This window comes from Buttiauxella gaviniae (assembly GCF_040786275.1).
In the GTDB taxonomy this organism is placed as follows: Bacteria; Pseudomonadota; Gammaproteobacteria; order Enterobacterales; family Enterobacteriaceae; genus Buttiauxella; species Buttiauxella gaviniae_A.
Genome location: NZ_JBFMVT010000002.1, coordinates 3050655 through 3108325 on the forward strand (window position 1 = coordinate 3050655; position 57671 = coordinate 3108325).

Genomic DNA, 57671 nt, shown 5'->3' on the forward strand with positions numbered 1-57671 from the left:
CGAATCCACTCCAGATCGCTCCATGAAATCGACGGGTCAAAGTTATTCGCCAGCCAGCCAATATAATCTTCAAGCCCTGTCGGTTTTCCGAGATAGGTAGAGATATTGCCTAAATCATGCGGGCGACCGTTCAGACCCACGTCCCAGGCCCACTGTGGATGCGTGACTGCCTGCCAGTAGCGGCGCAGCGCGGCATGTTGCCCGCTCATGCCAGAGTGCGCGTCACGATAACGCGCCCCCGGCGTAGGCATATCGACGGTAAACACAAGCGTCGAGCAACCCGCCGCTTTGGCGCGCTCAAGCGCGTTGCGCATAAAACCACGGTCTTTCAGCACATAAAGCTGGAACCACATCGGGCGGTCAATCACAGGCGCAACTTCTTCGATAGGGCAGACGGAAACGGTGGAAAGCGTAAACGGAATGCCTTTTGCCGCCGCCGCTTTGGCCGCCTGAACTTCACCCCGTCTGGCGTACATTCCGCATAAACCGACCGGAGCCAGGGCTACGGGCATCGATAGCGTTTCATTAAACAGTTTGGTTTCAAGGCTTAGAGCGGACATATTTTTTAGCACCCGCTGCTTCAACGCCACCTGCGCCAGGTCATCAACGTTGCGGCGCAACGTATGTTCGGCATAAGCCCCGCCGTCAATATAATGGAACAGGAAGGGCGGCAGAATGCGTTGGGCGGCGGCGCGGTAATCAGTTGCGGCAGAAATAATCATTAATTTTTATCCCTTGTTACGTCGGTATCTTCATCGGGCAGGCGGCAGATTCGTGCCTGCCTGGCTTCGTCTTCATGCAGGGTTTTAATGGTGGAATGGACAAACCCGAGGTGTGTTTTTGCCGCGCGACGCGCGCGCTCCGGGTCGCCTGCCAGAATGGCCTGCAACAGTTCATTATGCTGTTCGGTGAGTCCCGCAAAAATCGCGGGGACGGTGTACATGCGCTGGCGGCTGTGCATAACAGAAGATTGCAGCAGGTCGAAAAAACCGCGCATCGTCTGGAGCAGCACGATGTTGTGCGAGGCTTCGGCGATGGCGAGGTGAAAACGCACATCGGCCTGAGCCGCCAGATCCGGGTCGTCGCTCTCTTTGAACTTTACGGTGGCATCAAAGCAGGCGATCAGCTTCTCTTTATCCGCAGGCGTAGCGCGCATTGCGGCGTACCAGGCGGTGCTGGCTTCAATCGCATGCCGCGCCTCTAAAATGTCGTAACGATAGTTGGGATCGTCTTCCACCAGGGTTTTCAGCGGTTGCACGATGCGTTGTTCAGACCAGGCCTGAACCTCATACCGCACAAACGTACCGTCGCCTCGGCGGCTTATTAACACGCCTTCGCTGATCAGTTTTTGAATGGCTTCGCGAATAGATGAGCGCGAAACGCCCATCTCAGCAGCAAGCTGGCGTTCGGCGGGCAAGCGCATACCCGCCTCCAGTTTAAGCTCGCTAATCAGGGCTTTTACGCGCTCGACCAGATGGTCGGCCAGGCGTGGCTGCGTGGTCATCAAGGAATCATCCAGGTCAGAACGTAAGCCTGAAGTGTGGTAATCACGCCCACCATGCAGGTGAAAATCAGACTATGTTTCACGGTGAAACGGAACAGATCCGACTCTTTCCCCACCAGCCCAACGGCGGCGCAGGCGATGGCGATAGACTGTGGCGAAATCATTTTGCCCGTCACGCCACCCGTGGTATTCGCTGCGACCAGCAGCAAATCAGACACGCCAATTTGTTGCGCGGTCGTCGCCTGGAGTGCGGCAAAAAGCGCATTTGACGAGGTATCAGACCCGGTGAGGAACACGCCCAGCCAGCCGAGGAAGGGAGAGAAGAAGGTAAACGCGTGGCCGGTGTGAGCCAGCGCCAGGGCAAGTGTTGCCGACAATCCGGAGTAGTTAGAAATAAAGGCGAAGGCCAACACCATGCCGATGGAGTAAATCGGCAGCGCCAGTTCTTTCAGCGTTTCCCCGAATGTCTCGATGGCCGCCTTCGGCTTCATGCGCAGGTAAACAATGGAAATCAGTGCGGCGACCAGAATTGCGGTACCGGTGGCAGAGAACCAGTCAAATTTATAGACCGCCGCATAGGCCATGCTTTGCGCTACAACCGGCGGCATTTTAGCGACCATTTTATCGAGGAACGGTACGGAAACGTTAAATACCCAATCGGCCAGCGCACCGCCTGGAGCAAACAGTGCTTTAAACGGTGGAATGCTCCAGAGAGTGACGGTCGCGGTCAGGAAGATAAACGGCATCCAGGCGCGAACCACCTGGCCTAATGTGTAGTTTGTACGGGCCAGTGTTTGGTCGGTTACTGATGCGCCAACGTCGCCAAAGCGGAAGATGCGAACCGGCTTCCAGATGCGTAAAAAAGCGGTCAAACAAACCAGAGAAACCAGCGAGGAGATAATATCGGGCAGTTCCGGGCCTAAGAAGTTAGAACTGAGGAACTGCGCAATCGCAAAAGAACCACCGGCAACCATCACCGCAGGCCACGTCTCTTTAATCCCGCGCCAGCCATCCATAATCGCCATAATCCAGAACAGCACGATAATCGTCAGGAAAGGCAACTGGCGACCCACCATCTGGCCGATTTCAAAACTGTCCAGGCCGGTGACCTGGCCCGCCACAATAATCGGAATACCCATCGCGCCAAAGGCAACCGGCGCGGTGTTCACAATCAGGCAAAGACCTGCGGCGTAGAGGGGGTTAAAGCCGAGGCCAACCAGTAATGCGGCGGTGATTGCAACCGGCGCTCCAAACCCTGCGGCCCCTTCCAGAAACGCGCCGAAAGAGAAACCGACAATCAGCATTTGCAGCCGTTGGTCTGGCGTAATGGACAGAATTGATGAGCGGATAATGTCGAACTGCCCGGTTTTTACCGAGATTTTATAGACGAAGACGGCGGCGATGATGATCCAAGCGATCGGCCATAAACCGTAGAAGAAACCATAAACCACCGACGATAACGCGCGATCGAAGGGCATGCGGTAAAAAAAGAGTGCCACTAACAGTGCGAGCCCAACGGTAATGGTTGCGGCAGTGTAGCCCTTCATGCGCAGTTTAATGAGTGCGAAAAAGAAGAAAATAATCGGAATAGCGGCGATGAGGCTTGATAGCCAGATGTTACCTGCGGGGTTGTAGACTTGTTGCCAGACTTGCATGCAGGACTCTCCAGAACGTGATGTGCTTATTATTATTTCGCCAAATTGGTCGGACCAACTCTGCGATGTAGGGTAATTGAGCTTTAATGGTTAACTTTGTGTTAATTGATGGCAATATTTATGTTGTTTTTTTTGCCGTTATGCACAAAGTGGTCACGTTTTTGGTGGGATTGGTAGGACCAATGGGAGAGAGGGGGATATCAATCATGAACACTAACCCTCTCCCGAAAGGGAGAGGGTTAGTGTGAAGGGGAAAACTAAGACACCTGCGGCTTCAACGCCATCAACCGCCAGCGCCCAACATCCGCAGCAATAAACATCACCAGGCTCACGCCCATCACCGGTAGGCACCAGCCGAGCACGGCGCTTATCAACAGCACGGCAACACGCCAGAACATCGGCAGCGCAAGCCAGGCCGCGCTTAGCGTTTGCACGGGACTGGCCGATATGGCAGGCCGCCGCAGCCACCACATCCGGTAACCAAGGATGATCATCGCACATAAACCCAGGCCGAACGCCGCGAGCAATAGCTGATTCGGTAGCCCGAACAGCACCCCCATGTGCGCATCAATTCCCCAGCGAGTGAGTTTGGCTACCATCGAGAAATCAACAAAATACGTACGGTCGATAACCTTGAAACCATTGGGATCGATCGCAACGGTATCGACATGCGTTGGCCAGGCGCGATCAATTTCCGTCACCGTCCAGGCTTTATCCGCTGAACGAGGAGGACGAATCTCGGTTTTACTCGACTCGAGCCCGGCTGTGCGAGCGGCATTTAATACGCGATCCCATGCGTTGTTATCTGTTTCAGGCATCGTCATGCCAGGCATCATGGCGTGATGTTCGGCGTGCGTGTCGTGGTGCGGGTGGCCGGTTTGCGGCGCAAGCGCCGTATTTACCTGTGGCGTCAACCAGCCCAGGGAGCTACGCATTTTATCAATATTACTGCCTGCCCATTGTGACCAGCTCAGGCCAGTTGCCGAGAAAAACAGCAAGCCAAGCAGCAACGTGGCACCCAAAGTGATATGCCAGTGTCGGGCTTTTCTTTGCGGGGTTTTTCGTACTTTTCGCACTCTTTTTGGGCGTGATGTTAGCCAGAGCACCACTCCACCCAGAGCGGCTACCCATAGCCAGGATGCCGCAAGTTCGCTGTAGATCCTGCCTGCATTTCCCAGCAGTAACCCGCGGTGGAACTGGTCAATCCAGGTGCGCAGCGGCAGCACGCCGCTGGTGCCGTAAACCGTCATGTCGCCCTGAATGTTCAGTGTCGAAGGCGAGACAAAAATGGCTCGGGATTCGGATTCACCCAGCTTGGAATCGACAAACTGCACACGTGTTGTATCCCCAGGTTGAGGCGCAGGGCGTACCGCATAAATACGCGCATCTTCGCCAATATAGCGCTGGGCCGCCGCTATTTGGTGTGAAAGCGAATGAGCAGCGCCATTTTCCTGAGTGTGTAAAGCATCGTGATAAAGCGCATTTTCAATTTGCGGCGTCAACACATACAACGTGCCGGTAAGCGCAGCGATGAAAATAAATGGCCCGACGAACAGCCCCACGTAAAAATGCAGGCGACGCAAAAGCGTCAGCAGCGCGCCACGAAGGGCGAGCTGAGAGTGATTCACAGACATGATTATCCTCTGAAAGCTGTGACGTTAAATGTTGTTTTTATTAACGAGACGGCTTGACAGGCGGGGCGCGGGGCTGTGATTTGGCATCAATATGTTGAGCCAGAAGTGGGGGAATAATCGGCGGCGGCGGTGCGCGTGAAATTCGCCACTGCAGCCAGATAAAAGGGATGAAAAGCCAGATGATAAGCGGAATGTGTAGCAGCAGTTGGCAGTATCCGCAGGCGATATCGTCCATCACCGAGGCACCCATACCCGGCATCAGGTACGTGGACGCGGGCATCTCCATCGACCCCATATCCATTACTACGTGATGATGAGCGTGGCTGCTTATCTCTGTCACACGCGGGTGCTCCAGTGATTTTGAAATCACCGGGGCGATAAACAACATCAGCATCGCCAGCAGGGCGATCGCCGAAGGCCATGTATGGCGTGACAGAGAAAAAAGGGATGACAATCGTGCAATCCAACGCGCTAAAAATGAGATGCGCGATTGTACACTTTTGGGCATAAATTGTGGGAGTTACTCACGTGCGGCCTGAATAAAAGGTGGCGGGTGGCACTTCGTTTACCCGCCCTACATCAACGTTGTAGCCGTGACGTTGAAGTCGGGTGGTGTTGCCGTTTACCCAACCTACAAACAGCCATTGTAAGGGGGATAAGCGACAGCACCATCCACTGATTTCACTACGCTCTGAGCGTCGACATATCAATCACAAAACGGTATTTCACATCGCTTTTCAGCATCCGCTCGTAGGCTTCGTTGATCTCCTGCATATCGATCATTTCAATATCAGAAACAATGCCGTGTTCGCCGCAGAAATCGAGCATCTCCTGGGTCTCTTTAATCCCCCCAATACAGGAACCGGCAACCGAACGGCGGCCTAGAATCATCGGCAGGGTACTGACTGGCGGTTCAATATTTCCCAGCAGGCCGACGTAAACCAGCGTTCCGTCAAGCGTGAGCGTTGGCATATACGGGTTGATATCGTGATCGTAAGGCACGGTGTCGATAATCAATTCAAATTGATTGTGTACCGCGGCCATTTGCGCGTCATCGGTTGACAGCACAATATGGTGCGCCCCTAAACGGCGAGCGTCTTCCTCTTTACTGGCCGAACGGGTGAACAGCGTCACTTCTGCGCCGAGCGCATTAGCCAGTTTTAGCGCCATATGGCCCAGGCCACCGAGCCCGATAACCGCCACTTTACTGCCTTTTCCCACATTCCAGTGGCGCAGCGGCGACCAGGTCGTAATGCCCGCGCACAGCAGCGGTGCCGCACCTTTCAAATCCATCCCTTCCGGCATCTTCAGCACAAAATCTTCAGAGGCGACAATCGCCTGAGAATAGCCGCCGTAGGTGGGTTGATGATCGTGACGATCGACACCGTTGTAAGTCTGGACGTTACCTTCTTCGCAATACTGCTCAAGGCCTTCTTTACACGGATGGCAGGTGCGACACGAGTCCACCATACAACCGATTCCCGCGTAATCTCCCGGCTTAAATTTGGTGACGTTACTGCCTACAGAAGCCACGCGGCCAACCACTTCATGCCCCGGCACCAGGGGATAGGTGCTAAACCCCCAGTCATTACGAGCCTGATGTAAATCCGAGTGGCACACGCCGCAATACATCACTTCAATGACCACATCATCAGGACGCGCTTCGCGTCGCATAAATTCGAATGGAGCAAGTGGAACTTCTGCGGACTGTGCCGCATAACCGAGTACTTTCATCGTCATGTCTGTTCTCCGGATTGAGTGGCTATTTTTTGTATTGATCGTCGCTTACGTGTTCCAGCCATTCGACCGGGCTGCCATTGAGGGATTCAGCAATCGCGATATGCGTCATGGCATTGTCGGGCGTGGCGCCGTGCCAGTGTTTTACGCCCTCAGGTATCCACACAATATCACCTTGATTCATGTCGTGAATCTGCCCACCCCACTCCTGTAGCCAGCCGTGACCGTGCGTGATAATCAGCGTTTGCCCCAGCGGATGGGTATGCCAGGCCGTGCGAGCGCCTGGTTCAAATGTGACGGTTGCACCGCCGGTGCGTGCAGGTGGCGTGGTCTGGAAAGGTGCATCAATACGGACTCTGCCGGTGAAGTAGCTTTCCGGACCTGACTGAGACGGCTGAGAGCCTGCCTTGATGATTTTCATTTTCTCTTCCATTTTTCCTCCGCTCCGGCGAATGAAGCCGGGCTTAACATGGACAGCACAAGACTGAAGTATAGGAAACTGAGCGCGGCTGGCAGGTTTGCCAGGCAAGATAGTGTATTTCTGTTGTCGGTTTCGGCGAGAAGAGTACCGCTTGAGCCGCAAGGCGATTAGCCTGGTAAATGTGAAAGGAGCTATGAACCGCGCTCATAAATAAACGTATACTGCTGTTTTTATCACACTAATTTGACGGCAGATCCGCGCATGTTAAAAGAGAACTTTAGCGACCTGATTTCATTCCTGGTGGTGGCCCGCGAGCGCAGTTTTACCAAGGCTGCGGCTCAGCTAGGCGTATCGCAGTCGGCGCTAAGCCATGCTATTCGCGGCCTGGAAGAGCGGCTCGAACTGCGTTTGCTGACGCGCACCACACGCAGCGTTGCGCCAACCGAAGCCGGAGAAAAACTGGTGGAAAGCCTCGGCCCGCGTTTCGCTGAAATTGAAGGCGAGCTGGAAGCGTTAATTGAAATGCGCGAAAACCCGGCGGGGAATATCCGTATTACCGCGGGTGAACATGCGGTGGATTCCGTCCTGTGGCCGGTGCTGAAATCGTTCCTCGGTGACTATCCGGACATCAAAGTTGAAATCACCGTCGACAATACGCTGACCGATATTGTCAGCGAGCGCTTCGATGCAGGGATCCGGCTTGGGGAGCAGGTTGCAAAAGACATGATTGCGGTGCGTATCGGGCCTGAGATGAGCATGGCCGTTGTCGGCGCGCCGTCATATTTAGAAAAGCACGGCATTCCGCAAACGCCACAGGAATTGCAAAATCATCGTTGCATCAATATGCGGCTGCCAACCATGGGCGGCCTGTATGCATGGGAGTTTGCTAAAGCGGGGCGCGAACTTAAAGTGCGTGTTGACGGGCAACTGACGTTCAACAGCCTGCGTCAGCGCATTGACGCTGCCGTGGTGGGTTTCGGCCTGGCGTATGTTCCCGAAGATTCTGTGCGAGAAGAAATTGCCGATGGCCGCTTAGTCCGGGTGCTGCAACCCTGGTGTGAATCATTCCCCGGTTACTACCTTTATTACCCAAGCCGCAAGCAGCACACCACCGCATTTGCGCTGTTTGTCGAAGCGTTAAGGTTCAGGCAGTAGATGTGTATGGTGGCTGCCTCAGTGTTTGAATTGAGGCAATGTTGAAAGTATGCCGAAAACCCTTTTTTTAGCAGATATTGTAATTTATTGATTTTTAAAGCATTAAATAAACTGACAATAAAAAGGGTCTAACAGAATGATTATCGACTTTGCCGCTGTTAATCAAAGAGTTATCGCGGTATCTTTCCTGTGCACTGCCGTACAGGCAGCTTAGAAAAAGAAGAAGTCGCGGGAAGCATCTGCATTCCGCGTGCACTGCCGTACAGGCAGCTTAGAAACGCTCCCAATAAACGTAGAACCGGCAAAGCAGGTGCACTGCCGCACAGGCAGCCTGGAATTTTGCAGACTGGATGAGTGATGAGTAAAAAAGTGCACTGCCGCAAAGGCAGCATAAAACGCCTGCATCCAGTCCGAATCTGAAGCGCTGACCGTGCAAATTATGAAGGTAAAATCTGTTTCCTCTCTCGTGATGAAAGAGGAAACAGACTATCAGTGATGTTGGATAAGAGGATGAATTGACAAATTGCGAAGGTAATATTCATTAAAGTTCGAAAAACCACTTTTTTTAATGGCGACCTGCTTATGATGGCTTACGGTTTTAATCGAGATGCCGAGTTTAGCGGCGATACTTCTTTGCGGCATTCCTTCCAGCAGTAAGGTGACGACTTCAAATTCACGATGTGAATGTGTATTTCGGTAGTAGAACTGAGAGTTTAGAGATGAAACTTTTTCATTACATCTCATTAATATTTTTTGTAATTCAGTGAGGGTAATTGTTGGGGGGATAAGAACGCCAGACGGAGAGAGGTTATTTGTTTTTAGAATATAAAACACTTGTTTTTCAGCGATGTAATAGTTAACGGTATTTGGCGCGCCTTCTTGCTCTTTAAGTTGTGATAACAGGAGGTGCAACTTATTATTAGGGATATGCTTAACAGAGAACTTAACGTTTGGCTGGGAGAACGTCTGTAATAGTGTTTCGATACCGGGTAACAAATAGCTGTTGTCGCTTAGGATATAAATGTTTTTCTTCAAACAACTTGATATTACGTTCACGCTATAAATCCTTTTAAAAATATGCGGATGATAAAATATTAGGTTTGTTCACTTTGAAGAATCGAAAAGATTCGCAGGAGACTTTATCATGTATTTTTATTAAAGGAATGACTTGAGGGATAAGCACAAATTAATGAGTAATTAACTTGTGCTTACTATCTATATAAATCAACTGCCTTGTTTAAAGCGGATGCGGCTAAATGTATTAAACTGGAAAAAATAAATTCACTCTCTGGCCCAAATATCACAATGTTCCCGCACAAGCTCGGTCAAAAGCCCCCCTTTGTCGATAAATTGGCGAATGCGGCGGGTGTCGCTGTCGTTATTACGCGTATACCCTTCAATGGCTTCTAAAGCCGATGTCGCCTGAAGCTGCGCTGCATACGGCGCAAGGGTGTCGAGCAGGGGCAAAATATCTTCTGCAAGGGTGCGCTGTTCGCTGGTGCGAACATCCGTCAGGACGCCTTCGAGCCCAAACCGGCAGGCCTGGAAACGGTTAAAACGATAAAGGAGATAATCTTCAGAGCGCGGCACAAAAGGGCGTTCGGTAAGCAGCCAGTGAGCCAGCGCCTGAATAAAACCGGCGATATTTATCGCACGTGAAAGGGTGAGTGGCGTGTCCATCACGCGCACTTCGACGGTGCCGAATTTCGGGCTGGGGCGAATATCCCAGTGCAGATCTTTCATTGATTGCACAATGCTGCTCGACTCCAGGCGCTGGTACATCCATTTAAACTCGTTCCAGTCGCTAACAAAGGGTGCCGGGCCGTTATCCGGAAAGGCCGAGAAAATATTCAGACGCGAGGAGGCGTACGTCGTGTCTCCGCCCTGGATATAGGGCGATGAGGCCGAAAGCGCGATGACATGCGGCACAAATCGCGATAAACCGTGCATTAAATAGATGGCGTCCTCTTCATTTTCACACCCCACATGCACATGCTGGCCAAATACCGTGGCCTGTTTCATCAAATAACCGAAAAGCTCAAGCGTCTGTTTATACCGCTCGCTCTGGCAAATTTCCTGGCGCTGCCATTTTTGAAACGGATGGGTGCCGCCGCCGCAAATGGCCAGATGGTGTTGGTTCGCCGAGTGCAAAACGTGCTGACGCAAAGTAGAAAGCTGGGCATGAGCCTCAGTGATAGTCGGGCATACGCCCGTTGCGATTTCCAGCATGCTTTCAGTGATGTCATGTTTGACTTCGCCTTCTGTCACTGCGCCTTTCAGGGAGTCAATTAGCAGGGATGAATCCTGGCTGAGGTCGTAGGAAGGAGGGCTGATTATTTGCAGCTCCAGCTCAATACCGAGCGTATACGGGTCAGAATGAACAAATTCAGTTAATGGCATACTGGATTCTCTCTTATGTATCTGGAGTCTGAATTGAGTATAGCCAGACGCGGGAAAAGCACGCTCTCTTTAAAAGGTTTTTACACCTTTATTAAGATAAGAATTATCCATGCCTGATGAATGCAATAAAAATAATGTAAAGAATGTTCAACTAATTAAAAAGTGCTCTTGCGGTTGCAGATGGAATCATCAGCCAGCATTATAGGCGTTGGATTAGAAGGAGCTATTATGAAAGATTTGGTTTCACTTTTGAGCGAGTTTGGCATTGTTATTGACCAGACAACTTCGCTGTTTATTGTGCTGGGTATTATTTTTGTCTTTGCACTGCTGGTGCATTTTATTTTGCACCGCATCGTGTTGCGGGCATTTGAGAAAAGGGCCCGTTCCAGTCAGCACCTGTGGCTGCAAATAATCACTGAAAATAAACTGTTTCACCGGCTGGCTTCCACGCTGCAAGGGATAATTGTCAATATTCAGGCGGTGTTATGGCTGCAAAAAGGCAGTGACATCAGCACGATATTAATTATTGGTGCACAGCTCTGGATTATGCTTTTCTCTTTGCTGGCGTTATTTTCTCTGCTGGATGTTATCTATAATTTCTCGCAGAAATTTACCCTGGCTTCCAATATCCCCTTGAAAGGAATATTCCAGGGGGTGAAGTTAATTAGCTCGATTGTTATTGGTATTATGATTATCTCGAGAATCATCGGCCAGTCACCGGCGATCCTGATCAGCGGCCTGGGAGCGATGGCGGCGGTGCTGATGCTGGTGTTTAAAGACCCTATTCTAGGGCTAGTGGCCGGTATTCAGCTTTCCGCAAACCGTATGTTAAAGCTGGGCGACTGGCTGGAGATGCCTAAATATGGTGCAGACGGTGCGGTAACCGATATTGGCCTCACCACGGTGAAAGTGCGTAACTGGGATAATACCATCACCACCATTCCGACTTATGCGTTGGTCTCTGATGCCTTTAAAAACTGGAGCGGAATGTCGCAGTCGGGTGGGCGTCGTATTAAACGCAGTATTAATATTGATACCACCAGTATTCATTTTTTGTCGCCAGAAGAGATAGCGCGTTTAATGCAGGCAAGGCTTCTGAAGCCTTATATGGATTCGCGCAGTAAAGAAATTGAAGATTATAACCGCACGCACAATAGCGATGGCATTTCGGTATTAAACGCCCGCAGTATGACGAACGTCGGGACGTTTCGAGTCTATCTGAACGAATATCTGAAAAATCATCCCCACATCCGCAAAGATATGACGCTAATGGTGCGCCAGTTAGCCCCCGGCGCGGAAGGTTTACCGATTGAAATTTATGCCTTTACGAATACAGTGGTGTGGCTGGAATATGAAGCCATTCAGGCAGACATTTTTGAGCATATATTTGCCGTGGTCGATCAGTTTGGTCTGCGTGTTCATCAGGCGCCCACCGGCAATGATATTCGTACCCGTCATACTTCAAGCTGCAGGTGCGTTGGCAGCTCTCAATCACCCGAATCACTTACTTGAGTAAGCTCATCGGGATTCCTTCGATTGCCGCCTTCCTGCAACTCGAATTATTTAGGGTATATACCCGCCATACTTCAAGCTGCAGGTGCGTTGGCTGCTCTCAATCACCCGAATCACTTACTTGAGTAAGCTCATCGGGATTCCTTCGATTGCCGCCTTCCTGCAACTCGAATTATTTAGGGTATATACCCGCCATACTTCACGCTGCAGGTGCGTTGGCAGCTCTCAATCACCCGAATCACTTACTTGAATAAGCTTATTGTGATTCTTTTGATTGCCACCTTCCTGCAACTTGAATTATTTAGGGTATATACCCGTCACACTTCAAGCTGCAGGTGCGTTGGCAGCTCGTAGGTCGGTTAAGCGCAGCGCCAACCGACAAAAATGGAACGGTATTCCCATCCTACAACTGAACCTCACACATCCCTTTCAATGGAAAACCAGCGCCGCCAGATAAAACGAATCACGAAATATTCAATGGCACCCAACGCCAGGAACCACAGGCAGAAAATAATGGTGTAGAGCTGGTTCATATCCAGCAAATGGAACATCTTGATGAGTTTTTGCGCAAGGTCAATTGTCAGCGCAGGGGCGGGGAGTAGCAGGCAGGAAAAGAAGGCCAGCAGCAAGATGCCGCCAGCACTCATCAGGGTTTCGAGAGGGTGTTTCATGCAGTTGTTACCCCGGACTCAATCGTTGAGTTAAAAAACATATTGTCCGGGAAAATATCTGCTGATTCAAATCCCTGCTTTCCCGAACGCAATCCGGGAAAGCAGGGCAGGAGAATTACAGCCCTTCGGTACTCTCTTTCTTCGCTTCTTTGGCAAGAACCGATTGATACCAGCGCGGATGGTGTTTCTGCGCCCAGCGGCGGCTAACTTTGCCGACGATCATGCCTTTAATCGAGCCTTTTACCCAGAACGCCATGTACATATGCACCATAATCGCGAGGAGCAAAACGATGGCGGATGTGGCGTGGATAAGCAGGCCGTAACGCACAATCTGAATCGGGAAGAACCCGGCAAAGTACGGGCGCCAGATAACAATCCCGCTCACCAGCAGCACAGAAATCATGCTCATGATGGTCCAGAACATCATCTTCTGCCCGGCGTTATATTTGCCCACCTTCGCCACTTTATGCTCGTTGCCTTTGAGCACCTCGACAATGCCTTTCACCCACGGAATATCGTGTTTGTCAGGAATGTTGTGGTGCACAAAGCGCACAAACATAAACATCAGCATCATAAAGATCGCCACGCCGAAGAACGGGTGCAAAATACGCCCCATCTGCGGGGTGCCGAAGGTTTCCGTCAGCCATTGCAGCGTTGGGAAGAACAGCGCGATGCCGGAGAGCGACACCAGGAAGAAGCAAATGACCACCGTCCAGTGACAGGCGCGGTCGATAAACTTCGTTCTGACAATCATCTTGCTCTGCTTAGTCATGATGTTCCTCCTCGTCTTCATCCACCTCTTCGTTCGGCCCGATGCCAATGTAATGGAAAATCAGACCGGCGAAGGTGGCGATGAAACCTGCCGCCGACAACGGTTTGAGGATCCCTTTCCACAGGCTGACTGATGTATCAATTTTCGGGTCTTTCGGCAGATTGTGGTACAGCCCCGGCTGGTCGGCGTGGTGCAGAACATACATCACGTGCGTGCCGCCAACGCCTTCCGGGTTGTAGAGCCCCGCGTGCGCATAGCCGCGCTTTTGCAGCGTCGCCACGCGCTGGTCAGCCAACTCCAGCATGGCCTTCTTGGTGCCAAAGTGAATCGCACCGGTCGGGCAGGTTTTCACGCAGGCAGGCTCCTGGCCTACGCTTACGCGATCGACACAAAGCGTGCATTTGTAGACGCGGTTATCGTCTTTATTCAGGCGCGGAACGTTGAACGGGCAACCGGCGATACAGTAGCCGCAGCCAATACAATGTTCCGACTGAAAATCGACGATGCCGTTAGCGTACTGAATGATCGCTCCGGCAGACGGGCATGCCTTCAGGCAGCCCGGATCTTCGCAGTGCATACAGCCGTCTTTACGAATGAGCCACTCCAGCTTGCCGTTCTGAGTGGTTTCGCTAAAGCGCATAACTGTCCAGGATTTGGCGCTGAGATCGGTGGGGTTGTCGTACACCCCCACACAATGTCCCACCTCATCACGGATGTCATTCCACTCGGAACAGGCGACCTGACAGGCTTTGCAGCCAATACAGCTTGAGACGTCAATCAGCTTCGCGACTTCATCTTTGTAGTCGCGAGCCTGCGGCGGCGGCGTAAAACCGTTAGTAGCCGAACGCTTAATAATATCCTGAGATTGCATGGACATGAGTTCGCTCCTTACGCCTTCTCAATGTTAACCAGAAACGCCTTAAACTCCGGCGTCTGTGAGTTGGCATCGCCTACGGCAGGCGTCAGCGTATTGGCCAGATAGCCCTTCTGCGTCTTCCCTTCAAAGCCCCAGTGCAGCGGAATACCGATGGTTTCCACCTGCTGACCATTGACGTTTAGCGTCCGGATACGCGGGGTGACTACCGCTTTGGCACGAATAAAGCCGCGTTTATTGCTGACTTTGACGGTATCACCGGTGGTGATGCCTTTCGCTTTTGCCAACCCTTCGCTTATCTCCACAAACTGTTCCGGCTGCGCAATGGCGTTAAGCCGTGCGTGTTTGGTCCAGGTGTGGAAGTGTTCCGTCAGGCGGTAAGTTGTCCCCACATAAGGGAATTCCTTATGCGTACCCAGGCGCTTCGCGTCGGCTTCAAATATGCGAACGACCGGGTTCGACACCACGTTCGGGTGCAGCGGGTTCGTCCCCAGCGGCGTTTCATACGGCTCGTAGTGCTCAGGGAACGGCCCTTCTGCCAGCTTATTAAGCGCGAACAGACGCCCCAAACCTTCCTGCTGCATGATGAACGGCCCAACGTTCGCTTCCGGCGGCGAATTGTTGAAGTCAGGAATGTCGTAGCCAACCCATTTTTGCCCGTTCCACTCAATAAGCGGACGTTTTGGATCCCACGGTTTACCTTTCGTGTCAGCAGACGCGCGGTTATACAGCACGCGGCGGTTCATCGGCCATGCCCAGCCCCAGCCAAGAGTGGTGCCCAACCCAGACGGGTCCGCGTTATCGCGGTTCGCCATGCGGTTGCCATTCTCAGTCCAGCTTCCGGCGTAAATCCAGCAGCCCGAAGAGGTGGTGCCGTCGTCACGCATTTGAGCGAAGGAGTCCAGAAGCTCGCCTTTCTTACGCAGCAGGTTGCCTTTATCGTCGTACAAATCCGCCAGCGCATAACCGTTGTTTTCTTTCGCCACTTCTTCCGCAGAAGGGTGGAAGAACTGGTCATAGTGCCAGCTCATATTCATCAGCGGCTCGATGCCCTTGCCGCCTTCCTGGCGGTAAAGCTCGCGCAGTTGATGGAGCAGGCCAGCCAGGATTTGCCCGTCGGTACGCGCTTCGCCCGGTGCATCCGCACCTTTCCAGTGCCACTGCATCCAACGGCCAGAGTTGACAATACAGCCGTCTTCTTCGGCAAAGCAGGTGGACGGCAGGCGGAAGACCTCGGTCTGAATGCTCGCGGAATCCACATCGTTCATCTCGCCGTGGTTCTGCCAGAAATTAGAGGTTTCTGTGACCAGCGGATCGATAACCACCATGTATTTCAGCTTGCTGAGGGAGGCGACCAGCTTGTTCTTATCCGGCGTGGAGGCGATCGGGTTAAAGCCCTGGCAGATATAACCATTCACTTTGCCCCGATGCATCATGTCGAAGTAGCGCAGCACGTCGTAAGGCTGATCCCACTTCGGCAGCCAGTCGTAGCCCCACTGGTTCTCAAGGGTCGCCGCATCGCCGTAGAGATGCTTCATCAGGCTAACGAAGAACTTTGGATAGTTGCTCCAGTAGTTAACCTGCCCAGGCACCACGGTTTTTGGCGTATTGGCGTCGAGATAACTTTGCAGATCGACATGCTTCTCGTTCGGCAGAGCCAGATAACCCGGAAGCGTGGTCGCCAGCGGGCCGATATCGGTCATGCCTTGCACGTTGGAGTGGCCGCGAAGCGCGTTAACGCCGCCGCCAGGCATGCCCATATTCCCGAGCAGCAACTGGATCATCGCCATGGTACGGATGTTCTGCGCGCCCACGGTGTGGTGAGTCCAGCCCAGCGCATAAAGGAAGCTGGTGGTGCGATCAACCGCACTGGTGGAGGCCAGCACTTCGCAGACTTTCAGGAAATCTTCCCGCGGCGTACCGCAGATATTTTCCACCACGTCCGGCGTGTAACGGGAAACGTGCTCTTTCAGCAGATTCCAGACGCAGCGCGGGTGGGTAAAGGTGTCATCGCGAAGCGGAACGCCTTCACTATCAAACTGGTAGTTCCAGCTTGTTTTGTCGTACTGGCGAGTCTCGGCGTCAAATCCGCTAAACAGGCCATCGTCAAAGCTGAAATCGTCCCGTACCAGCAGGCTGGCATTGGTGTAGTGCTTAACGTATTCAGCGTTAATTTTATTGTTGTTAATCAAATACAGAATCACGCCCAGCAGGAACGTAATATCGGTGCCCGAACGGATAGGGGCATAAACATCTGCAATTGAAGCGGTACGGGTAAAGCGCGGATCGACAACGACAATTTTCGCATCGTTGTTTTTTTGCGCTTCCAGCGCCCAGCGGAAACCTACGGGATGAGCTTCTGCCGCATTACCGCCCATCACGACGATAACGTTGGCATTTTTCATGTCGATCCAGTGGTTCGTCATGGCACCGCGACCAAATGTTGGAGCAAGACTTGCTACCGTTGGTCCGTGTCAGACGCGCGCCTGGTTATCTACGCCAAGAATCCCTAGTGCCCGAACAAATTTGTTGGTCAGTGCGCCGTTTTCGTTACTGGCAGCCGAGGCGCAAAGCATTCCGGTCGTCAGCCAGCGGTTCACCGTGACGTTATGTTCGTTTTTCTCAACAAAGTTTGCGTCGCGGTCGTCTTTCATCAGGCGGGCGATGCGCGTTAAGGCATCATTCCAACTGATGCGTTGCCACTTATCAGAACCTGGTGCGCGATATTCCGGGTAAGTCAGGCGGCTTTCGCTGTGGATGTAATCGAGCGAACCTGCGCCTTTCGGGCAAAGTGCCCCGCGGCTTACCGGATGATCCGGGTCACCTTCGATGTGGAAAATACTGGATTTAACATTGCCTGAGCCGTCTCCGGCCATGCTGTACATTAATAAACCGCACCCAACGGCACAGTAGGTACACGTATTACGAGTCTCTTTGGCACGCAGCAATTTATAATTGCGCGTTTCCGCGAGCGCCATTTTCGGCGCAAAACCAAGAACCGCTACCGTTGTCCCTGCCATCCCGCCTGCACAGATTTTAAAAAACTTTCTGCGGCTGACGTTCATCCTAACCTCACTGTTATGACGTATGAATGGCGGCGAAAATAGCAACTGAAGCAGAAGGGTTATTGAGTAAAATCAATTCGCTAAGGATTGAGTAGTGAACCTACACTTAATGAGTAGGAGGCGGGGAAAGACCAATAACCATAAAGAGTATATGAATATAGGCTTAACACCGGGCCGCTAACTTGCTATAAAAATTCGTCAAAATAATAAGCCTTATGGCAAACACCACACCATCATAATCAGGACCCACTATGTTAAAGATTCCCAATACCCAGGTCATTTACGCCATGAGCCGCGAAAACGCGCCGGTGGCGACGGTTTCGAGCAATACCGATGTCAGCTTCGCGACCTGCGACTGTTTTTCTGACCAGATACAGACCGCAGAAGCCGTCTTTAATCAGCTCGACTGGCAGCGTATTAACCCGGCAACCGGCCCGGTATTTGTTCAGGACGCTAAACCTGGCGACGTGCTGAAAGTAGAAATTAAAAGCATCACGCTGCGCGGCGATCGGGCTGTAATGGTCACGGCTCCGCAACTGGGTGTTATTGGGGATGAACTGACCGAACCGCGTATTTTAGTGGTGCCGATTGATAACGGCAAAGCGCAACTTCCCGGCGGCGTGCGCGTGGCGATTAACCCGATGATCGGCGTGATTGGCGTGGCGCCGGCGGGGGATGCGATCTCTTGCGGTACGCCTGACAGCCACGGCGGAAACATGGACTGCAAAATGATTACGGCGGGCAGTACGCTCTATTTGCCGGTTAACGTCGAAGGGGCGCTGTTTGCGCTGGGCGATCTGCACGCCGCAATGGGCGATGGCGAAGTGTCGGTGTGCGGCCTGGAAGTGGCGGGGGATGTGGTGGTGAACCTCAGCGTGATTAAAAACCGCGCTCTGCCAACGCCAATGCTCGAAAACGACGACACCCTTTTTACTCTGGCATCCGCCTTAACGCTGGATGACGCCGCAGCCCTGGCAACGCGGAATATGGCGCACTTTATTGCCGACAATACCGATGTCTCTTTGCCTGACGCCATCAACTTACTGAGCATCGCGGGTGATTTGCAGATTTGCCAGGTGGTCGACCCGCTGAAAACCTGCCGTTTCGCGCTGCCAAAAAGCGTGGCGCAGCAGTTGAAGCTAAAGATTTAATCGCGGTGCAATAAATCCCCGTAAATTTCAGCCAGCAGCCCGCCCACGGCGAACTGTTTTTTAATCCACTGGGTGACTTGCCCGGTGGCGGCGTGTTGGGTTGCCAGCAACATGCGTGAATCCTGGCGCGGGTTGTTAATCTGACGGGTAACCAGCAGCCCACTCTCCTGGGCTTCGCGCACCATATAACTCGGCAAAAAACCCACGCCTTCCCCCAGAATCTGGCACTGGCACTTGGTGTTAAAATCCGGCACCAGAATTGCCTCCTGCCCGTGCAGCAACCAGCCTACCTTTTTGTTGAGCGTCAGCGCCGTGTCTTCCACCATGATATTGGGATACAGACGCAGTTGGCTTTCGGAAATCGGCTCCGGCATAAACGCCAGCGGATGCGTGGGGGCGATGGCAAACTCCCAGCGAATCGCGCCAATTTCGGTGTAATCAATCCCGCCCCCGTCGAGCAGCGTATCCGGCGCGCCAATCGCAATATTTGCCTGATTATTGATAATCGCGTCCCACACGCCGTTGTACACCTCGGTGGTGATGGTGATCAGGCAGGTGGGAAACTGTTTTTTGAGAATTTGCAGCAGTTTTGCGGTGTGGCGCGGGGTGTAAAGCAACTGATTAATGCAGATGCGCACCTTCACCTCAATACCTTGTGAAATGGTATCGACGCCGCGTTTGATGGCATGGAAATCGTTCAGCAGCTCCGTCGCCTTGCGATAGAAATAGTAGCCGGATTCCGTCAGTTCAATGCTGCGGGTATTGCGCACGAAGAGAACCACATCGAGATAAGTTTCGATCCGCTTGATGGTGTAGCTGATGGCCGATGTGGTCACGCCCAGCTCCACCGCGGCTTTGCTAAAACTGGCGTAACGGGCAGCGGTAGTAAATGCCTGGAGGTTTTCTTCGGTGAAGATGGAGTTCATTTTTTACCTCTTGTCGGGTGGCGCTAGCGCTTACCCGACCTACGGCCAGGTAACGGTTTGTAGGTCGGGTAAGCGTAAGCGCCACCCGACGCCGCATTGTTGAATGTATTTGTAATTCTTATGATCCCAGCCGCAGTCTTGAACCATATTTAACACTGCTGTTACAAGTGATTTGAAGAGTATCACACTTCTTGAATCTGCTTTTACCCGCTATCGACAAGGGCTGGTGGCTATCCTGCCAGTCGGGACTAAAGTGCGGTGAAAACGGTTTTATCCCAGGTAAAAGATTGCGCTGACCCACATTTTTCTCACATTGTTGAGATTTGTTCAACAATGCTGTCATTAACGATGAATGATTTTTAAACGGATGTTAAAGCGCTCAGAGTGTTGCTATTCTCAATTTATCGGAAATAGCATCAGGAGAATCGGGAAATGTCTCAGAATGAATTAACCACAGAATTTCTAAACGCCGCCGAACAGGGCAACCTGGACGGGCTAAAAAATTGTCTGGCAAAAGGCGTGGATATTAACGCCACAAATCGCCAGCAAAGAACGGCGATTACTCTTGCCAGCCTGAATAAAAAATATGACTGCGTGGAATATTTAATTGCTGCCGGAGCCGATATTAATAAACAGGATCAAACCTGTTTTAACCCTTTCTTATTAAGCTGCCTGAATAACGATTTAACGCTGCTGCGCCTGATATTACCGGCTAACCCAGACCTGAATGTATTATCTCGCTTCGGTGGAGTAGGCATTACTCCCGCGAGCGAAAAAGGCCATGTCGAAATTGTGCGTGAATTACTGACGCGCACCGAAATTAACGTCAACCACACCAATTTTGTCGGCTGGACGCCGCTGCTCGAAGCCATTGTATTGAACGACGGCGGCGCGAAACAGCAAGAGATCGTCAAGCTGCTGCTGGAGCACGGTGCCAACCCGCAAATGACCGACAAATACGGCAAATCACCGCTGACATTAGCCCGTGAAAAAGGCTACCACGAGATCGCCGAACTGTTAGTTAACGCCGGGGCTTAAACCAGGAGACGCACTATCGCCAGCCATTTCTCGCGGCAGTGCCTCTTTGCTCAAACGGCAGACATCACCTTTTTAGAACCCGATTTACAAGGTGATAGAACCGGTTATGTTGAACAGGTGTTTTCCAGGGCGGTCAATATCCACCTCCCTGAAAGGCAACAGATATTCACTTTGCTGAGTACCGACTGTGACAACGGGCCGAATAGCTGCCGTTTAGCACTTGAGCAGTGTCAGAATCTCTTCCGGCCCGGTGAACGGGTTAGTTTTCACGGCAACGGCATTGATATTGGTCCCGATAAACGCATCGATTTTTCTCGCTGCCTATATTGGCAACCCGATGCCCTTTATTTAACGAAAGCGCGAAGAGCAGAAACCGACTGGCAAAGTCTGGCGCAAATTATCCGCTCAAACGTAAAAGAAAGTTCATCATTATTTTATTTTCACGGCGAGAATATTTTTTATCAGGAAATGAGTCGCCAGCTACAACACCATCGCGTTCAACTTGTTTACGCGTTGAATACGGGTGATGGCGCGGCTATTGAAAATGAAATTACGGGATTGCTGGGCCTGGGCATTGGCCTGACGCCTTCCGGTGATGATTATCTCGCGGGGCTGTGCGCGTTTTTATTTATTGCCGGGCACCCGATGCGTAAATATCGCCAGATTTTTAAATCTGTGCTTGAGCGAGAGAAAAATAAAACCACGCTGCTCAGTGTTATTACGCTGCGTGAAGCAATTAACCAGCGTTACCGGGAAACGCTTTACGCTTTTATTCAGCAAATAGTCAGCGGCGATGCAGGAAATATTCAGAAATTTATTCACGAAATTAAAAAAATAGGGTCGAGTTCCGGGTGCGACATGCTTTGCGGCATGGCGGATGCCTTCGCTTTGACCCGAACTGACGGAGGAAATTATGTCGACCAGGATTGTGATTAAAAAGAATACCTATTTTGATTCTGTCTCCCTGATGTCCATTTCAACCAAAGCGAACCAGCTTGAAGGCGTGGAACAGGCGTTTGTTGCCATGGCAACGGAGATGAACAAAGGGGTGTTGAAAAACCTCGGCCTGTTAAATGACGAGCTGGAACAGGCTAAAAACGGCGACCTGATGATTGTCATCAAAGGCGCGAGCGATGCGGCGAACGAAGCTACCCTTGAAGCCATCGAAGGTTTATTTACCCGTAAAGACAGCGGCAATTCACGCCACGAAGCGCGTTACGCCACGCTTGCCAGCGCCCATCACAATATCCCTGAAAGCAATCTCGCGGTGATTTCCGTCAACGGTGCGTTTGCCGCGCGTGAAGCCCGCCAGGCGCTGGAAAACGATCTGAACGTGATGCTCTTTTCCGACAACGTTTCACTTGATGACGAACTGGCACTCAAGCAACTCGCCCACAGCAAAGGTTTGCTGATGATGGGGCCGGACTGCGGTACGGCGATCATTAACGGGGCAGGGCTGTGCTTTGCAAACGCGGTGCGTCGTGGGTCTATCGGCATTGTGGGCGCATCCGGCACCGGCAGCCAGGAACTCAGCGTGCGCATCCATGAATTTGGCGGCGGTGTTTCCCAGCTTATCGGGACCGGCGGGCGGGATTTAAGCGAAAAAATTGGCGGCATCATGATGCTCGACGCCATTCAAATGCTGGAAGATGACCCGCAAACCGAAGTGATTGCGCTTATCTCCAAACCGCCTGCACAGGCCGTGGCGGAAAAAGTGCTGGCACGTGCGCAAGCCTGCCGCAAGCCGGTGGTGGTCTGCTTCCTTGGAACAGGGGAAACGCGTCAAGATGAGCCTGGTTTGCAGTTTGCCCGCGCCACTAAAGAGGCGGCGCTAAAAGCCGTTTTACTCACCGGGATTAAAAAAGAGTCTCTGGATTTACATCCGCTCAACTGGCCGCTTATCGAAGAAGTTCGCGCTCGCCTGAAACCCGAACAGAAGTATATCCGCGCACTGTTCTGCGGCGGCACGCTATGCGACGAAGCCATGTTTGCGGCGCTGGAAAAATACCCGGACGTGTACAGCAATATTCAGCCCAACCCGGAATACCGCCTCAACGATGTCAACGTCAGCATCGCCCACACTTTCCTGGATTTTGGCGACGACGATTTCACCAACGGCAAACCGCACCCGATGATCGACCCCACCAACCGCATCAGCCGCCTGCTCCAGGAGGCGCGTGACCCGGAAGTGGGCGTTATCGTGATGGATTTCGTGCTCGGCTACGGCTCCCATGAAAACCCGGTCGGCGTGATGATCGACGCCATTAAAGAAGCCAAAGCGATTGCCGCCCAGGATGGCCGCCACCTGGAAATGTTGGGCTACGTGCTCGGCACAGATTTAGACACGCCTTCGCTTGAAAAACAGTGCCAGATGCTGACTGACGCGGGCGTTATCTGGGCCAGTAGCAGTACTAACACCGGTTTGTTGGCGCGTGAGTTTGTCTGCAAGGAGAAAGCACAATGAGTTTATTCACCCAACCGCTGAATGTGATTAACGTCGGTATCGCGATGTTTAGCGATGATTTGAAAAAGCAGAGCGTTCCCGTCACCCAACTGGACTGGACGCCGCCGGGGCAGGGTAATTTAGCGGTGGTCGCGGCGCTGGATGCGATTGCGGCTCCGGCGCTTGCCGAAAAAGTGGCTGCGGCGAACAAGCTGGCCGTTGAACGCATTATCCAGTCTCAGCCGGTGCTGGTGGGTTATGACCAGGCGATTAACGTGGTGCCAGGTATGACGCGCAACACGATTTTGCACGCGGGCCCCCCGGTTAGCTGGGAAAACATGTGCGGCGCCATGAAAGGGGCGGTTACCGGTGCGCTGGTGTTTGAAGGGTTGGCGGCGAATCTGGATGAAGCGGCAGCGCTTGCGGCTTCGGGGGAAATCATCTTCTCGCCGTGCCACGAACACGACTGCGTAGGTTCCATGGCGGGCGTGACTTCCGCCTCCATGTTCATGCATATCGTCGAGAACAAAACTTACGGCAACCGCGCTTACACCAACCTCAGCGAGCAGATGGCGAAGATCCTGCGCATGGGCGCAAACGACCAAAGCGTGATTGACCGCCTCATCTGGATGCGCGATGTGCTCGGCCCGATGTTACGTGACGCGATGAAACTGGCGGGGGAAATCGACCTGCGTCTGATGCTGGCGCAGGCGCTGCACATGGGCGACGAGTGCCATAACCGCAACAACGCGGGCACTACGCTGCTGATTCAGGCGCTGACGCCGTGGATTATCCAGACCCCCTTCACCGTGGCGCAGCAAAAAGAGGTGTTCGATTTTGTCGCCAGCAGCGACTACTTCTCCGGCCCAACGTGGATGGCAATGTGCAAAGCGGCGATGGACGCGGCGCACGGCATTGAGTACAGCACCGTGGTGACCACCATGGCGCGTAACGGCGTGGAATTTGGCCTGCGCGTGAGCGGCCTGCCAGGCCACTGGTTTACCGGCCCTGCGCAGCAGGTGATCGGCCCGATGTTTGCAGGTTACAAACCGGCAGATTCCGGGCTGGATATCGGTGACAGCGCGATTACCGAAACCTACGGTATCGGCGGGTTTGCCATGGCGACGGCTCCGGCGATTGTGGCCCTGGTCGGCGGAACCGTAGATGAAGCTATCGACTTCTCGCGTCAGATGCGTGAGATAACGCTCGGCGAAAACCCGAACGTCACCATTCCGCTGCTGTCGTTTATGGGCATTCCCACCGCCATTGACATCACGCGCGTGGGCGACAGCGGCATTCTGCCGGTGATCAACACCGCCATTGCCCACAAAGATGCGGGTATCGGCATGATTGGCGCGGGGATTGTCCATCCGCCGTTTGAATGTTTTGAGAAGGCTCTGCTCGCCTTTGGTGAGCGTTACTCTTTCTAAGGGAAACACCGATGACAAACATTAAGCTTGAGTGGAAACGCGGTGACTGGGCGGCCTATTTCGGGTTGATGACCAATAACCTGACTAACTTGCTGACCATGATGGGGTTGCTCATTTTTGTGGTGGGCATTCCGACGGAGATTGTTTACGGGCGTATTGCGCCAGCCTTCGGGCTGGCGGTGCTGGTGGCGAGCGTGTGTTACGCCTGGTTTGGTTTGCAACTGGCAAAAGAGACCGGGCGCAAAGACGTGACCGCGCTGCCTTCCGGGCCAAGTGCGCCATCGATCTTTACCGTTACCTTTTTGGTATTGATGCCGGTTTACCAGCAAACGGGCGATGCCGAGTTTGCCATTCAGATTGGCCTGGTGTGGTGCTTTGTTGAAGCGATGATTCTGGTGGGCGGTTCGTTCCTGGGCGAAACCATCCGCAAGATGATCCCGCGTACCGTTCTGCTTTCCTGTTTGTCCGGTTTAGGGCTGCTGTTGCTGGCGATGAACCCGATGTTGCAGGCCTTTGAAGCGCCGACGGTTTCATTCATCGTTCTGCTGCTGATCTTCATTAACTGGTTTGGCAAAAAGCCGATGTTCGCGCGCATTCCTACCGGTTTATTGCTGCTGATTGCCGGTACGGCGCTGGCGTGGATTTCCGGCCTGCAAAGCCCGGAGGCCATTAAAGCCTCGATGTCCTCCTTCGGCTTTAACCCGCCAGCCATTCATGTCGACAGCTTCCTGCAAGGCCTGCCGCACGCGCTGCCTTACCTGGCATCGGCGGTTCCGCTGGGGCTTGCGAACTACATTTTTGACCTGGAAAACATTGAGAGCGCCCACGCGGCGGGCGACGAATACAACACTCGCAAAGTGATGCTGACCAACGGTCTGGCCTCCACGCTGGGCTGCCTGATGGGGAACCCGTTCCCGGTCACGGTGTACGTCGGTCACGCGGGCTGGAAAGCGATGGGGGCGAGTATCGGCTATACGCTGGCGTCGGGGGTAACGATGTTTATCGTGCCGCTGTTCGGGCTTGGGGCATTCATGCTCGCCATTATTCCGATGACCGCCATCGTGCCGATTCTGGTGTTTATCGGCGTGGTGACCGCCAACCAGGTGGTGCGCGAAACGCCGAAGATAGAGGTGCCGGTGATCTTCATCTGCCTGTTCCCGTGGATCGCCAACTGGGCGTTGACCATGGTGAATAGCGTGATGGCGGCGGCAGGCACTTCGGCTGCGAAAATCGGCCCGGAAGCGCTGGCGGGCAAAGGCGTGTTTTATCAGGGGCTGGTGCATTTGGGCAACGGCGCACCGCTCGCCAGTATGTTGTGGGGCTGCGTGGCGATCTTCGCGATTATCAATAAGCCGTTGCGCGGCGCGGTTGCGGCGGCAGTGGGCGCGTTGCTGGCGCTGTTCGGCGTGATTCACGCCCCGATGGTGGGCTTTGCCCAGGGCAGTTCGCTGATGTTCGTCACCGCATATTTGATGATGGGCGCGATGTTTGTGGTGAAGCATGTGCTCGACAGGCGCGAGGCGGCTTCTGCAGGCGTGGCTCCGGTTTCTGAGAGTTAAAGGCGCGGCGGATGGCGCGTTGCTTATCCGCCCTACAAAAGCAAAAGAATCGTAGGGTGGGGTATTAGCTCCTCCCCCTGGCAAGGGGGAGGCTGGGTGGGGGGCATTTTCCCGACACTGGCAGAATCGTAGGGTGGATAAGCGTTAGCGCCATCCACCGGGGTTCTCCTCCCTTTAAGGAAGGAATCAACATGAAACAACTCGTGGTCGTGGCGATTGGCGGCAACAGCATCATCAAAGATAACGCCAGCCAATCTGTTGAACATCAGCAAAACGCCGTGAAAGAAGTGGCGCAAACGGTGCTGGAAATGCTCTCGTCGGATTACGACATCGTACTGACCCACGGCAACGGCCCGCAGGTCGGGCTGGATTTACGCCGCGCAGAAATCGCCCATGAAAAAGAGGGGCTGCCCCTTACGCCGCTGGCGAACTGCGTGGCAGACACGCAAGGGGGCATCGGCTATTTAATTCAGCAGGCGCTCAATAACCAGTTGGGCAAACGCGGGGATAAAAAAGCGGTCACCGTGATTACGCAGGTGGAAGTGGATAAACACGATCCCGGCTTTACGCATCCGACCAAACCGATTGGCGCGTTCTTCAGCCTGGAGCAGTGCGATGCCCTGAAAGTGGCCCATCCAGACTGGCACTTCGTCGAAGATTCCGGGCGCGGTTATCGCCGTGTGGTGGCATCCCCGGAGCCGATTCGCATTGTTGAAGCCGATGCGATAAGCGCACTCATCAAACAGGGCTTTGTGGTGATTGGCGCAGGCGGCGGGGGGATTCCGGTCATTCGCACCGCGCAGGGCGACTACCAGAGCGTGGATGCGGTTATCGACAAAGATCTTTCCACCGCGCTGCTGGCCCGGGAAGTGAAGGCCGATATTCTGGTGATCACCACCGGCGTGGAAAAAGTGTGCGTTAACTTTGGCAAACCGGAACAGCGAGCGCTCGATGAGGTGACGGTCGAGCAAATGGCGCGTTTTAGCGAAGAAGGGCATTTCCCGCCGGGTAGCATGCTGCCGAAAATCACCGCAAGCCTTGCGTTCCTGCGCAGCGGCGGCAAGCGCGTGATTATCACCACGCCGGAACAATTACCTGCCGCCCTTAGGGGCGAAACCGGCACTCATATTATTAATGGTTAAGCGTGGGAGAGAAGAATGAATAATGCAGAAAAAAGCCGCCGTGAATTTTTAAGCGGCGGGGGCAAAGTGGCCGCGGCTTGCGCACTCTTTGGCGCGACGGGGTCGATGGCGTATGCTGCGAAATCGACACCTCTTAACTGTGAGGCAGAAAATCACATGAGCGCCATAAAAGAGTCGCACTACTACCTCGACAACGTTCTGCTGGAAGCGGGTTTTGTGCGCGACGGGCAAACTATTGTCGGCACGCAAACCGAGCTGAAAACGCTGGAAATCAAAGACGGTAAAATTGCGGCGTTGCTCGCAAATAAACAACACCCTGACGGCACGCTGGCCCATTACGATGCTGCCGGGAAACTACTGTTGCCCGCGATGCGCGACATGCACATCCACCTCGATAAAACCTTTTACGGCGGCCCGTGGCGTGTGCATAACCGCCCGGCGGGCACCACCATTCTGGACATGATTGCCCTGGAGCAAAAACTGCTCCCGGAACTGCAACCGGTCACGCAGGAGCGTGCGGAAAAGCTGATTGATTTGATTCAGTCGAAAGGCTCGACTATTGCCCGCAGCCACTGCAACGTTGAGCCCGTTTCCGGGCTAAAAAACCTCGAAAACCTGCAAGCGGTGTTAGAGCGCCGAAAAGCCGGGTTTAGCTGCGAAATCGTGGCGTTTCCGCAGCACGGTTTGCTCCATTCCAACTCCGTACAACTGATGCGGGATGCGATGCAAGCGGGCGCTCACTACGTCGGCGGGCTTGACCCGACGAACGTGGACGGCGCGATGGAAAAATCCTTAGACACCATGTTCCAGATAGCCATCGACTATAAAAAAGGCGTCGATATTCATCTGCATGAAACCAGCCCGGCAGGCATTGCCGCGGTGAATTATATGGTTGAAACGGTGGAGAAAACCCCGGAGCTGAAAGGCAAACTCACCATCAGCCACGCCTTTGCACTGGCTATGATGAACGAGCAGCAGGTGGATGAAATTGCCACCCGCATGGCGGCGCAGCAAATTACTATTGCCTCGACGGTGCCGATTGGCACCATGCACATGCCGCTCAAACAGTTGCAAGAGAAGGGCGTGTTTGTGATGACCGGCACCGACAGTGTTATCGACCACTGGTCGCCGTATGGCCTGGGCGACATGCTGGAAAAAGCTAACCTGTATGCGCAGCTCTATGTCCGCGTCAGCGAATTGAACCTTTCCCGCTCGCTGGCGATTGCCACCGGGAACGTGCTGCCGCTTAACGATAAAGGTGAGCGCGTGTGGCCAAAAGTGCAGGATGAGGCGAGTTTCGTGCTGGTGGACGCTTCCTGTTCCGCCGAAGCCGTGGCGCGAATTTCCCCACGCACCGCGACATTCCATCAGGGGAACCTGGTTTGGGGCGCGCTTAGCGTGTAGTTAATAAAACCCTGCATAATCTGACTATGCAGGGTTTTTTACCGGATAAAAGTTTAGTTTCATTCATTAAATTATTAACGTAAAAAACCTCTCCGTAATAAATATCACTCCTGCCAGATTTATTTTCCAGAATGTTTTCATTATATCAATATTTTATATAATTAATGTTGGATGATAACTGAAAATAAACAATCATAATCAATTTCGCAACACTAATAAAAATACTCATTACCCTACAAACCTCACAGAGGATCTCCTCTTATGTCTACAGAACTCGAAGCTCGGGTGCTGCGAAAAATTACGCTTCGTATCATTCCCTTTATCATGTTGCTCTATTTTATTGCTTTTCTGGATAGGGTAAATATCGGCTTTGCGGCATTAACGATGAACCAGGAATTAGGCTTTTCCCCAACGGTTTTTGGAATCGGGGCGGGGATATTTTTCCTGGGTTATTTTCTGTTTGAAGTCCCCTCCAACCTCATTCTTAATAAAGTGGGCGCGAGGATTTGGATTGCTCGCGTGATGATTACATGGGGCCTGGTTTCTGGCGGCATGGCTTTTGTGCAGGGCACCACCAGTTTCTATATTCTGCGTTTTTTACTTGGCGTTGCCGAAGCGGGATTTTTCCCCGGCATCATTCTCTATTTAAGTTTTTGGTTTCCCATGAAACGCCGCGCCCAGGTAACGGCAATCTTTATGGCGGCAGCTCCGTTATCGACGGCGCTTGGCTCGCCTATTTCCGGCGCTCTGCTGGAGTTACACGGTTTTCTTGGCTGGTCAGGATGGAAATGGATGTTTGTGCTGGAGGCGATTCCTGCGGTAATCCTGGGCTGCGTAGTCTTGTTCTGGCTAACAGACCGGCCTGAAAAAGCGAAGTGGTTAACGGATGAAGAGCGTAACTGGCTTAGCCAGACCATGGCGGCTGAACAGAGTTCAAAGGCGGGCGCAGCCCATGCCAGCGTCTGGAAAGGTTTGGCTGATAAGCGCGTGATTGCGCTCTCGCTGGTCTATTTCGGAACTTCCGCAGGTTTATATACGCTTGGCATCTGGTCGCCGCAAATTATCAAAGCGTTTGGTATGAGTTCCTTGCAGGTCGGGCTTTTGAATGCCATTCCTGCGGTGATCGCCGTGGTGGCTATGGTGCTCTGGGCGCGGCATTCGGATAAAAAAGTGGAGCGTACCTGGCATATTATTGCAGCCTGTATGCTGGCGGCGGTGGGGTTGGTTTATGCCGGAATGGTGACCACCGTTGTCACCGCGATTATCGCCTTAACGCTTGTGAACGTAGGGATTAGCGCCTCAAAACCGCCGCTTTGGAGCATGCCGACTATGTTTTTGTCCGGCTCTGCGGCAGCAGCGGGTATTGCCACCATAAACTCGATTGGTAATTTGGGGGGCTTCGTCGGCCCGGTGATGATTGGCGTCATTAAAGAGCATACCGGCAGTTTTACCGGCGGGTTACTGTTTGTCGCGGCGCTTTTATGCCTGTCATCGATTCTGGTTTGGGTGCTTTCCAGAAGTACCAGCCAGAATAAAGACGCTTACCAGCCAACGCGTTCTAAATCGTCCTGATGTCGTAACGGCTACCTGAGCGGTAGCCGCTTAATAATTTCTGCTTATTTGAAATGCATCACAAATATCACATCTGCGCTTAGTCACTTTATTAGCTATTTTCTGATCAGAAAAATCGCATAGCTGATGTTCCCCTCCCGCCACGCGCTTGTTGTTCTATGATTGATTCACGTTCATTTCTGATAAAACGATTATAGCAATTTTTTATACAATCACGGTTGGATGATGGCCGCTATTGAAGGGTGCATATTTTATTTACCGGACTGGAGTGTTTATACCGGTATAAAAGGCGACTAATGATTTATTAAAATAATGGAACCTGGCTATGACGCATTCAATAGAACACCTCACCCTTAAAAAGATTACCTGGCGAATTGTCCCTTTTGTGATGTTCGCTTATTTCATTGCTTTTTTTGACAGAATCAATATTGGTTTTGCCGCATTAACCATGAATGAAGACTTAGGATTTTCCTCAACGGTATTTGGTATCGGCGCGGGAATGTTTTTCATCGGGTATTTTCTCACCGATATTCCTTCAAATATTATTTTGCAAAAAGTTGGTCCGAGAATTTGGCTTGCACGAATTATGATCAGTTGGGGTGCGATTGCCGCTTGCATGATGTTTGTGGAAACCGCAACCGGATTCTATATTTTGCGGTTTTTGTTAGGCGTGGCAGAAGCGGGATTTTTCTCCGGTATCATTCTCTACCTGAGCACTTGGTTTCCCATTAAACGCCGGGCGCAGGTGATTGCCTTTTTCATGGCAGCGGCACCCATTTCGTCAATGTTGGGCTCACCTCTGGCCGGAACGATTTTAAGTTTGCACGGCGCATTCGGTCTGAAAGGCTGGCAGCTTATGTTTATGCTGGATGCAGCAGCGGCTATTTTGCTGGGTATTTTCACCTTCTTTTATTTAAACGATAAACCGGAAAAAAACCGCTGGCTCTCGCAGAAAGAGACTGACTGGCTTATTGCGACGCTTGCCCAGGAGCGCAGCGGCCAGGGAGAACAGGTGAAAAGCAGCATCTGGAAAGGATTGACCGACCCACGCGTATTAACCCTTGCCGTTGTCTATTTCGGCACCTCTGCGGGGCTCTATTCGCTGAATATTTGGTCTCCGCAATTTATTAAATCTTTTGGCCTGACCACCTTCCAGATTGGTTTTGTGAATGCTATTCCGGCAGCGCTCTCGATCATTGCCATGATTCTTTGGGCAAGGCATTCGGATAAAACCAAAGAGAGAACGTGGCATGTGGTGAGTGCCTGTTTACTGGCCTGTGTCGGGTTTATTGTTGCGGGTTCGGTGCATTCTCTGCCGCTGGCTATTTTCGCGCTGATTCTGGCGAACATCGGTATTTCGTCGTGTAAACCGCCGCTCTGGAGTATTCCATCCCTCTTTTTAAATGGCCCGGCGGCAGCGGCGGGCCTTGCGGCAATCAACTCAATCGGGAATTTGGGTGGATTTGCGGGGCCTGCGGTTATTGGCTGGCTGAAAGAAACTACCGGTGATTTCTCGCTGGCACTCTATTGCGTGGCGGGTATGCTGATGATCTCCGCGTTACTGACGCTCTCAATTGAGATCAATCGCAAACGGAAGGCGTTGAAAAACTCTCTCGCGTGATGTAAATCCAGACAAAGCGCCAGCGTAGCGGCGCTTTTTAATATTGCTGAGCAATGACCTCTAATTCCTGCATCACCACTTTCATCATATTGTCGCGCGTTTCATCCCGGGAATCTTTTACCCAAACGGCGGAGAGCGGTAATTTAGTTCTGATTGTTTGATACTCTTTTGCCAACGGAATGAATTTCACATTCATGGCAGACATTCGGGCAACCCACTTCGGCATAATTGCCGCACCCAATTCGGCGGCGACCATATTAATAATCGTCTGTTTTTCATCGGCAATTTTTACCAGTTGCGGTTTAAAACTGGCGCAGTCAAATAAACTCATGGTGAGATCATAGCTGTGAGGGCGAACTCTCCTTTCAGGAACAATCAGCGGAACATTCATTAGATCGTCGACGTATATTTCATTACGCTGCGAGAGGCGGTGTTTATCCGATATGGCTAAAACGACATCTTCATAGAAAAGAAACTGATTTTCCAGGGCGTCATCCATATGTTCCGTTGGGCGCATAAAAATCACATCCAGGCGGCCAGATTTTAATTTTGGTAATAATTTGGAGCTTTTATCTTCGACGATTTGAATATCTACGTCAGGCCAACTATCGCGGAAAACATGTAAAACGTGAGGGACTAAACTGACCACCGCGCTATCGATGGCACCGATGCGTAAACGCCCGGCGTTTTGCCGCGCCAGCTTCCTGAAGCGCTGTTGCAGGTGGTCTGCTCGCTCGACGATTTCACGCGCCTCCTCAAGAAAAAGTGCGCCGTGTGGAGTGAGGGAAACATTGCGTGTTGAGCGCGAAAGTAGCCGCGTTCCGAGATCTTCTTCGAGTAATTTGATGTAGCGCCCAAGTGCGGAAGGCAGCATATCCAGCCGCTGTGCCGCATGCCCAAAATGCAGTTCTTCGGCGACGGCGATAAAACATCGAAGCTGATTAAGTTCCACACACTCCCCTTAGGATTATATCAATTTTTTGCATAAACGGATGCGAGTGATACTAATGACTTTCTATGCATAATGATAGTTGTCCGGCGTCAATCATTAATTGGAATCCATAATAATGTGACGCACCTAAAATAATTAGAATATAAACCTGCATATGGCTATTTTTGAAAAACAGGCATCATTAAACCTTTTTTGATGCACCAAAAATCGACTGAAAAATATAATCCTTATACGGAGTCTTACCTATGCGTAACTACAAAATTGCTGCTATTCCTGCTGACGGTATTGGTACTGAAGTTATTTCCGCCGGTGTGAGTGTTCTTGAGTGCCTGCAAAAAAAGGTTGGTGATCTCTCTTTCCAGATTGAACATTTTGACTGGGGTTCAGATTATTACAAAAAGAATGGCGTAATGATGCCAGAAGACGGTCTGGAGAAATTAAAAGCCTTCGACGCTATTTATTTTGGTGCCGTTGGGGCTCCGGATGTACCTGACCATATAACGCTGTGGGGTTTGCGTCTGCCTATTTGCCAGGGCTTTGACCAATACGCCAACGTGCGCCCAACTAAAATTATGCCGGGTATTCAATCGCCGCTGCGTAATGCCGGGCCGGGCGATCTCGACTGGGTTATCGTGCGTGAAAACTCGGAAGGGGAATATTCAGGGCACGGTGGCCGTGCACACCGAGGATTACCGGAAGAAGTGGGCACCGAAGTGGCTATTTTCACCCGCGCCGGGGTCACGCGGATTATGCGTTATGCCTTTAAATTGGCGCAGTCTCGGCCACGTAAGTTATTGACGGTAGTAACAAAGTCGAACGCCCAACGTCATGGCATGGTGATGTGGGATGAAATTGCCGCAGAAGTGGCGAAAGAATTTCCTGATGTGAGCTGGGATAAAATGCTGGTTGATGCCATGACCGTGCGTATGACCTTGCATCCGCAATCGCTGGACACCATCGTGGCGACCAACCTTCATGCCGATATTCTCTCTGATTTGGCCGGAGCGCTTGCCGGTAGCCTCGGCGTGGCACCCACCGCCAATATTGACCCTGAACGCCGCTTCCCATCAATGTTTGAACCGATTCACGGTTCTGCGTTTGATATTACCGGCAAAGGTATTGCCAACCCGGTTGCCAGTTTCTGGACTGCCGCGCAAATGCTCGATCACCTTGGGGAACATGAAGCCTCGGCGCTGCTGATGTCGGCAGTGGAAGAGGTGTGCGCAACGGGGATCAAAACGCCGGATGTCGGCGGCAAAGCGACCACCCGGGATGTTACCGATGCGGTGATCTCCGCCATCATGAAGCGCTAAATATAAGGGGGAAAGGATGGCAACGTGGACTAACAAAACGGCGCAGGCGGTACTGCTCGAAATGTTCAATGCGGCAATCAAAAGTGCCGATCCTCATGCGGCGTTGATGGATGCGTTGCCGGAAAAACCCAAAGGACGTTGTATCGTTGTGGGGGCGGGAAAGGCTTCCGCTGCCATGGCAGCGGCTCTTGAAGCCGCATGGCCTGATGTGGCGCTTTCGGGTGTGGTGGTGACGCGTTACGGGCATGCGGTGCCGACTCGTCAAATCCGCATTATTGAAGCAGCGCATCCGGTTTCGGATTCCATGAGCGAAGTCGCCTCGATGCTGATTCTGGAGTCCGTTAAAAATCTGACCCCTGATGATTTAGTGATCGCTTTGATTTCCGGCGGAGGCTCTGCGTTAATGGCGCTGCCGCGCACTGGAATTACCCTCGCAGATAAGCAAGCGGTGAATAAGGCGCTGCTACGAAGCGGCGCGACAATCCAGGAGATGAATGCGGTACGTAAACATTTCTCGGACATTAAAGGGGGGAGGCTTGCGCTGGCAGCACTTCCGGCAAAAGTTGTAACACTGGTGATCAGTGATGTGCCGGGTGATAACCCAGAAGATATTGCTTCCGGGCCAACGGTGCCGGATAGCAGTACGCTGGAGCAAGTGAGGGTGATTCTTAGCCGCTACCACATTGATCTCCCTGAGCATGTTTCGCGAGTGCTCTGTGAAAGAAGAGCGACGGTGAGTGCGGCAGATATTCAGGCGGATGTGCGCATGATCGCCACCCCTTCAAAAGCGTTACAGAGCGCGGCGGCTATTGCAGAACGAATGGGCATTACGCCGCTTATTCTCGGAGATGCCCTGGAGGGAGAAAGTGCGCAGCTTGGCATTATGATGGCGGGAATAGCGCGCTCAGTTAAACATCACGGGCTACCGGTTAAAACGCCTGCGGTACTCCTTTCTGGCGGCGAAACCACCGTCACCATTGGGAAGGGGTCTGCGAAGCGCGGTGGGCGGAACACGGAGTTTTTATTGAGTCTGGCAAATACTCTAGCTGGTGAAGAGCAAATTTGGGCGATGGCCGGAGATAGCGACGGTATCGATGGCACCGAAGATGCAGCAGGGGCTTTTGTCTGCCCGGACTCATTGTTTCGTGCGCGGGAACGGGAAATAAATGCGAAACAGATGCTGGATGAACACGATAGTTACACATTCTTTGCGATGCTCAATGACCTTATTAAAACCGGCCCGACGCTGACTAACGTCAATGATATTCGCGCTATTTTGATTGTTTAAAAAAGAGATTTTGCTCGAATCTTTTTTCTGGAAAGACGTGTCTGAAATTAATTTCTTATAAAAAAGGGCAACCTAAAGTTGCCCTTTTCTTTAAATCAGTATGGACTTATTTTTTCTTGTAAACGTCTGCGGTGCCATGGATTTTATTTTCGGTGTCTGCGGAAGTCACAACGTAGAATTGACCGCCCAGTTCGTCAGCTTTTTTGGAAAGCTCTTCTTTGGCATCACTCGGTGCAGTTTCACCGGAGGTAGTAATGGTGCCAATTTTCACGTACTGATCTTTATGGTCATTTAATGCTTCCTTAGTCAATAATTCAGCCGATACCGCACCGAAAGAGACTGCACCCAAAGTTAACGCAACCAAAATACCCTTAGCTATCTTCATGACGTACCTCATTTTTGATAATGGAAGATCACGTGTTTTCCCTACTTTAAGACTATGGTTCAGAAATACGATTCTTGCCAGGCAGTTACAGCGTAATCAATAATTATTCTTTCAATACCCGTCATACTTCAAGTTGCCTGTGCGTTGGCTTTCCTCACTCACCCCCGTCACTTACTGGAGTAAGCTCCAGGGATTCACTGCGTCACCGCCTGCCTGCAACTCGAATTATTTTGGGTATACATTTAAATTTTGAAGCCGGGTTTTCACCTTCGGCTATAATTTTTTAATCGCTATTTTTTCGATTTTTAGCTTTTGGTGAGCCTGATTCCGGGCGTACGAATGGACGATAAGAAGATAACGCTGGATGAGAATTGATGAAAAAAATTGCTATTATTGGCGCAGGCCCAACGGGTATTTATACGTTTTTCTCCCTTCTAAAGAATCAGATACCGCTTTCCATTTCTCTCTATGAGCAGGCTCGTGAAGCGGGTGTCGGCATGCCTTACAGCAATGAAGAAAACTCGCGAATGATGCTGGCGAATATTGCCAGCATTGAAATCCCACCGATTTTTTTGACTTACATCGACTGGCTGCGAAACCAGAGTGAAAGCCATCTGGCGCGTTATGGCGTAGATCGCGATTCCTTGCATGTTCGCCAGTTTCTGCCGCGCATTCTTCTGGGCGAATATTTCCGCGACCAGTTTCTGGAATTGGTTGAACAGGCTAAAAAACAAGGCTTTGAGGTTGAGGTTCACGAATCATGCAAGGTTACCGATCTGGAAATTGCTTCCGGGCAGGTAAAGCTGTGGGCCGAAGGAAAATCGCTTGCGCAGGCGTTTGATCTCGCGGTCATCGCGACGGGGCACGTGTGGCCTGATGAGGATCCTTCCGTTCGCACCTTCTTTCCAAGCCCGTGGTCAGGGCTGATGGAAGCGAAGATTCCGGCATGTCAGATTGGCATTTTGGGCACCTCTTTGAGCGCGATTGATGCTGCCATGGCGGTGGTGGTGCAGCACGGCACGTTTACGGAATCTGAAGATAAACAGATTCAGTTCCATCTTGATGAGGGGCAGGAGAAACTTAACATTACGCTTATGTCCCGGTCAGGCATTCTGCCGGAGGCGGATTTTTACTGCCCGATTCCGTATGAACCTTTGAATATTGCAACGGAAGATGCAGTCGAGAATGAAATTGCGGCGGGGTCTGACGGGTTACTGGACCGGGTTTTCAAACTCATCGTCAAAGAGATAGAGAGCGTTGACCCCGGCTGGAGCGAACGCATCTCTCTTCGCTCATTAGACGCGGACAGCTTCCCCGAAGCCTGGTTTGCCGACCGTAAAGAAAACGATCCCTTCCGCTGGGCTGAATCCAATCTTATTGAAGTTGAACGCAATAAACGTGACCGGCGAACCGTTCCCTGGCGCTACTCGATTCTGCGTTTGCATGAAGTGGTTCAGGAAATCGTTCCTCACCTTAATGAGCAGGATGCTAAACGCTTTAATGCGGGCCTCGCCCGCGTATTTATCGATAATTATGCGGCGATTCCCTCGCACTCTATTCGTCGATTGCTGGCATTACGTGAGGCCGGAATTATCAATATTGCCGCCCTGGGGACGGAATATAAAATGGAGGTAAAAGAGCGCCAGACGGTAATATTCTCCCAGGGAGAGCGTTATGAATACGAGGTTTTTATTGATGCCCGTGGGCAAAAACCTTTAAAGACAAAAGATCTGCCGTTCCCGACATTACGCAAACAGCTTGAGACGACAGGGGAAGATATTCCCGATGTCGGGAAAGATTACACGCTGATGGCACCAGCCTGTGCCCGGGGCCGCATTGCGTTTGGTGCATTGCCGTATCTTATGCACGATCAGCCTTTCGTTCAGGGGCTGACGGTTTGCGCAGATATTGGCGAGGCGATTGCCAACGCTATCGTCGAGCCCGCATCCCATGTACGCAAAAGAGTGCCGTTTATAGAATTATGACGTAAATAAATCCCTCTCCGTCAGCTTGAGTGCGGAGAGGGATTTTCTGCGATTTATATTTTACCGTTCGGCCTAACTGCCCGTGGTTCTTAATACGTCGTCGACAAAACTTTTTGCTCGCGGAATATCATGCTCATCGACATGTTCAATAATGAGCGGAAGATTCGGGTGCTTTTGCGCTAACCGTTTTAAATAGAGTGGGTAATTTAACGATCCTAATCCGGCGGCGGGTAACTCCACCGAGCCCGCCCCACGGAAGCTATTATGTTCGGCGGCACCGCCGCCAAATTTTTCTGCAACCGCATCGGTTCTTTTGCAGTCTTTGGCATGGGCGATTTTAATTTTGCTTTCCAGCACGTTGAAAATGCTGTGCAGCGTTTCATCGATGGCGTCTATGTTTTTATCATCATAATAATTGGTCGGATCCAGGGCCAGACCTAATCCAGGGTGTTCAATCTCGCTCATCAGGCGAGCCACCTGGCTTACGGAGCCGATGATATTATTCACGTAGTTTTCAACCAGGAATACCGCGTTATGTTCGTAGGCGAAGGTCGCTAACTCCTGGGCGATGGCTTTAAATTCCTGGTAGGCCTCTTCGGTGCTGTTTTTCGGATCATAAAGCCAGTCGCTGTCGGTGTTATAGGTGCCCGTTTCACTGATGACATACGGCGTGCCAAAATCGCGGGCGTGGGCCAGAATCTCCTTCACCGCCGCAATGTTTTCTTCCCGTTTAACCGGGTCGGGGTGAACCAGGTTGGTATAAGCGGAAATTGCCACGATGGGCAAAGAGGCCTTGCGAAATGCATCCCGCACCTGATGCGCTTTCTCTTTAGTTATTTTCCCGCGACGGAGATCAACGTCGGTAAATTCAAGATCCAACTGCACGCATCCCATGCCTGCCTGTTTAATTTTATTGATGGTTTCGTTGAGGGAATAAGGGTAATAACCTGTAAAAATACCGACGTTAATCATTTTGTATTCTCCGGTAATATTTCGTTGAGATAGACGGTTCTCTCTTCCTGAATTGAGACATAGCAAGCCTCAATGCAGGCCAAGGTACTGAGGTTATCTTGGGCGCTAATTAATGGAGGGCAGTTATCTTCAATCGCACACATTAAATTTGCCATGGTGCCAATAAAAGCATCCGGGAACCACTGTCTCTCCCAGCGCGGCGTGACCCAAAGCCCTGGGTTATCCCGAGATGCCAGTTTAAGGGTACTACCACAATATTCAGGTTCGCGGCGATGCCAGCCGAAATCCCCTTCCGCCAGGCCGTCGGTGCCTTCTACTCGCCAGTTTATATAGTTGTTTTTCGCACAGGGCGCTCCTGGCCACGCCCACACATCGTCCAGGCTTGTGGCAATAAGGCCATTTGCGTACTGGAAGGTGTATTGGGTGATGCCATCGGTGTGCGCAAATTTCGTTCGCGGGTCAGTTCGGCAAAGTGCGGTAATTTTTAGCGGGTTACCGAATAAAAAGCGGAAGGCGTCAATATGGTGGATAGCCATGGCGTACAGTTCCAGCTTTTTATAATCCTGTAAGAAAATCTGCCAGTCCGGAATAGCGCGCATATCAATGGAGGCGATAACGGGGTTGCCGATCAGTTGCTTCTCAATAATATATTTCAACGCGCGGATAGACGGGTCATAGCGCATATTTGAGTTGACCGCGATGGGAATGCCACTCTCTTTGCTAAGGCGCACAATTTCTTGCCCATCTTCTAACGACATCGCCAGCGGTTTTTGGCAAAGAATACCTTTGATGTGTCTTGCGGGTGAATCAGGGGAGCAGATAAAACGCACAATTTCGAGCTGAACATGAGGCGGGACGGCAATATCAATAATCTCTATCTGCGGATCGCAGACCATCTCTTGCCATGTCGCATAGACCTTATTTATGCCAAATATTTCCGCAAGACGCTGGCTGTGGCTCGGCTCTCTGGACGTAATCCCGTATGTTGTAAAACCTGCTTTTTGGTAGGCGACCAGATGGCAATGTTCCACAATAAAACCGGCGCCAATGATGCCAATTTTATAATGAGAATGTTTGGGCAGTGTGGGTCGGGTGGCATGCTCTAATTGCTGTAATAACGTGTCCATAGTACCCCAGAGAGTATTGAAAGTAAAAGAAGATGAATTGACTTTAGTCCGCCGGGCTAAAGAGTGTCATAGGTAAAATTCTCTACAATATGGATGCGAATCTCATGGCTTGCGTTATGTGAGTAAGCTCAAAAATTAAGCAGTCATGGCGGCAGTTGAGAAGGGTAGAAATATAACGAGAGCGGGTTTGCCTGCGCCCGAAAAGGCGCAAGGCGTAAGCGGTGGGGAGGACTAATCAAGATGGTAGATGTCTATGCCTTATTACCGATGACTCCGGCGCGCAGCAGAATATTTTTAATTTCCACTTTCATCTCTTCCGTTAAAGGTGAGGCGGGTGGGAGAGAATGTACCTGTATATTTAAACCGGTTAGCTGCAAGGCATATTTCACGGCGTTATAGAAGGGCAAGTCCATACTATAAAGAGGTGGAATCCAGGAGAGGGACTGCTGAAGTTCCACTGCCTGGGCAAACTCTTGCTTGCGATAAGCCTTCAGAATCCCACAGGTAAGGTGTGGCGCGAAGTTCGCGCTGGCCGGAATACAGCCATCTCCGCCAAGAATCAGGGTGCCCAGCAGGTATTCATCGTAGCCTGCGAAAATGGCGAAGTCAGGGCGATGCGGTTTTACCGCATGAATCGTTTCGCGGATATGCGACAGAGTATCAACGGTATCTTTGAGGCCAACAATATTCGGGCAGCTTAATGCCAGCTCACGAATGATATGGACCGGGATCTGCTGGCCGGTTAACGCCGGGAAATTGTAGAGAAGAATCGGCAACTCAAGGGCGCTGGCGATGGTTTTGTAATGGTTTAGCAGGTTGGCTTCGCTGAGCGGGTTATACCAGGGGTTAACCACTACCACGCCGCTTGCGCCCGTGCGTTGGGCATGCAGGCCAGCGTCAATGGTTTGCTGCGTGCCGGAGTGCGCAATGCCAATCAACACGGGTTTTCTGCCCCCCACCTGGCGTATGCAGAACTCGGTAACTTGCTTACGCTGCGCCTCAGACATATGGGCGAACTCCCCGGCGCTGCCGAGGAAAAACAGACCGTCTACCGGGGAAGAGATCAAATGCTCAATAAGCGTCGCCTGTGCTGCGCCATCAAATACGCCATGGGCATCAAACAGCGTTGGAACCGGGGGGATAACGCCACTAAAACGAGGTTTATTCATAATTTTCTCCAGCAGGATAATCGGTTATTTAACGGATTTTATCGGTAAGACAAAAAATGAAGAGGCAAAAACAAAGATGATGGCGGCAATAAATAACGTTGAGTAATCATTATTAAATACCGACAGTAGCCACGCGGAAAGAATAGGGCTGAACGATTGCGGTAATACGGTGGCGATAGTCAGAATACCCATATCTTTACCGGCCTGTTTGCCGCCGCCGGGTAATACTTGCGTCATCAATGCCATATCAATGGAGGTATAAGCCCCGTAGCCCAAACCCAGAATTGCCGCGTAGTAATACATGCCGTTTAATGTAGGCACGAATAACGGAATCATCAAGCCAATTGCCATCAGAATGCTGGAGGCGAACACAAAGATTTTACGGCGCTGGTATTTATCGGAAAGATAACCGGAAACCAGGCCAGAAAATAGCAAGGTGACTAAGGTAATAATGGAGATAGTGCCAATCGCGTAGTTGGAATCTTTAACGCTTAATCCAATATAGTCCTGAAGGATATACAGTTGGTAAGTCACTACCCCCTGATAACCGAGAAACATGGCGAAGCGGCCAAAGAATGCCCAGCCAAAATCTGGATATTGACGCGGGCTTACCCAAAAACTTTTGAAGAAGGTTCCCCATTTAAACGATTCCACTTCCAGCGTTCGGGTGGAGGGTTCACGGTTGATAAGCACAAATGCCACGCAGCACGCGATGATGGCAAGCCCGAACACCAGATAACCTAATTGCAGATTCCATGCGAGATAACCGGCGACAATGATCCCCACCGTACCGCCTGCGGTGGAGCCCGCACCCACAAAGCCTGAAGCGATACCACGGTTTTCAGGCCGGAAGCGGTCGGCAACCACCGTGGCTAAGGGGCCATTCATGCAGTTGAGCGAAACGGCCGCCATCAACCAAAATACGGCAATTCCCGCGACGGTAGTCACCATCGAAATCCCAAAAATCGCCAGCCCGCCGATGAGCGCCCCGCCGACAATCCACGGTGAACGCCGCCCCCAGGTGGAACGGCAGCGGTCAGATAATGCCCCGGCAATCGGCTGCGCGAATATCGTAAATAACAACGCCGATGTCATAACAATAGCCAGATTATTGGCTTTGTTTGCCGGATCTATTTGCGCGATATGGTTAGGTAATAAAACCGAAATTACCCCGCAATAAAGCGCCAGTAAAACGAAGAAATTAGTAAATAACGACGCAAGGAGTATTTTCTTTTTTCTCCCTGAAACCAGTAAGGTATTTTCTGATGTTTTATCGCGAAACTGGCTGCCTGCAGTAGTAGGGTGCAGGGCATTGCTATTATCAGACATGCTTATTTCCTCAATTATTATTTTCAGCAGGGTGTAGCGAAATAAACGACATCCAAACCTTATTTGTGATTATCCTCCTGAACCTGATAAATAAACCTCACGGGTATTTCCGGCCATAATGGCGTGTTTGTCACACGCGGGCAGATCCGTAATGGCTTTTTCAACGCACTGTTTCCAGCGTGAGTAGCCGCCAGCGAGATTGATAACGGGCCAGTCGCCTCCAAATAGACAGCGGCCTGCGCCGAAACAGGCGATTGCGTGCTGGATCCACGGGGCGAGTTGCTCATCTTGCCAGGTTTGCCAGTCTGCTTCCGTAGGCAGACCTGAAATTTTGCAGTACAGAGAAGGGAACGAGGCAAGGGTAGCCAATGCGTTTTGCCAGGCGTCCCGGCCGTTGTGGGCAACATCCGGTTTTCCCATGTGATCTAACACCACTCGCGCAGTCGGTTGCTGTGTAAACAGCCAGCTTAAAAGGTGATAAACAGCAGGCAATTGCTGTGCCCGGACACATAAATCGAGAACAAAACCGGCTTCTGCCGCCGCCAGCAGACCCGCGCGGTAATGGGCATCATAAAAAAGCGCGAGCGGCTCATTCTGAAGTGAGCGGCGAATCCCCACCACGCGGGGCATGGCGCGTAACTGGTGCAGCAGGGGAATCACCGATTCGCCCTTTTCCAGCGGTGCCCAGGCTACGATACCGGCGATGGGAAAAGGGGAATGGGCGGCTTGCTGGTTAATCCAGTTCACCTCATCTAACACCTGATTTTCCGCGCAGTCGGCCTGAACAACGATAGCCGCGTTCGGGATTTCCCCTTGGGCTGCAAAATGCTCGGGCAGATGCGCATGGTTAAGCTGTGGAACATCGCGAAGCCAGGCGTAGTCCAGCCGCCGCGGGTCCCACAGATGCAGATGGCTGTCTACCAGCGTCATTTTTGGGCTTTTCCCCCGTTGCCGGGCAGCACGTCCCAGCCCAGATTGAGCACGGGTGCCAGCAGGGCATCTATTTTCTCAAGCAATGCGCCGTCCAGCGGCCGATCGCTCCAGCGCACATTATCCAGCATGTTTTCCTGGCTGGCGGTACCGATAACGGTGGAGGCGATGCCTTGTTCAGCGGCGGTCGTCAGAGCAAACTGCAGCGCCACCTGCGAAATAGGGGTGCCTTCGCGATCGCACAAATCAGAGACGGCGCGGCAGGCGTTCTGTACCTCCTGATGCGCCGGATGCCAGGCCGGTGCGCCACTGCGGGTCAGCAACCCCATCGACAGCGGCGAGGCATTGAGCACGCCGATTCCGGCCTGGTTTAGCCGCCTTGCCACTGCCCCCAGGCGGCGATCCTGTAGCGTCCAGGTGCAGTAAGCCATCACGGTGTCGACTTTCTGCTCAATCGCCAGCTTTTCCAGGAATGCGAGGTCGTAACCGGTAATGCCGACGTGCCGCACAACACCGCTCTTTTGCAGTTCACGCAGCGTGGGAAGCGCCTCCTCAACCACCTGGCGTAAGTCGCCATATTCAACGTCATGGCACTGGATTATGTCGATATAGTCTGTGCCAAGACGCGCCAGGCTTTCATCCACGCTGCGTAGCGTTGCCTCCCGGGAAAAATCCCATTGGCTATCGCCGTAGCGCCCGACTTTGGTTGCAAGGGTATAACTTTTGCGTGCTACCCCTTTTAGCGCGATGCCCAGGGCCGTTTCCGCTTTGGTTAAACCGTAATAAGGCGCGACATCAAAATAGTTAACCTCATGCGTAAGCGCCGCTGCCACGGTTTCATCGGCTTGGTGCTGCGAGACGGGGTGATAAATGCTGCCCAACGATGCGGCACCCATCGCCAGAACGGGAACCTGAATGCCTGTGCGCCCTAAAGCTACTGTTTTCATTTTCCTGTTCCCTGGTTATTCATGATGTTGTGTGGATCTAAGGGATAAACGCAGCCCGGCCCGAGCAGGGCGAACGTGAGGCCCTTGCGGTGTGGCCCAACTCCCTTCGTTGAGGTGGTGAGTCAGCGCATTTTCATCCACGGTGATCCCGAGCCCCGGTGCTTCGCCCAGGATAATTCCGCCATTTTCGATGCGCTGATCGACGTGCAGCCCAAGCGGGAAATCCAGGTCCTGAACTTCACAGCTCAAATGGTTGGGAATCGCCGCCGCTGCGTGGGCGACAGGGTTGGCGTTATAGCCGACGGGGCTTACCGGTAAATTGAACGCGTGAGCAAGATTGGCGACGCGCAGGAAATGGCTGATTCCCCAACACATCCCGGCCTGCAAGACATCCACAGCCTGTTCGCGTAGCAGCGGTTGAAATTGTTCGATGCCGGTCAGATTTTCCCCGGTGGCGACGGCGCAGTTTGTTTGCTGGCGAATGAGCGCGTGACCGGCGGCGTCCCAGCGTCTGACGGGTTCTTCAATCCAGCTCAGATCGAGCGTTTCTTCCAGGCGTCGCACGTAGCGCACGGCCTGTTTGGCGCTCATAGATTCATTTACATCAATCATGATTGCCGGGGAGGGGGAGTTGCACAGGTACACTTCCCGTACCGCACGCAAACGCTCAATATCCTGCTCAACGTCGAGGCCGCCTTTAAGTTTGAAAGCGCTAAAGCCGCGTTCTGCAAAACGGCGATGCAAATTCACTAACTCGCTAAGAGATAAGGGGAAATCCAGCCCAGAGGCGTAGCCGGGCACAAACGGCGAGCGAGCCCCCAACAGCCGCCAAAGTGGCTGGTTTGCCAGTTTGGCTTTCAGATCCCACAGCGCCATATCGACCACGCCAATCGCCCCGAAAACAGAGCCCGCATGGCCGCTTTTAAAAACCCACGACTGCATTCGGTCATAAAGGGCGGTGACGGCACGCGGATCTTCCCCTTCAATTGCCGGGAAAATACGCGCGATATCCGCGTGCCCGCCCAGCCCGACTCCGCAAACGCCTTCATCCGTTTCCAGGATGAGCAGGGGAACTTCCGTCACACCCGAATCAACGGTGCCATTAATATCGCCGATGGGTCGCCCCCAGCGATGCAACGTTTTTAGCGAACGCCAGCCTGTGATTTTCATCATTCCTCCCTGTCAGTTAAGTTCTGGAACGACGTTGTCGCGAATACGCTGGCGTCTTGCGACATAGGCGGGAAGCGGGGCTACACCCGATTGTTCGGTAAACCAGGCAAACGGATCGGTGCTGGCAACCAGCGCGAAATTAGCCCAGGGGTTGAATGAGCCGGAGCGGATAATCACTTTTGCCCGATGGGCAATATCGTGACACAGCGTTTCGTGGCTGGCGGTGTGAAACTCTGCGCCGGAGCCGGTATAAATTGACTGCACATCACGGTAAAGCTGCGGATGGCAATCGCGCACTTCGCTGGCAAAATGCACCTCTTCGGCAAAAATCTCCTGGCGAAGGACGCGCAAAATCTCCAGCACATCGACCTGGCCTGGCCAGAATCCTAAATCAATACGTTTTGCCTGGGGGGCAATCGGGAAGCCCGCGTCCGTCACTAAGACGATGTCGGTATGGCCTAAGGTGGCTAATGCAGCGGCGAGTTCAGGGTGTAAGATTCTATCGGGTCTCATTTTTTTTATTCCTCTGCGACGAGCATGTTTTTCATAAAGGCATCGATTTCTGCGCGATGGCGATAGGAGGGCACCGTCTCCCAATGGGTACAGCACAGCGCCGCGGTGGCGTTTGCCAGTAACACGGCGTCGCTGATGGATTGGCCTTCATCCAGCGCCACCGCTAAAGCCGCGTTAAAGCTGTCACCTGCGCCATTGCTGTCGACAACGTCGACTTTACAGGGCGGGATTTCCTGCGTGTCGTTATGGCTGAAAACGGCAGAACCGGCGTCCCCCAGCGTCATCACAACATACTGGCAGCCCGTTTCGAGCAAGAGATCGGCGATTTCACGGTTGCTGCGTGCATCATCGGGTGCGAGCCCAAGTGCGACGCGTGCTTCGGTTTCATTGGGGGTCAGGTAATCAATGGCGCTGAGATCGACCCCGCGTAAATTGCGGGCCGGGGCAGGATTAAGAATCGTCACTTTCCCCAACGCTTTGGCTTTGCGTAAGCCGTAGAGTGCGGTATCCAGCGGGATTTCAAGCTGTGCAAGAGCGACACCGGCGCGTTTAAGCTCAGGCAAGGCCTGATCCACCAGGGCGGGAGTAAAGAGTTTGTTGGCCCCCATATCCACGACAATGATATTGCGTGCGTCCTTATCTTTAATGATGAGCCCGGCACCGGTAGGCAACGCTTTTGTGATGGTAAGCGACTGAATATTGATGCCTTCCTGCTGCATCAGGCTGACAAATTCGTGCCCGAAAGCGTCATCTCCTACGACGCCTGCATAAAAAACATCAGCCCCAAGCCGTGCCGCCTGAACGGCCATATCGGAGCCTTTGCCACCCCAGGTCTGGCGAAAATCGTCGCCAATGAGCGTTTCACCCGCCAGGGGAATGCGGTCAGCGGTCATAACCAGTGCTTTCGCGTAGCTACCGAGAATAAATACACTCATCACATACTCCGTTAACTGTGCTGTCTGTTTTATTGAAAATGCCGCCGCCATAAGAGTGACGGCATCCGTCGATCAATAAGCGTTGATGTCCCCTGTCAGGCCTTTCACTAATTCCGGGCCGGAACTGGTGCCGACCAGCTCTGCGCCAGCCATAAACATCTCTTTCATTTTTTCCAGCGTGTTGACTTTACCGGAAACTTTTACCCGGCAGGGGGCCTGAATATTGGCTTTGAGAAGTCGAACATCTTCGGCGGTTGCCGCGCATCCCCCTTTGCCCCAGCCGCTGGACTGTTTCACCCAGTCAATGCCCGCTTCGTAGGCATAACGGGTGGCTTTGATCTTCATTGCCTCTTCAGTAATGAAGCCAAATTCCAGCATCGCTTTAACTTTCATGCCCAAGTCATGTGCAATGTGGGTAACTTGTTTTAGTTCATTGAAGTAAAGGTCATCCAGGCCGCCGAGTAAAAAACCTGGGTTAGGAGGGAAATCGAACTCGTCCGCCCCTTCTTTTACCAGCTCGCGTATCACGGCGACTTTCATGGCGGTGGTGTCGTTGGCCTGCGGGAAGTTAACGGTGGTGGCAACCCGGACGCCGCTGCCTTTCAGGACGTCTTTTGCAACGGAAACCCAACAAGGGGCAATCATTGCTGCGTCAAATTGATACTCCATGCAAATATTCAGGTGCTGGATAAGCCCTTCGCGCGTCAAATCCGGACTGACGTTAGTAAACTGGATGGCACTCGCTACCTGACGGGGATCGTTAAAATCAATCATCTACCTTTACTCCTATTGGCTAAGTTAACGCACGACTATTTATGTGGTGAATATGACGTTTACTTTAGGCAGCGATGGCGGAGAGCGTAATAGCTGGAATTCCATGCGATATGGACAGAATTTCCATGTCAACAAAGTTGTGAGCTTGTTCAAAAATCTATCAGTGCTATAACGACATTTCATGTTTTTGCCGCATCGCCATGCCACGATGAACTAAGGTGTGTGGAGCGTTTTGGGGCTCAAACGGGGATCTGTCATGGAAAAAATCGCGCAGCAAACGCAGATTCTGGCGAACTGGTACCGGGAGTCAGATAAGTTTTCGACGCTGATGAATTACCAGATTTTGCGCGCAGGCCATATTCGTACCGCAGAAAACTTCCGCGTGAGAAGGCAGTCGGTGGTGGGGCATGAGCTGATTTTCTGCCTGAAAGGCAGTGGCTTTGTCCGCCTGGAAAATAGCCTTTATGAAGTCAACGAAGGCTGCCTGGTCTGGCTCCCCGTCCGCTGGCCGCATGAACATTTCCCCGATAAAAATGACCCATGGGAAATATTATGGCTGCGCATCGATAGCGAAAAATTAAGTAATATCATGCAGATTCTGGATGTTCCGCAAAATCCGGTATTCCAGTTTGAAAGCCCGGAAAAGGTGACTGAAATTTATCACCATATTTTCAGCTTAATGAAAAGCCATACCCTGGTGACGGACGCCCATTGCGATGAACTCTGTTCGCGGCTTATTTTCACCTTACTTGAGAATCGCAGCGCCGAAACCACAAAGTCTCCGGTTATTACCCATCGCGGCCTCGGGCGATTGATTTATCAGATTCACAGCCATTACAGCGATGACTGGGATATTGAAAAATTTATGCAGTACTGCCAGGTGAGTAAATCACAACTTTTCCGCTTATTTCAGATGACGTTTAACCAAAGCCCATTGCGCTGGTTAAAAAATTATCGTTTATCCCAGGCGCGCCGCTTACTGGTTGAAACGCAGGAGTCGATAGGGCGAATTTCAGGCCTGGTGGGGTATAACGATCCGCTGCACTTTTCCAGGGATTTCCACCGTTCGGTAGGGTTATCCCCCAGCGAGTTTCGCCGCCGGGAGCAACGTCTGGACTGGGAGCAAAATAACTCAGGCGAGGGTTCACGTTGATAATCAATGGCGAGATATATTCTTTTAATTAACGCCCGCCGTCATATTAATTAACAACGAATGTCATTATTTCTCTAATTTTGGGGCGTCGTAACACGCATCAAAAATGCTATTTAATGTTTTTTAATATACTGTTTCACTTTGTATCATTTTTGATTATATTCATTGGTTAGTTAGCGTGTTAATTAAAATCTAATAACCGTTTTTGCTGTTTTTTAAACTATCGCGGAAGAGCTATTGTCCATTAATGGGTATTTATAAACCTCTCCTTGGTTGTGTTTGAATGAAAAAACATTGTTATTAATTATTTAATTAATCCCAGTATTTATAAAAATAACGATGGTATACCCAAAATTCAAATTCAAGAGAGGAAGCGGTGAGTCAATTACTCGGTGTCATTAAAGCTGTCATTGGTCAGGTTTATGTAGTTGAAGCGGATGGCTCACGGCGTCTTTTGAAAGAAGGCGACAGGATCTACAGCGGAGAAGAGATTGTCACGGGCGACAGCGGGGCGGTGAGTCTCTCTCTGCCGGACGGTAAAACGCTGGATCTCGGGCGAAACAGCCACTGGAGCGAACACGGCTTCAACGCGGTAAATAATGCAGAACATGATACTCAGGATGTTGCCTCGCTACAGAAATCCATTGCCGATGGCGTTGACCCGACCAAATCCTTAGAAGCCACCGCCGCAGGCAATGAACCGCCGGTAGCTATCGAAGGCGGCGGCGGGGGGCACACCCTCGTTCAACTGGAATTAACCGGGCAGCATATCGATCCCATCGGCGGATTCACGACCGCCGGGCTAAAGGTATCGACCCCAGAATTTGTCCAGCCTGAGAATGGTTTGGCCCCTGTTTCCACAGACAGTTCCACTCCTGAACAGCCGTCTTTGACGCCACAGATTCCGCTAACCCCGCAGGTACCGCAAACACCGCAAATTCCTCAGACACCGCAGACACCGCAGACGCCGCTGATACCGCAGATACCGCAGACGCCGCAAATTCCACAGACACCTCTGACGCCGCAGCCGCCGCAGGCAGTTGAGACAGCAGAAAAACCGCTGATCAAAATTGACAACTTTGCGGGTAACGATGGGTTTATTAACAAAAATGAAATAACCCACACCCCCATCAGCGGTACCAGCAACCAAAACCACATCACGCTGGTGGTTACGGATAGCCAAAAAAACACAATCACCCTTGATGTGCCCGTTGAGAACGGCCGCTGGACTACACAGCCCGATCTCAGTGGTTTAGTGGATGGCGAGATTACCGTGCTGGCAACGGCGACGGATGCTGAAGGCCATACGGCGCAAACTACCGCTGACGCACAGATCGACACTGTCGGCCCGCTGGACCACATCACCGTCGATAGCGTGACGCCTGATAATGTCATTAATATCGCCGAATCCCACGAGCCTGTTATCTCAGTCCACGGCCATGTTTCCGGCGATGCAAAAGTCGGCGATGCGGTTACGGTAACGGTAGACGGCAAGGATTACACCACGCTCGTCACTCCGATGAGCGACGGGACATTAGGGTACACGGTGGATGTCTCAACCCAGGGGTTACTGGCTAGCCCGGAGATCCACGCGGTTGTCACCTCAACGGACGAGGCGGGGAACACCACCCAGGCCTCGACGAATCACGCTGTTCATATCGATCTCGACATTCATAACTCCGTCACCATTGGCACCGTTGCGGGAGATGACGTTGTCAACCGCACTGAATCTCGTATGCCGACGCTGATTTCGGGTGAAGCCGGAGGCGATGCGAAAGCGGGCGATCCGGTTACCGTCACGGTACAAGGCACGCAATTCCATGGTGTGGTGATTAACGACAACGGCCAACTGCGTTACGAAATCCCCGTCCCGACCAACTTGCTGCGCGAGGGGGACAATGACGTTGAAGTCCAGTTAGTCAGCCGTGATGCGGCGGATAACGAAGCCGTTGCGGTGGCGCACCATACCGTCACGCTGGACACCCACGCCGATGCTTCCATCACCGTCGATACCGTTACCAACGATAACGTCCTGAATCACGACGAACTGGGTCAGCCGCAGTCGATCACCGGCATCGTGGGCGGTGATGCGCGCGTCGGAGATGCGGTGACGCTTGAGATCAACGGGCACCAGTACACCGGCCAGGTTGAAATGCAGGGCGGCTCGCTGGGCTACCGCATTCCGATCCCAGCGGGCGCGTTCGGCGACAACAGCCTCGGCGAAGTCAATGCCCACATGCGGTTTACCGCCAGCATCACCTCCCGTGATGCGGCTGGCAATATGGTCACTGAAACCACCGAACATACGGTACAACTGGATAACCATGCCGATAACGGCGTGACCATCCGCGCCGTGGCCGGGGATGATGTGGTCAATCACGACGAATCACAGCACGACACCCTTATCAGCGGCGACGCCAGCGGTAAAGACGCGAAAGCGGGCGACAAAGTGACGGTGCATGTGCAGGGCCAGGACTTTGAAGGCCGCGTGTATGCCGATGAGCACGGTCACCTGCGCTATAACGTGGCGGTCACATCCGGCACGCTGAAGGAAGGTGACAACGATGTGCAGGTCACGCTGACCAGCCAGGATAAGGCCGGAAACGAAGCTGTTGCCGTGGCGCACCATAACGTCGTGCTCGACACCCATGCCGATGCGAGCATCACCATCGATCGTGTGACCAAAGACAACACGCTGAACCGCGAAGAGCTGCAAGGCAACGACCACCAGATGATTACTGGCACCGTGGGCGGTGATGCGCGCGCTGGAGATACGGTGACGCTGGAGGTCAACGGGCATCCTTATACCGGTCTGGTTGAAAAACTGGGCGACGGCAGCCTGGGCTACCATATTGGGGTGCCGACGGCGGAATTTGTGGACGGGCGCGGGGAGTTGATTGATGCGTATACGCACTTTACCGCCACGGTGACCGCCCACGATGCGGCTGGCAACGAGGTTATCAGCAGTACCGATCATACGGTTCATATCGATAACTTTGCCGTTGCGACTGTCACTCCTGATAACGTCAGCGATGACAATATGCTGGACCAGCATGATATTCAGGGCAATGAATGGCTGGCGATCACCGGTACGGCGGAGGGGGATGCGCGGCCGGGCGATGCGGTGGTGGTGATGCTCCACGGGGAACGCTTTACCGGTCAACTCGACGCTGGAGATGACGGCAAACTGCACTATAACGTCTCGGTGCCGACCCATCTGCTGGAAGAAGGGCCGAATGATGTGCAGGTGCTGGTCACCAGTTTCGACAGGTACGGAAACGATGTGACCGCCGTTGGGCAGCAGACCCTGACGCTCGATACGCATTTTAATGATGAATCGCAACCTACGCCTGTTGTGACGCCAGCCGTGGTTAATGTGGGTGTCAGCGTTCATGAAGCTCCAAAAGACCCAACGCCGACGCCAACTCCAGCCGTAACCAAAATCAACGGCGGCAGCGAGAACCCTGATGGTTTCGATGTTCAGGACGGAAAAATCGTGCGAATCGGGGCGAATGTTCGCGTCTGGTTAACCGACGGGGATGCTGAGCCTGTATGCGACCATCCGGAAAATCAGATCAAAAATTACAGAGATGGCAACGCGGGTGGAGATGGCGCTTATTCCGATATTTTTGTAATACATACAGGCAGCGTATATACGCAAAATGGTAATCACGGCAATTTAAATTCTGTACACGGTAACACTCAAGCGCAAAATAATGCGGGCAGCCACAAAGACTACATCTTTGTGCAAACTGAAGAGGGTGTTGTGGCTGAAGTGAATAATAATTTTACGAATAACCGCAATAACAATGTCAACACGCTCGATAACGTAACGTTGACCTACACCACTTCTGAAGGTCATCATGGCACATACTTACAGGGCAGCAACCAAATTGAAGGGGTGATCTTCGGGGATGGCACTTCGCGTCTTGCCGCGGGCTCCGATACCAAAGTTGAACCGGGCGTTGCGCCTGCTGCGCCGCACGATTATGTGATTGATATTACGGCAGACCTCAGCGGTGGCGACGGTAGCACTGCGCTGACGGGGATAACGCTTGAAGGCCTCGCAAAAGGCACTCAAATCCTTCAGGACGGAAAACCTATTTTTACCGTGGGTGACGAGGGTAAATACGTTATCGATAATCCAGCGCACGGCACGGCGATACAGGATCACATCACCGTTCGCGTTCCGGACGGTCTGCCTGAGCCGGTCGTAACGGCTCATGCCACGATGGAAACCCATGCAACGATTCTGATGCCCGCAGCCGCCCACGACTCATCTGATCATCTGGATAGCCACATTGCCGCGGCACCTCCAGTCGCAGACGATAGTCATCACAATAACGCGGCGCCTGTTACAGAAGGGCATAGCGATGGCTCGCTCTCCTCGTTGTTAGCCGGTGACGAACATGAATATTTCCTTACGCCTGCGGCGGGGGATCATCAGAATGTGCAAAACGCCTCGGTGCTGACGGCTCAGGTTGAAGGGCATGTTGCTCAGAGCCATTCGGATAAAATCGACCTGAGCGATTTGGCCCATGAGCTTGACCATGGGACGGATATTACCCAGTTAATTGGTGCTGCAAACCATCAGGGCAGCGCCGCTGCTGACGTGGCGGCGCAAATGCCACCGGCTGCTCCGGTATCTGCTCCGGCAGATTCTTATGATCACCACAGTGTTGTAGCGACAACGATTGATCACCTATTTCCCAAGGCCGAACACACCCAGTACTGATTAACATCCGCAGTATTTAAACGTAAAAGCCTCAATCGAAAGATTGGGGCTTTTTGTCTCTGGCCCCAGAAAAAGAAAATAAGAAATATAGGCGTGTTATTTCGATATATATCTTTTTCGTCTTGCTGATACTTTTTCGTTTTTAAAACCGCAAAAGACATCCTGTTATAGTCATTTCATTGAGCGGGTGTTGGCTATTTTATAAGGGAAAAACATGAGATTAACGATTCCACATTTGCGCGTCGGCGCGGTTGTGCTGTTGGCTGGATTAGCGCTGTCTGGTTGCGATAATGCCAGTGATAACGCCAAACATATTAAGGTGGGCGTGATTAACGGTGCGGAGCAGGATGTGGCTGAAGTCGCCAAAAAGGTCGCCAAAGAGAAATATGGCCTGGAGGTGGAGCTCGTCGGCTTTAGCGGTTCATTATTGCCGAATGATTCAACCAATCATGGCGAACTGGATGCCAATGTCTTTCAGCATCGCCCCTTCCTTGAGCAGGATAATAAGGCGCATAACTATCATCTGGTGGCGGTAGGCAACACGTTTGTCTTCCCGATGGCCGGTTATTCGAAAAAAATTAAAAACGTTTCCCAATTGAAAGACGGCGCGACCGTTGCCATTCCAAACGACCCGACAAATCTTGGGCGCGCACTTTTACTGCTGCAAAAAGAAAAACTGATAACGCTTAAAGAAGGGAAGGGGCTTTTGCCGACGGCGCTGGATATTACCGATAACCCACGCCATCTGAATATTATGGAGCTGGAAGGGGCGCAGTTGCCGCGCGTGCTGGACGATGCGAAAGTCGATGTGGCGATTATTAGCACCACCTATATTCAGCAAACTGGGCTGTCACCGGTACATGACAGTGTGTTTATCGAAGATAAAAATTCACCGTATGTGAACATTCTGGTTGCTCGAGAGGACAATAAAGATGCGGAAAATGTGCAGGAGTTCCTGAAATCCTATCAGTCGCCAGAAGTGGCAAAAGCCGCAGAAACTATTTTTAACGGCGGCGCAGTGCCGGGCTGGTGATCACCCATCTGTTCTTTAAATCATGCGATATTCAGTGGTGATCCCTGAGGGATCACCACTGAGATTTTCTATTTTAATACGGAGAATTTTTTGGTGATGGGTTTTATCTTTGACGTTTCGCCATAGATAGCAATGGCGACGAAATCCAACTCCGCCAGTGGCGTGGCATGTGTATCCTGAATTTGTTGCTCCGATGAATGTGAAAGCATTGTCGTGGTGAAAAAATTATAAAGAATATTTTCTTCCTGACACTGCTGTGCTGCCGCCGAAAGTTGATTGCTGTTCTTTGCCTGTAAAATAATCACCGGATAGTGATTTAAATAGGCCGTTAGCGCGCTATCACCGTTGGTGTAAGTATTAAAACAAGGGTCGGCTGCTTTTAGCATAATACCAGAGCAAAGATGGCCCGTGGCATTCATCTGGGTCGCAACATCCACATTCCTGTTCACAATGACGTAAAGTTTATAATCATTATCTTCAAACATTAATTTACTCCACTCTATCTTGACGCATTTTTAGTGCGAATTTTGGCAATAGCATAAGTCACAATAAACATCACGATAGTCGGCACAACCCACCCCATGCTTTCATTATAAAACGGCAGGGCTCTAATAAAGCCAGGCGTGAATTGATCCGGAATGACGCTCTGTATAATGCCTAAAACAAATGAAACCAACAAAGGTGGGAAACAGATGTTTTTCGGCGCACGCTTTGTCAGGCCAATCAGTACCAGAACGATAAACGGCGGGTAAATAGCCGTTAACGCCGGAACGGAAAATTTGATTACTTCGGTCAGGCCGATGTTAGAAATAGCGCACGATATTCCCGCCAGAATAATGACCAGTAATTTATAGTTCAGGCGTAAGATTTGGTGCAAATAACCCGCGCACGCGCTGGTGAGCCCAATTCCTGTTACCAGACAGGCCAGGGTGATGATAACGGCTAAAAATACCGTGCCTTTATATCCAAATGAATAAGCGATAAAAGACTGAAGCACAACGGCGCCGTTGGTGGCTTCGGGTGCCAGGAAGTGGCTGTGCGCCCCGAGATAGAAAAGGCTGATGTAGACGTAAATAAGCCCAAGCCCGGCAATCAGACTGGTAATGACTGAATAACGTGTAATGAGGGCAGGCCGACTGACTCCCCGCTGGCGAATAGCCGTGATGATAATCACTGCGAACACCAATGCTGCCAGGGTGTCCATCGTAAGATAGCCATTGATCATCCCTTTGGAAAAGGGCATCGCGGTATATTCTGGCGTAGTGACAAGTTCATTGCTGGCCGGGTTCCAGAAAGCATAAATACCCAGAATGATCAGCAGCACCACTTTTATCGGCGAAAGGTATTTCCCGACGATAGTCACAAGTTTTGATGGATTTAGTGAGCAAAGCACTACGGCAATAAAAAACAGCACGCTAAAAAGATGCAAAGATAATGCGCCGTGCGTTGCCGGAGCGACGCCTATTTCATAGGAGACGGTGGCTGTACGCGGGCTACCAAATAATGGCCCCAATGCCAGATAACAGATTAATGTCAGAATCAGGCCAAATATTTTACCCGCTGGGGCCGTTAACGCTTCCAGTGAACCATTTTTATTTGCCATAGCAATGATAGCCAGAACCGGCAAGCCGACGCCGGTAATCAGAAAGCCACTCACTGCAAACCAAAGGTTATTACCCGCCTGCATCCCAATAAAGGGAGGGAAAATAATATTTCCCGCGCCGACAAATAAAGCAAAAGTCATTAACCCTAATGTAATAACTTCACTTTTTTTTAGCTTCATTTAATATCCGTGGTGTTAATGTTGTGTTGTTAAGAGAATTATAGTTTTTATCGTGCGTAATGGCTGAGCGTATAGCCATTACGCACGCAATAGTGCTGGTTTCTAAAGTTAACCTAATGAATTTTTTCTATAAACAAAATCACCAGGTCTTTGCCATTAGCCAGAGACCTGTTCCGTATACCACCACAACCATAAAGATGGTCAGTAATAGGATATATCTGTAGATATTTTGATATTTTGCCATGGTTTATAAAATGAAAGTGCCTTCAATCATTAATCGTGCCGAACCGTAAAGTGCCACGCGCCCGTCGTTCCGGACACAACAACGCAGAGTGCCTTTGCGGCTGCCCCCTTGTTGCGCCAGCAGCTCGTTTTTGCCTGAACGCTCTGCCCAGAAAGGTGCAAGGAAAGTATGCGCGGAACCTGTCACCGGATCTTCATTGACACCGACCTGCGGGCCAAACCAGCGGGAAACAAAATCAAATTCGCCGCCGCCCGGGGCGGTAACAATAACGCCACGCGTTTTGAATACGGCCAGTTTGTTGAAATCGGGGGTGAGCGTCTCCAGACAGGATTTGTCTTTTGCCAGCACAATAATATCGTCGGAAAGCCAGAAGCCTTCGACGCTCTCCTTCAGCCCTAACGCGGCAAGCAATCCTTCTGGTTCTTCAATCGGCAAGGCTTTCTTTGCCGGGAAATCCATGCAGAACTCATCGCCTTCTTTGCTCACTGAGAGGATCCCGCTGCGCGTCGAGAAGTGAATGATTTTTTGCGAATAATTGAGCTTATTAAACAGCACCCAGGCGGCGGCGAGAGTGGCATGCCCGCATAAGTCGACTTCTACGGCAGGGGTGAACCAACGCAGATGATACCCCTCTGGTGTTGGCACAAAAAAGGCGGTTTCAGAAAGGTTGTTTTCGCTGGCAATAGCCTGCAAAACGGCGTCGTCAAGCCAGTGTGTCAGCGGGCACACGCCTGCCGGATTTCCCGCAAAAGGCTGGGATGCGAAAGCATCTACCTGATAGAAAGGCAACGTGGTGATATCACTCTTTTTCACTGATTTTCTCCAGATAGTTGTAGATGGTGTAGCGCGTCACGCCGAGGACTTTAGCCATTTGATTGACGCTGCCCTTAATCTTAAACATCCCCATGGCATGGGCTTCTTTAACGGCGCGCAGTCTGAATTCTTTGGTGCTTTCTGAACCGGTTGGTCGCAGCCCGGAAAGTAACTCTTCAACGGACGCTTCCGTTAATGCGGATGGGCTCGCTTCAGGCGTTTCCGCCATTCCCGGAATCGACATCAGATAGTCCAGGTCTCGTTTGAGGCGCATCGCGACTTCTGTGTCAACATTCACACAGAAGGCAACAACAGGGCAGCCATTCATATCGTAGTAAATGGTCGATGAACTGCTCAGCCGTTTGCCCGCCACCGTGGTGGTAAAATAACCGCTGAATACCCGGTAAGATAAGCTCTCTCTCGGCTCGTCGAGCA

At 51.9% G+C, this 57671-nt stretch carries 47 protein-coding genes and 1 pseudogene (2 of these 48 cut by a window edge); 18 read left to right on the top strand and 30 right to left on the bottom strand.

The window, feature by feature from the left end:
* The 7 genes and pseudogenes from lldD to AB1E22_RS14805 all read right to left on the bottom strand — a co-directional run.
* Positions 1-722, bottom strand: partial view of an FMN-dependent L-lactate dehydrogenase LldD gene (lldD, locus tag AB1E22_RS14775; RefSeq protein WP_367595991.1) — the 5' portion only. 460 nt of this gene lie to the left of the window's left edge; 722 of the gene's 1182 nt are visible here — the first part of the coding sequence; it begins with the start codon at positions 720-722; its stop codon lies beyond the left edge, outside the window.
* Positions 722-1504, bottom strand: coding sequence for a transcriptional regulator LldR (gene lldR / locus AB1E22_RS14780; protein ID WP_367595992.1), 783 nt, complete (start codon positions 1502-1504; stop codon positions 722-724). The genes lldD and lldR overlap by 1 nt, the downstream gene beginning before the upstream one ends.
* Positions 1504-3159 (bottom strand): L-lactate permease, encoded by a 1656-nt coding sequence (gene lldP, locus AB1E22_RS14785; protein WP_367595993.1) that lies wholly within the window; start codon positions 3157-3159, stop codon positions 1504-1506. Before lldP ends, lldR begins: the two co-directional genes overlap by 1 nt.
* Positions 3160-3446: 287 nt before the next feature.
* A pseudogene (locus tag AB1E22_RS14790) lies at positions 3447-4793 on the bottom strand (PepSY-associated TM helix domain-containing protein); the annotation flags it as partial.
* A gap of 40 nt (positions 4794-4833) precedes the next feature.
* A complete protein-coding gene (locus tag AB1E22_RS14795) occupies positions 4834-5247 on the bottom strand; it encodes a DUF2946 domain-containing protein (protein ID WP_367595994.1) in 414 nt (137 codons plus the stop codon).
* Positions 5248-5477: 230 nt separating this feature from the next.
* Positions 5478-6533: an NAD(P)-dependent alcohol dehydrogenase gene (locus AB1E22_RS14800; protein WP_367595995.1), complete on the bottom strand. Its 1056-nt coding sequence runs from the start codon at positions 6531-6533 to the stop codon at positions 5478-5480.
* A gap of 22 nt (positions 6534-6555) precedes the next feature.
* On the bottom strand, positions 6556-6963 hold the full coding sequence (locus tag AB1E22_RS14805; RefSeq protein ID WP_437178386.1) for a (R)-mandelonitrile lyase: 408 nt from the start codon (positions 6961-6963) through the stop codon (positions 6556-6558).
* A gap of 249 nt (positions 6964-7212) precedes the next feature.
* Between AB1E22_RS14805 and AB1E22_RS14810 the strand changes: the two genes are divergently transcribed.
* Positions 7213-8106 (top strand): LysR family transcriptional regulator, encoded by an 894-nt coding sequence (locus tag AB1E22_RS14810; protein WP_367595996.1) that lies wholly within the window; start codon positions 7213-7215, stop codon positions 8104-8106.
* 489 nt (positions 8107-8595) lie between these two features.
* Here AB1E22_RS14810 and AB1E22_RS14815 read toward each other — a convergent pair whose 3' ends face one another.
* Positions 8596-9162 carry a helix-turn-helix transcriptional regulator gene (locus AB1E22_RS14815; protein ID WP_367595997.1) on the bottom strand — a complete coding sequence of 189 codons (567 nt, stop codon included), beginning with the start codon at positions 9160-9162 and terminating at the stop codon, positions 8596-8598.
* A gap of 225 nt (positions 9163-9387) precedes the next feature.
* On the bottom strand, positions 9388-10506 hold the full coding sequence (locus tag AB1E22_RS14820) for a YbdK family carboxylate-amine ligase (RefSeq protein ID WP_367595998.1): 1119 nt from the start codon (positions 10504-10506) through the stop codon (positions 9388-9390).
* 228 nt (positions 10507-10734) lie between these two features.
* On the opposite strand from AB1E22_RS14820, the gene AB1E22_RS14825 reads away from it, so the two are divergent.
* Positions 10735-12018, top strand: coding sequence for a mechanosensitive ion channel family protein (locus tag AB1E22_RS14825; RefSeq protein WP_367595999.1), 1284 nt, complete (start codon positions 10735-10737; stop codon positions 12016-12018).
* A gap of 416 nt (positions 12019-12434) precedes the next feature.
* On the opposite strand, the gene AB1E22_RS14830 is transcribed toward AB1E22_RS14825, so the two are convergent.
* The 4 genes from AB1E22_RS14830 to fdnG form a co-directional block, all read right to left on the bottom strand.
* Positions 12435-12689 (bottom strand): DUF1158 domain-containing protein, encoded by a 255-nt coding sequence (locus AB1E22_RS14830; protein ID WP_367596000.1) that lies wholly within the window; start codon positions 12687-12689, stop codon positions 12435-12437.
* 115 nt (positions 12690-12804) lie between these two features.
* Positions 12805-13461, bottom strand: coding sequence for a formate dehydrogenase-N subunit gamma (gene fdnI, locus AB1E22_RS14835; RefSeq protein ID WP_367596001.1), 657 nt, complete (start codon positions 13459-13461; stop codon positions 12805-12807).
* Entirely contained in the window at positions 13454-14338 is an 885-nt protein-coding gene (fdxH, locus tag AB1E22_RS14840) for a formate dehydrogenase subunit beta (protein WP_367596002.1), read from the bottom strand. Before fdxH ends, fdnI begins: the two co-directional genes overlap by 8 nt.
* Positions 14339-14349: 11 nt before the next feature.
* Positions 14350-17400 (bottom strand): formate dehydrogenase-N subunit alpha, encoded by a 3051-nt coding sequence (gene fdnG / locus AB1E22_RS14845; RefSeq protein ID WP_367596003.1) that lies wholly within the window; start codon positions 17398-17400, stop codon positions 14350-14352.
* A 251-nt stretch (positions 17401-17651) separates the two neighbouring features.
* On the opposite strand from fdnG, the gene AB1E22_RS14850 reads away from it, so the two are divergent.
* Positions 17652-18551, top strand: coding sequence for an acetamidase/formamidase family protein (locus AB1E22_RS14850; protein WP_367596004.1), 900 nt, complete (start codon positions 17652-17654; stop codon positions 18549-18551).
* Here AB1E22_RS14850 and AB1E22_RS14855 read toward each other — a convergent pair.
* A complete protein-coding gene (locus tag AB1E22_RS14855; protein ID WP_367596005.1) occupies positions 18548-19477 on the bottom strand; it encodes a LysR substrate-binding domain-containing protein in 930 nt (309 codons plus the stop codon). The two genes, AB1E22_RS14850 and AB1E22_RS14855, sit on opposite strands and share 4 nt — an antisense overlap.
* 432 nt (positions 19478-19909) lie before the next feature.
* Between AB1E22_RS14855 and AB1E22_RS14860 the strand changes: the two genes are divergently transcribed.
* The 9 genes from AB1E22_RS14860 (at position 19910) to AB1E22_RS14900 (ending at position 31686) form a co-directional block, all read left to right on the top strand.
* Complete coding sequence (locus tag AB1E22_RS14860) at positions 19910-20515, top strand: ankyrin repeat domain-containing protein (RefSeq protein ID WP_367596006.1); 606 nt, start codon at positions 19910-19912, stop codon at positions 20513-20515.
* 468 nt (positions 20516-20983) lie between these two features.
* The gene (locus AB1E22_RS14865; protein WP_367596008.1) at positions 20984-21451 is read left to right on the top strand and encodes a DUF2877 domain-containing protein; all 468 of its coding nucleotides are present in this window, start codon (positions 20984-20986) and stop codon (positions 21449-21451) included.
* Entirely contained in the window at positions 21429-22979 is a 1551-nt protein-coding gene (gene fdrA, locus AB1E22_RS14870; RefSeq protein ID WP_367596009.1) for an acyl-CoA synthetase FdrA, read from the top strand. Before AB1E22_RS14865 ends, fdrA begins: the two co-directional genes overlap by 23 nt.
* Complete coding sequence (locus tag AB1E22_RS14875; protein WP_367596010.1) at positions 22976-24388, top strand: DUF1116 domain-containing protein; 1413 nt, start codon at positions 22976-22978, stop codon at positions 24386-24388. The genes fdrA and AB1E22_RS14875 overlap by 4 nt, the downstream gene beginning before the upstream one ends.
* 11 nt (positions 24389-24399) lie before the next feature.
* The gene (locus tag AB1E22_RS14880; RefSeq protein ID WP_367596011.1) at positions 24400-25947 is read left to right on the top strand and encodes a xanthine permease; all 1548 of its coding nucleotides are present in this window, start codon (positions 24400-24402) and stop codon (positions 25945-25947) included.
* A 191-nt stretch (positions 25948-26138) separates the two neighbouring features.
* On the top strand, positions 26139-27089 hold the full coding sequence (locus tag AB1E22_RS14885; protein ID WP_367596012.1) for a carbamate kinase family protein: 951 nt from the start codon (positions 26139-26141) through the stop codon (positions 27087-27089).
* 15 nt (positions 27090-27104) lie between these two features.
* Positions 27105-28493 (top strand): amidohydrolase family protein, encoded by a 1389-nt coding sequence (locus AB1E22_RS14890; protein ID WP_367596013.1) that lies wholly within the window; start codon positions 27105-27107, stop codon positions 28491-28493.
* A 261-nt stretch (positions 28494-28754) separates the two neighbouring features.
* Positions 28755-30065, top strand: a complete 1311-nt coding sequence (locus AB1E22_RS14895; RefSeq protein WP_367596014.1) for an MFS transporter — start codon at positions 28755-28757, stop codon at positions 30063-30065.
* A gap of 325 nt (positions 30066-30390) precedes the next feature.
* Entirely contained in the window at positions 30391-31686 is a 1296-nt protein-coding gene (locus AB1E22_RS14900; protein WP_367596015.1) for an MFS transporter, read from the top strand.
* Between the two features lie 37 nt (positions 31687-31723).
* On the opposite strand, the gene AB1E22_RS14905 is transcribed toward AB1E22_RS14900, so the two are convergent.
* Entirely contained in the window at positions 31724-32638 is a 915-nt protein-coding gene (locus AB1E22_RS14905) for a LysR family transcriptional regulator (protein ID WP_367596016.1), read from the bottom strand.
* Between the two features lie 245 nt (positions 32639-32883).
* Here AB1E22_RS14905 and AB1E22_RS14910 point away from each other — a divergent pair, with 245 nt between their 5' ends.
* Together AB1E22_RS14910 and AB1E22_RS14915 are read left to right on the top strand one after the other, a co-directional pair.
* Complete coding sequence (locus AB1E22_RS14910) at positions 32884-33951, top strand: tartrate dehydrogenase (RefSeq protein WP_367596017.1); 1068 nt, start codon at positions 32884-32886, stop codon at positions 33949-33951.
* Between the two features lie 16 nt (positions 33952-33967).
* On the top strand, positions 33968-35239 hold the full coding sequence (locus AB1E22_RS14915) for a glycerate kinase type-2 family protein (RefSeq protein WP_367596018.1): 1272 nt from the start codon (positions 33968-33970) through the stop codon (positions 35237-35239).
* Positions 35240-35345: 106 nt separating this feature from the next.
* Here AB1E22_RS14915 and yahO read toward each other — a convergent pair whose 3' ends face one another.
* Positions 35346-35624 carry a DUF1471 family periplasmic protein YahO gene (yahO, locus tag AB1E22_RS14920; RefSeq protein WP_367596019.1) on the bottom strand — a complete coding sequence of 93 codons (279 nt, stop codon included), beginning with the start codon at positions 35622-35624 and terminating at the stop codon, positions 35346-35348.
* Between the two features lie 374 nt (positions 35625-35998).
* Here yahO and AB1E22_RS14925 point away from each other — a divergent pair, with 374 nt between their 5' ends.
* Positions 35999-37609: an FAD-NAD(P)-binding protein gene (locus AB1E22_RS14925; RefSeq protein WP_367596020.1), complete on the top strand. Its 1611-nt coding sequence runs from the start codon at positions 35999-36001 to the stop codon at positions 37607-37609.
* A 72-nt stretch (positions 37610-37681) separates the two neighbouring features.
* On the opposite strand, the gene AB1E22_RS14930 is transcribed toward AB1E22_RS14925, so the two are convergent.
* The 10 genes from AB1E22_RS14930 to deoC form a co-directional block, all read right to left on the bottom strand.
* Complete coding sequence (locus tag AB1E22_RS14930; RefSeq protein WP_367596021.1) at positions 37682-38581, bottom strand: sugar phosphate isomerase/epimerase family protein; 900 nt, start codon at positions 38579-38581, stop codon at positions 37682-37684.
* A complete protein-coding gene (locus AB1E22_RS14935) occupies positions 38578-39708 on the bottom strand; it encodes a Gfo/Idh/MocA family protein (protein ID WP_367596022.1) in 1131 nt (376 codons plus the stop codon). Before AB1E22_RS14935 ends, AB1E22_RS14930 begins: the two co-directional genes overlap by 4 nt.
* Positions 39709-39959: 251 nt before the next feature.
* A complete protein-coding gene (locus AB1E22_RS14940; RefSeq protein WP_367596023.1) occupies positions 39960-40877 on the bottom strand; it encodes a dihydrodipicolinate synthase family protein in 918 nt (305 codons plus the stop codon).
* Between the two features lie 24 nt (positions 40878-40901).
* Positions 40902-42206 carry an MFS transporter gene (locus AB1E22_RS14945; RefSeq protein ID WP_367596024.1) on the bottom strand — a complete coding sequence of 435 codons (1305 nt, stop codon included), beginning with the start codon at positions 42204-42206 and terminating at the stop codon, positions 40902-40904.
* A gap of 69 nt (positions 42207-42275) precedes the next feature.
* Entirely contained in the window at positions 42276-43136 is an 861-nt protein-coding gene (locus AB1E22_RS14950; RefSeq protein WP_367596025.1) for an amidohydrolase family protein, read from the bottom strand.
* Positions 43133-44083 carry an aldo/keto reductase gene (locus AB1E22_RS14955; RefSeq protein ID WP_367596026.1) on the bottom strand — a complete coding sequence of 317 codons (951 nt, stop codon included), beginning with the start codon at positions 44081-44083 and terminating at the stop codon, positions 43133-43135. Before AB1E22_RS14955 ends, AB1E22_RS14950 begins: the two co-directional genes overlap by 4 nt.
* 15 nt (positions 44084-44098) lie before the next feature.
* On the bottom strand, positions 44099-45253 hold the full coding sequence (locus AB1E22_RS14960; RefSeq protein WP_367596027.1) for a mandelate racemase/muconate lactonizing enzyme family protein: 1155 nt from the start codon (positions 45251-45253) through the stop codon (positions 44099-44101).
* 12 nt (positions 45254-45265) lie between these two features.
* Positions 45266-45766: an RbsD/FucU domain-containing protein gene (locus AB1E22_RS14965; protein WP_367596028.1), complete on the bottom strand. Its 501-nt coding sequence runs from the start codon at positions 45764-45766 to the stop codon at positions 45266-45268.
* Between the two features lie 5 nt (positions 45767-45771).
* Positions 45772-46701 (bottom strand): ribokinase, encoded by a 930-nt coding sequence (locus AB1E22_RS14970; RefSeq protein ID WP_367596029.1) that lies wholly within the window; start codon positions 46699-46701, stop codon positions 45772-45774.
* A 72-nt stretch (positions 46702-46773) separates the two neighbouring features.
* Positions 46774-47475 carry a deoxyribose-phosphate aldolase gene (deoC, locus tag AB1E22_RS14975; protein WP_367596030.1) on the bottom strand — a complete coding sequence of 234 codons (702 nt, stop codon included), beginning with the start codon at positions 47473-47475 and terminating at the stop codon, positions 46774-46776.
* Between the two features lie 256 nt (positions 47476-47731).
* On the opposite strand from deoC, the gene AB1E22_RS14980 reads away from it, so the two are divergent.
* From AB1E22_RS14980 to nlpA, 3 genes are all read left to right on the top strand, one after another.
* Positions 47732-48628: a helix-turn-helix domain-containing protein gene (locus tag AB1E22_RS14980; protein ID WP_367596031.1), complete on the top strand. Its 897-nt coding sequence runs from the start codon at positions 47732-47734 to the stop codon at positions 48626-48628.
* A 376-nt stretch (positions 48629-49004) separates the two neighbouring features.
* A complete protein-coding gene (locus AB1E22_RS14985) occupies positions 49005-53363 on the top strand; it encodes a retention module-containing protein (RefSeq protein WP_367596032.1) in 4359 nt (1452 codons plus the stop codon).
* Between the two features lie 214 nt (positions 53364-53577).
* Positions 53578-54396 (top strand): lipoprotein NlpA, encoded by an 819-nt coding sequence (nlpA, locus tag AB1E22_RS14990; protein WP_367596033.1) that lies wholly within the window; start codon positions 53578-53580, stop codon positions 54394-54396.
* A 68-nt stretch (positions 54397-54464) separates the two neighbouring features.
* Here the strand turns inward: nlpA and AB1E22_RS14995 are convergent, their stop codons facing one another.
* The 4 genes from AB1E22_RS14995 to AB1E22_RS15010 form a co-directional block, all read right to left on the bottom strand.
* The gene (locus AB1E22_RS14995; RefSeq protein ID WP_367596034.1) at positions 54465-54881 is read right to left on the bottom strand and encodes a DUF2000 family protein; all 417 of its coding nucleotides are present in this window, start codon (positions 54879-54881) and stop codon (positions 54465-54467) included.
* A 14-nt stretch (positions 54882-54895) separates the two neighbouring features.
* Entirely contained in the window at positions 54896-56179 is a 1284-nt protein-coding gene (brnQ, locus tag AB1E22_RS15000) for a branched-chain amino acid transport system II carrier protein (RefSeq protein ID WP_367596035.1), read from the bottom strand.
* Positions 56180-56426: 247 nt separating this feature from the next.
* Complete coding sequence (locus AB1E22_RS15005; RefSeq protein ID WP_367596036.1) at positions 56427-57236, bottom strand: PhzF family phenazine biosynthesis protein; 810 nt, start codon at positions 57234-57236, stop codon at positions 56427-56429.
* Positions 57223-57671: the 3' portion of a helix-turn-helix transcriptional regulator gene (locus AB1E22_RS15010; protein ID WP_367596037.1), read on the bottom strand. The gene runs 211 nt beyond the window's last position; 449 of the gene's 660 nt are visible here — the last part of the coding sequence; the start codon falls outside the window, past its right edge; its stop codon occupies positions 57223-57225. The genes AB1E22_RS15005 and AB1E22_RS15010 overlap by 14 nt, the downstream gene beginning before the upstream one ends.

Bases quoted from the DNA above. Each gene is read 5' to 3' on its own strand.
- AB1E22_RS14860 (WP_367596006.1), top strand. From the start codon at position 19,910: ATGTCTCAGAATGAATTAACCACAGAATTTCTAAACGCCGCCGAACAG.
- AB1E22_RS14980 (WP_367596031.1), top strand. From the start codon at position 47,732: ATGGAAAAAATCGCGCAGCAAACGCAGATTCTGGCGAACTGGTACCGG.
- lldP (WP_367595993.1), bottom strand. From the start codon at position 3,159: ATGCAAGTCTGGCAACAAGTCTACAACCCCGCAGGTAACATCTGGCTA.
- AB1E22_RS14960 (WP_367596027.1), bottom strand. From the start codon at position 45,253: ATGAAAATCACAGGCTGGCGTTCGCTAAAAACGTTGCATCGCTGGGGG.
- fdxH (WP_367596002.1), bottom strand. From the start codon at position 14,338: ATGTCCATGCAATCTCAGGATATTATTAAGCGTTCGGCTACTAACGGT.
- AB1E22_RS14925 (WP_367596020.1), top strand. From the start codon at position 35,999: ATGAAAAAAATTGCTATTATTGGCGCAGGCCCAACGGGTATTTATACG.
- brnQ (WP_367596035.1), bottom strand. From the start codon at position 56,179: ATGAAGCTAAAAAAAAGTGAAGTTATTACATTAGGGTTAATGACTTTT.
- lldR (WP_367595992.1), bottom strand. From the start codon at position 1,504: ATGACCACGCAGCCACGCCTGGCCGACCATCTGGTCGAGCGCGTAAAA.
- AB1E22_RS14805 (WP_437178386.1), bottom strand. From the start codon at position 6,963: ATGGAAGAGAAAATGAAAATCATCAAGGCAGGCTCTCAGCCGTCTCAG.
- AB1E22_RS14825 (WP_367595999.1), top strand. From the start codon at position 10,735: ATGAAAGATTTGGTTTCACTTTTGAGCGAGTTTGGCATTGTTATTGAC.
- AB1E22_RS14930 (WP_367596021.1), bottom strand. From the start codon at position 38,581: ATGATTAACGTCGGTATTTTTACAGGTTATTACCCTTATTCCCTCAAC.
- nlpA (WP_367596033.1), top strand. From the start codon at position 53,578: ATGAGATTAACGATTCCACATTTGCGCGTCGGCGCGGTTGTGCTGTTG.
- AB1E22_RS14820 (WP_367595998.1), bottom strand. From the start codon at position 10,506: ATGCCATTAACTGAATTTGTTCATTCTGACCCGTATACGCTCGGTATT.
- AB1E22_RS14940 (WP_367596023.1), bottom strand. From the start codon at position 40,877: ATGAATAAACCTCGTTTTAGTGGCGTTATCCCCCCGGTTCCAACGCTG.
- AB1E22_RS14880 (WP_367596011.1), top strand. From the start codon at position 24,400: ATGACAAACATTAAGCTTGAGTGGAAACGCGGTGACTGGGCGGCCTAT.
- AB1E22_RS14995 (WP_367596034.1), bottom strand. From the start codon at position 54,881: ATGTTTGAAGATAATGATTATAAACTTTACGTCATTGTGAACAGGAAT.
- fdnI (WP_367596001.1), bottom strand. From the start codon at position 13,461: ATGACTAAGCAGAGCAAGATGATTGTCAGAACGAAGTTTATCGACCGC.
- yahO (WP_367596019.1), bottom strand. From the start codon at position 35,624: ATGAAGATAGCTAAGGGTATTTTGGTTGCGTTAACTTTGGGTGCAGTC.
- AB1E22_RS14965 (WP_367596028.1), bottom strand. From the start codon at position 45,766: ATGAGACCCGATAGAATCTTACACCCTGAACTCGCCGCTGCATTAGCC.
- AB1E22_RS14910 (WP_367596017.1), top strand. From the start codon at position 32,884: ATGCGTAACTACAAAATTGCTGCTATTCCTGCTGACGGTATTGGTACT.
- AB1E22_RS14800 (WP_367595995.1), bottom strand. From the start codon at position 6,533: ATGACGATGAAAGTACTCGGTTATGCGGCACAGTCCGCAGAAGTTCCA.
- AB1E22_RS14830 (WP_367596000.1), bottom strand. From the start codon at position 12,689: ATGAAACACCCTCTCGAAACCCTGATGAGTGCTGGCGGCATCTTGCTG.
- AB1E22_RS14810 (WP_367595996.1), top strand. From the start codon at position 7,213: ATGTTAAAAGAGAACTTTAGCGACCTGATTTCATTCCTGGTGGTGGCC.
- AB1E22_RS14875 (WP_367596010.1), top strand. From the start codon at position 22,976: ATGAGTTTATTCACCCAACCGCTGAATGTGATTAACGTCGGTATCGCG.
- AB1E22_RS14950 (WP_367596025.1), bottom strand. From the start codon at position 43,136: ATGACGCTGGTAGACAGCCATCTGCATCTGTGGGACCCGCGGCGGCTG.
- AB1E22_RS14935 (WP_367596022.1), bottom strand. From the start codon at position 39,708: ATGGACACGTTATTACAGCAATTAGAGCATGCCACCCGACCCACACTG.
- AB1E22_RS14915 (WP_367596018.1), top strand. From the start codon at position 33,968: ATGGCAACGTGGACTAACAAAACGGCGCAGGCGGTACTGCTCGAAATG.
- AB1E22_RS14855 (WP_367596005.1), bottom strand. From the start codon at position 19,477: ATGAACTCCATCTTCACCGAAGAAAACCTCCAGGCATTTACTACCGCT.
- AB1E22_RS14885 (WP_367596012.1), top strand. From the start codon at position 26,139: ATGAAACAACTCGTGGTCGTGGCGATTGGCGGCAACAGCATCATCAAA.
- AB1E22_RS14890 (WP_367596013.1), top strand. From the start codon at position 27,105: ATGAATAATGCAGAAAAAAGCCGCCGTGAATTTTTAAGCGGCGGGGGC.
- AB1E22_RS14895 (WP_367596014.1), top strand. From the start codon at position 28,755: ATGTCTACAGAACTCGAAGCTCGGGTGCTGCGAAAAATTACGCTTCGT.
- AB1E22_RS14900 (WP_367596015.1), top strand. From the start codon at position 30,391: ATGACGCATTCAATAGAACACCTCACCCTTAAAAAGATTACCTGGCGA.
- deoC (WP_367596030.1), bottom strand. From the start codon at position 47,475: ATGATTGATTTTAACGATCCCCGTCAGGTAGCGAGTGCCATCCAGTTT.
- fdrA (WP_367596009.1), top strand. From the start codon at position 21,429: ATGTCGACCAGGATTGTGATTAAAAAGAATACCTATTTTGATTCTGTC.
- AB1E22_RS14970 (WP_367596029.1), bottom strand. From the start codon at position 46,701: ATGAGTGTATTTATTCTCGGTAGCTACGCGAAAGCACTGGTTATGACC.
- AB1E22_RS14955 (WP_367596026.1), bottom strand. From the start codon at position 44,083: ATGAAAACAGTAGCTTTAGGGCGCACAGGCATTCAGGTTCCCGTTCTG.
- AB1E22_RS14865 (WP_367596008.1), top strand. From the start codon at position 20,984: ATGAGTCGCCAGCTACAACACCATCGCGTTCAACTTGTTTACGCGTTG.
- AB1E22_RS14945 (WP_367596024.1), bottom strand. From the start codon at position 42,206: ATGTCTGATAATAGCAATGCCCTGCACCCTACTACTGCAGGCAGCCAG.
- AB1E22_RS14850 (WP_367596004.1), top strand. From the start codon at position 17,652: ATGTTAAAGATTCCCAATACCCAGGTCATTTACGCCATGAGCCGCGAA.